Annotated in this window: 57 protein-coding genes and 2 tRNA genes (1 of these 59 running past the window's edge); 39 read left to right on the top strand and 20 right to left on the bottom strand. The window is 65.6% G+C overall.

Annotation, left to right across the window (positions count from 1 at the left end):
- Positions 1–60 precede the first annotated feature (60 nt).
- The 3 genes from BM282_RS02240 to BM282_RS02250 form a co-directional block, all read right to left on the bottom strand.
- The gene (locus BM282_RS02240; RefSeq protein ID WP_089876371.1) at positions 61–1,014 is read right to left on the bottom strand and encodes an electron transfer flavoprotein subunit alpha/FixB family protein; all 954 of its coding nucleotides are present in this window, start codon (positions 1,012–1,014) and stop codon (positions 61–63) included.
- Positions 1,011–1,814, bottom strand: a complete 804-nt coding sequence (locus tag BM282_RS02245) for an electron transfer flavoprotein subunit beta/FixA family protein (RefSeq protein ID WP_089877312.1) — start codon at positions 1,812–1,814, stop codon at positions 1,011–1,013. Before BM282_RS02245 ends, BM282_RS02240 begins: the two co-directional genes overlap by 4 nt.
- Before the next feature lie 126 nt (positions 1,815–1,940).
- On the bottom strand, positions 1,941–3,176 hold the full coding sequence (locus BM282_RS02250) for a helix-turn-helix transcriptional regulator (protein WP_089876373.1): 1,236 nt from the start codon (positions 3,174–3,176) through the stop codon (positions 1,941–1,943).
- A 116-nt stretch (positions 3,177–3,292) separates the two neighbouring features.
- Between BM282_RS02250 and BM282_RS02255 the strand changes: the two genes are divergently transcribed.
- Both BM282_RS02255 and BM282_RS02260 read left to right on the top strand, forming a co-directional pair.
- The gene (locus BM282_RS02255; RefSeq protein ID WP_245758272.1) at positions 3,293–4,624 is read left to right on the top strand and encodes a DUF7094 domain-containing protein; all 1,332 of its coding nucleotides are present in this window, start codon (positions 3,293–3,295) and stop codon (positions 4,622–4,624) included.
- 48 nt (positions 4,625–4,672) lie between these two features.
- Positions 4,673–5,164: an archaellin/type IV pilin N-terminal domain-containing protein gene (locus BM282_RS02260; protein WP_089876375.1), complete on the top strand. Its 492-nt coding sequence runs from the start codon at positions 4,673–4,675 to the stop codon at positions 5,162–5,164.
- Positions 5,165–5,220: 56 nt separating this feature from the next.
- Here the strand turns inward: BM282_RS02260 and BM282_RS02265 are convergent, their stop codons facing one another.
- Positions 5,221–5,940, bottom strand: a complete 720-nt coding sequence (locus BM282_RS02265) for a methyltransferase domain-containing protein (RefSeq protein WP_089876377.1) — start codon at positions 5,938–5,940, stop codon at positions 5,221–5,223.
- A 136-nt stretch (positions 5,941–6,076) separates the two neighbouring features.
- On the opposite strand from BM282_RS02265, the gene ahaH reads away from it, so the two are divergent.
- The 9 genes from ahaH (at position 6,077) to BM282_RS02310 (ending at position 15,272) form a co-directional block, all read left to right on the top strand.
- Positions 6,077–6,409, top strand: a complete 333-nt coding sequence (gene ahaH / locus BM282_RS02270; RefSeq protein WP_089876379.1) for an ATP synthase archaeal subunit H — start codon at positions 6,077–6,079, stop codon at positions 6,407–6,409.
- The gene (locus BM282_RS02275) at positions 6,396–8,675 is read left to right on the top strand and encodes a V-type ATP synthase subunit I (RefSeq protein ID WP_089876381.1); all 2,280 of its coding nucleotides are present in this window, start codon (positions 6,396–6,398) and stop codon (positions 8,673–8,675) included. Before ahaH ends, BM282_RS02275 begins: the two co-directional genes overlap by 14 nt.
- A 305-nt stretch (positions 8,676–8,980) precedes the next feature.
- Positions 8,981–9,214: a hypothetical protein gene (locus BM282_RS02280; protein WP_089876382.1), complete on the top strand. Its 234-nt coding sequence runs from the start codon at positions 8,981–8,983 to the stop codon at positions 9,212–9,214.
- Between the two features lie 23 nt (positions 9,215–9,237).
- On the top strand, positions 9,238–9,816 hold the full coding sequence (locus BM282_RS02285; RefSeq protein WP_089876384.1) for a V-type ATP synthase subunit E: 579 nt from the start codon (positions 9,238–9,240) through the stop codon (positions 9,814–9,816).
- Positions 9,813–10,859 (top strand): V-type ATP synthase subunit C, encoded by a 1,047-nt coding sequence (locus BM282_RS02290; protein WP_089876386.1) that lies wholly within the window; start codon positions 9,813–9,815, stop codon positions 10,857–10,859. Before BM282_RS02285 ends, BM282_RS02290 begins: the two co-directional genes overlap by 4 nt.
- Complete coding sequence (locus BM282_RS02295; RefSeq protein ID WP_089876388.1) at positions 10,856–11,185, top strand: V-type ATP synthase subunit F; 330 nt, start codon at positions 10,856–10,858, stop codon at positions 11,183–11,185. The genes BM282_RS02290 and BM282_RS02295 overlap by 4 nt, the downstream gene beginning before the upstream one ends.
- Before the next feature lies 1 nt (position 11,186).
- Positions 11,187–12,944 carry a V-type ATP synthase subunit A gene (locus tag BM282_RS02300; protein WP_089876390.1) on the top strand — a complete coding sequence of 586 codons (1,758 nt, stop codon included), beginning with the start codon at positions 11,187–11,189 and terminating at the stop codon, positions 12,942–12,944.
- Between the two features lies 1 nt (position 12,945).
- Complete coding sequence (locus tag BM282_RS02305) at positions 12,946–14,355, top strand: ATP synthase subunit B (RefSeq protein WP_089876392.1); 1,410 nt, start codon at positions 12,946–12,948, stop codon at positions 14,353–14,355.
- Between the two features lie 221 nt (positions 14,356–14,576).
- Positions 14,577–15,272 (top strand): V-type ATP synthase subunit D, encoded by a 696-nt coding sequence (locus BM282_RS02310; RefSeq protein ID WP_089876394.1) that lies wholly within the window; start codon positions 14,577–14,579, stop codon positions 15,270–15,272.
- A 111-nt stretch (positions 15,273–15,383) separates the two neighbouring features.
- On the opposite strand, the gene BM282_RS02315 is transcribed toward BM282_RS02310, so the two are convergent.
- Together BM282_RS02315 and BM282_RS02320 are read right to left on the bottom strand one after the other, a co-directional pair.
- A complete protein-coding gene (locus BM282_RS02315) occupies positions 15,384–16,196 on the bottom strand; it encodes a GNAT family N-acetyltransferase (protein ID WP_089876396.1) in 813 nt (270 codons plus the stop codon).
- A 3-nt stretch (positions 16,197–16,199) separates the two neighbouring features.
- Positions 16,200–16,526, bottom strand: coding sequence for a DUF7130 family rubredoxin-like protein (locus BM282_RS02320; RefSeq protein ID WP_089876398.1), 327 nt, complete (start codon positions 16,524–16,526; stop codon positions 16,200–16,202).
- A 126-nt stretch (positions 16,527–16,652) separates the two neighbouring features.
- Here BM282_RS02320 and BM282_RS02325 point away from each other — a divergent pair, with 126 nt between their 5' ends.
- Complete coding sequence (locus tag BM282_RS02325; RefSeq protein WP_089876400.1) at positions 16,653–17,066, top strand: DUF6276 family protein; 414 nt, start codon at positions 16,653–16,655, stop codon at positions 17,064–17,066.
- 60 nt (positions 17,067–17,126) lie between these two features.
- On the opposite strand, the gene BM282_RS02330 is transcribed toward BM282_RS02325, so the two are convergent.
- A complete protein-coding gene (locus tag BM282_RS02330; RefSeq protein WP_089876402.1) occupies positions 17,127–17,954 on the bottom strand; it encodes a hypothetical protein in 828 nt (275 codons plus the stop codon).
- A gap of 159 nt (positions 17,955–18,113) precedes the next feature.
- Here BM282_RS02330 and BM282_RS02335 point away from each other — a divergent pair, with 159 nt between their 5' ends.
- A complete protein-coding gene (locus BM282_RS02335; RefSeq protein ID WP_089876404.1) occupies positions 18,114–19,523 on the top strand; it encodes a sensor histidine kinase in 1,410 nt (469 codons plus the stop codon).
- 31 nt (positions 19,524–19,554) lie between these two features.
- Here BM282_RS02335 and prf1 read toward each other — a convergent pair whose 3' ends face one another.
- Positions 19,555–20,805 carry a peptide chain release factor aRF-1 gene (gene prf1 / locus BM282_RS02340; protein ID WP_089876406.1) on the bottom strand — a complete coding sequence of 417 codons (1,251 nt, stop codon included), beginning with the start codon at positions 20,803–20,805 and terminating at the stop codon, positions 19,555–19,557.
- Between the two features lie 131 nt (positions 20,806–20,936).
- On the opposite strand from prf1, the gene minD reads away from it, so the two are divergent.
- Both minD and BM282_RS18370 read left to right on the top strand, forming a co-directional pair.
- On the top strand, positions 20,937–22,244 hold the full coding sequence (gene minD, locus BM282_RS02345; RefSeq protein ID WP_245758273.1) for a cell division ATPase MinD: 1,308 nt from the start codon (positions 20,937–20,939) through the stop codon (positions 22,242–22,244).
- A gap of 58 nt (positions 22,245–22,302) precedes the next feature.
- Positions 22,303–22,455 carry a hypothetical protein gene (locus tag BM282_RS18370; RefSeq protein ID WP_175501336.1) on the top strand — a complete coding sequence of 51 codons (153 nt, stop codon included), beginning with the start codon at positions 22,303–22,305 and terminating at the stop codon, positions 22,453–22,455.
- Here the strand turns inward: BM282_RS18370 and argS are convergent.
- Positions 22,447–24,201, bottom strand: coding sequence for an arginine--tRNA ligase (gene argS / locus BM282_RS02350; protein WP_089876410.1), 1,755 nt, complete (start codon positions 24,199–24,201; stop codon positions 22,447–22,449). The genes BM282_RS18370 and argS overlap by 9 nt on opposite strands.
- 219 nt (positions 24,202–24,420) lie before the next feature.
- On the opposite strand from argS, the gene BM282_RS02355 reads away from it, so the two are divergent.
- Both BM282_RS02355 and ribB read left to right on the top strand, forming a co-directional pair.
- Positions 24,421–25,128: a DUF120 domain-containing protein gene (locus tag BM282_RS02355; RefSeq protein WP_089876412.1), complete on the top strand. Its 708-nt coding sequence runs from the start codon at positions 24,421–24,423 to the stop codon at positions 25,126–25,128.
- On the top strand, positions 25,129–25,809 hold the full coding sequence (gene ribB, locus BM282_RS02360) for a 3,4-dihydroxy-2-butanone-4-phosphate synthase (protein ID WP_089876413.1): 681 nt from the start codon (positions 25,129–25,131) through the stop codon (positions 25,807–25,809).
- Positions 25,810–25,847: 38 nt separating this feature from the next.
- On the opposite strand, the gene BM282_RS02365 is transcribed toward ribB, so the two are convergent.
- Entirely contained in the window at positions 25,848–26,771 is a 924-nt protein-coding gene (locus BM282_RS02365) for an NAD-dependent epimerase/dehydratase family protein (RefSeq protein WP_089876415.1), read from the bottom strand.
- Positions 26,772–26,967: 196 nt separating this feature from the next.
- On the opposite strand from BM282_RS02365, the gene BM282_RS02370 reads away from it, so the two are divergent.
- Entirely contained in the window at positions 26,968–27,897 is a 930-nt protein-coding gene (locus BM282_RS02370) for a branched-chain amino acid transaminase (RefSeq protein WP_089876416.1), read from the top strand.
- A 16-nt stretch (positions 27,898–27,913) separates the two neighbouring features.
- Here the strand turns inward: BM282_RS02370 and BM282_RS02375 are convergent, their stop codons facing one another.
- From BM282_RS02375 to BM282_RS02385, 3 genes are all read right to left on the bottom strand, one after another.
- On the bottom strand, positions 27,914–28,318 hold the full coding sequence (locus tag BM282_RS02375; RefSeq protein WP_089876418.1) for a RidA family protein: 405 nt from the start codon (positions 28,316–28,318) through the stop codon (positions 27,914–27,916).
- 53 nt (positions 28,319–28,371) lie between these two features.
- Entirely contained in the window at positions 28,372–28,971 is a 600-nt protein-coding gene (locus BM282_RS02380; RefSeq protein ID WP_089876420.1) for a DUF502 domain-containing protein, read from the bottom strand.
- Between the two features lie 63 nt (positions 28,972–29,034).
- Positions 29,035–29,874, bottom strand: a complete 840-nt coding sequence (locus BM282_RS02385; RefSeq protein ID WP_089876421.1) for a proline dehydrogenase family protein — start codon at positions 29,872–29,874, stop codon at positions 29,035–29,037.
- A gap of 124 nt (positions 29,875–29,998) precedes the next feature.
- On the opposite strand from BM282_RS02385, the gene BM282_RS02390 reads away from it, so the two are divergent.
- The 7 genes from BM282_RS02390 to BM282_RS02420 all read left to right on the top strand — a co-directional run bounded on the left by BM282_RS02390 (position 29,999) and on the right by BM282_RS02420 (position 37,251).
- Entirely contained in the window at positions 29,999–30,541 is a 543-nt protein-coding gene (locus BM282_RS02390; RefSeq protein ID WP_089876423.1) for a CDP-2,3-bis-(O-geranylgeranyl)-sn-glycerol synthase, read from the top strand.
- 217 nt (positions 30,542–30,758) lie between these two features.
- Positions 30,759–31,301, top strand: a complete 543-nt coding sequence (pyrE, locus tag BM282_RS02395) for an orotate phosphoribosyltransferase (protein ID WP_089876425.1) — start codon at positions 30,759–30,761, stop codon at positions 31,299–31,301.
- A 176-nt stretch (positions 31,302–31,477) separates the two neighbouring features.
- Positions 31,478–32,197, top strand: a complete 720-nt coding sequence (locus tag BM282_RS02400; RefSeq protein ID WP_089876428.1) for a phosphoribosyltransferase family protein — start codon at positions 31,478–31,480, stop codon at positions 32,195–32,197.
- Positions 32,198–32,356: 159 nt separating this feature from the next.
- Positions 32,357–33,850: an NCS2 family permease gene (locus tag BM282_RS02405; protein WP_089876430.1), complete on the top strand. Its 1,494-nt coding sequence runs from the start codon at positions 32,357–32,359 to the stop codon at positions 33,848–33,850.
- A 183-nt stretch (positions 33,851–34,033) separates the two neighbouring features.
- Positions 34,034–35,440 carry an NCS2 family permease gene (locus BM282_RS02410; RefSeq protein ID WP_089876432.1) on the top strand — a complete coding sequence of 469 codons (1,407 nt, stop codon included), beginning with the start codon at positions 34,034–34,036 and terminating at the stop codon, positions 35,438–35,440.
- A 99-nt stretch (positions 35,441–35,539) separates the two neighbouring features.
- On the top strand, positions 35,540–36,925 hold the full coding sequence (locus BM282_RS02415) for an aryl-sulfate sulfotransferase (RefSeq protein WP_089876434.1): 1,386 nt from the start codon (positions 35,540–35,542) through the stop codon (positions 36,923–36,925).
- Positions 36,926–36,996: 71 nt separating this feature from the next.
- On the top strand, positions 36,997–37,251 hold the full coding sequence (locus BM282_RS02420; protein WP_089876436.1) for a glutathione S-transferase N-terminal domain-containing protein: 255 nt from the start codon (positions 36,997–36,999) through the stop codon (positions 37,249–37,251).
- Between the two features lie 228 nt (positions 37,252–37,479).
- On the opposite strand, the gene BM282_RS02425 is transcribed toward BM282_RS02420, so the two are convergent.
- Together BM282_RS02425 and BM282_RS02430 are read right to left on the bottom strand one after the other, a co-directional pair.
- Complete coding sequence (locus tag BM282_RS02425; RefSeq protein WP_089876438.1) at positions 37,480–37,881, bottom strand: hypothetical protein; 402 nt, start codon at positions 37,879–37,881, stop codon at positions 37,480–37,482.
- A 47-nt stretch (positions 37,882–37,928) separates the two neighbouring features.
- Positions 37,929–38,906: a transcriptional regulator gene (locus BM282_RS02430; RefSeq protein ID WP_089876439.1), complete on the bottom strand. Its 978-nt coding sequence runs from the start codon at positions 38,904–38,906 to the stop codon at positions 37,929–37,931.
- A gap of 159 nt (positions 38,907–39,065) precedes the next feature.
- Between BM282_RS02430 and BM282_RS02435 the strand changes: the two genes are divergently transcribed.
- Positions 39,066–40,403 carry a tRNA(Ile)(2)-agmatinylcytidine synthase gene (locus tag BM282_RS02435; RefSeq protein ID WP_089876441.1) on the top strand — a complete coding sequence of 446 codons (1,338 nt, stop codon included), beginning with the start codon at positions 39,066–39,068 and terminating at the stop codon, positions 40,401–40,403.
- A gap of 7 nt (positions 40,404–40,410) precedes the next feature.
- Here the strand turns inward: BM282_RS02435 and BM282_RS02440 are convergent, their stop codons facing one another.
- Positions 40,411–40,863, bottom strand: a complete 453-nt coding sequence (locus BM282_RS02440) for a DUF7382 domain-containing protein (protein WP_089876443.1) — start codon at positions 40,861–40,863, stop codon at positions 40,411–40,413.
- A gap of 75 nt (positions 40,864–40,938) precedes the next feature.
- On the opposite strand from BM282_RS02440, the gene BM282_RS02445 reads away from it, so the two are divergent.
- The 3 genes from BM282_RS02445 to BM282_RS02455 are packed head-to-tail and all read left to right on the top strand — an operon-like array spanning position 40,939 to position 42,837.
- Positions 40,939–42,102: an ATP-binding protein gene (locus tag BM282_RS02445; protein ID WP_139229676.1), complete on the top strand. Its 1,164-nt coding sequence runs from the start codon at positions 40,939–40,941 to the stop codon at positions 42,100–42,102.
- A 22-nt stretch (positions 42,103–42,124) separates the two neighbouring features.
- Positions 42,125–42,466, top strand: a complete 342-nt coding sequence (locus BM282_RS02450) for a CrcB family protein (protein ID WP_089876445.1) — start codon at positions 42,125–42,127, stop codon at positions 42,464–42,466.
- Positions 42,463–42,837: a fluoride efflux transporter FluC gene (locus BM282_RS02455; protein ID WP_089876447.1), complete on the top strand. Its 375-nt coding sequence runs from the start codon at positions 42,463–42,465 to the stop codon at positions 42,835–42,837. The genes BM282_RS02450 and BM282_RS02455 overlap by 4 nt, the downstream gene beginning before the upstream one ends.
- Positions 42,838–43,195: 358 nt before the next feature.
- On the opposite strand, the gene BM282_RS02460 is transcribed toward BM282_RS02455, so the two are convergent.
- Together BM282_RS02460 and BM282_RS02465 are read right to left on the bottom strand one after the other, a co-directional pair.
- Positions 43,196–43,268, bottom strand: a tRNA-Asp gene (locus BM282_RS02460).
- A gap of 30 nt (positions 43,269–43,298) precedes the next feature.
- Positions 43,299–43,371: transfer RNA gene (locus tag BM282_RS02465), tRNA-Asp, on the bottom strand.
- 419 nt (positions 43,372–43,790) lie between these two features.
- Between BM282_RS02465 and BM282_RS02470 the strand changes: the two genes are divergently transcribed.
- From BM282_RS02470 to BM282_RS02500, 7 genes are all read left to right on the top strand, one after another.
- Positions 43,791–44,018, top strand: a complete 228-nt coding sequence (locus tag BM282_RS02470) for a DNA-directed RNA polymerase subunit H (RefSeq protein ID WP_089876450.1) — start codon at positions 43,791–43,793, stop codon at positions 44,016–44,018.
- Entirely contained in the window at positions 44,015–45,586 is a 1,572-nt protein-coding gene (locus BM282_RS02475; protein ID WP_089876453.1) for a DNA-directed RNA polymerase subunit B'', read from the top strand. The genes BM282_RS02470 and BM282_RS02475 overlap by 4 nt, the downstream gene beginning before the upstream one ends.
- Positions 45,587–45,589: 3 nt before the next feature.
- Complete coding sequence (gene rpoB / locus BM282_RS02480) at positions 45,590–47,422, top strand: DNA-directed RNA polymerase subunit B (protein ID WP_089876456.1); 1,833 nt, start codon at positions 45,590–45,592, stop codon at positions 47,420–47,422.
- A 13-nt stretch (positions 47,423–47,435) separates the two neighbouring features.
- Positions 47,436–50,366, top strand: coding sequence for a DNA-directed RNA polymerase subunit A' (locus tag BM282_RS02485; protein WP_089876458.1), 2,931 nt, complete (start codon positions 47,436–47,438; stop codon positions 50,364–50,366).
- Positions 50,359–51,606, top strand: coding sequence for a DNA-directed RNA polymerase subunit A'' (rpoA2, locus tag BM282_RS02490; RefSeq protein ID WP_089876460.1), 1,248 nt, complete (start codon positions 50,359–50,361; stop codon positions 51,604–51,606). The genes BM282_RS02485 and rpoA2 overlap by 8 nt, the downstream gene beginning before the upstream one ends.
- Before the next feature lie 3 nt (positions 51,607–51,609).
- Positions 51,610–52,029, top strand: coding sequence for a NusA-like transcription termination signal-binding factor (locus tag BM282_RS02495; RefSeq protein ID WP_089876462.1), 420 nt, complete (start codon positions 51,610–51,612; stop codon positions 52,027–52,029).
- Between the two features lie 70 nt (positions 52,030–52,099).
- Entirely contained in the window at positions 52,100–52,960 is an 861-nt protein-coding gene (locus BM282_RS02500) for a mechanosensitive ion channel family protein (protein WP_089876464.1), read from the top strand.
- A 13-nt stretch (positions 52,961–52,973) separates the two neighbouring features.
- Here BM282_RS02500 and BM282_RS02505 read toward each other — a convergent pair whose 3' ends face one another.
- The gene (locus tag BM282_RS02505) at positions 52,974–53,372 is read right to left on the bottom strand and encodes a PH domain-containing protein (RefSeq protein ID WP_175501337.1); all 399 of its coding nucleotides are present in this window, start codon (positions 53,370–53,372) and stop codon (positions 52,974–52,976) included.
- 237 nt (positions 53,373–53,609) lie between these two features.
- Here BM282_RS02505 and BM282_RS02510 point away from each other — a divergent pair, with 237 nt between their 5' ends.
- Both BM282_RS02510 and BM282_RS02515 read left to right on the top strand, forming a co-directional pair.
- Positions 53,610–54,038: a 30S ribosomal protein S12 gene (locus tag BM282_RS02510; RefSeq protein ID WP_008386999.1), complete on the top strand. Its 429-nt coding sequence runs from the start codon at positions 53,610–53,612 to the stop codon at positions 54,036–54,038.
- Entirely contained in the window at positions 54,038–54,652 is a 615-nt protein-coding gene (locus BM282_RS02515; RefSeq protein ID WP_089876467.1) for a 30S ribosomal protein S7, read from the top strand. Before BM282_RS02510 ends, BM282_RS02515 begins: the two co-directional genes overlap by 1 nt.
- Positions 54,653–54,728: 76 nt before the next feature.
- Here the strand turns inward: BM282_RS02515 and BM282_RS02520 are convergent, their stop codons facing one another.
- Positions 54,729–55,493: a DUF5781 family protein gene (locus BM282_RS02520; RefSeq protein ID WP_089876469.1), complete on the bottom strand. Its 765-nt coding sequence runs from the start codon at positions 55,491–55,493 to the stop codon at positions 54,729–54,731.
- 200 nt (positions 55,494–55,693) lie between these two features.
- On the opposite strand from BM282_RS02520, the gene BM282_RS02525 reads away from it, so the two are divergent.
- On the top strand, positions 55,694–55,938 hold the beginning of the coding sequence (locus BM282_RS02525; RefSeq protein ID WP_089876471.1) for an elongation factor EF-2. It continues 1,945 nt past the right edge of the window; only the first 245 of its 2,190 coding nucleotides appear in the window; its start codon is at positions 55,694–55,696; its stop codon lies off the right edge, out of view.

Below are 55,938 nucleotides of genomic sequence, written 5' to 3' on the forward strand. Positions count from 1 at the left end.
CCACCTTTTTCCGGACGCTCACGGGTTCGCGTCCGCAAAAATCTGGACCAAAAAAGCCGCTTACTGGAACTCGTCGATGAGTTCCGGAACGACCTCGAACAGGTCGCCGACGACGCCGTAGTCGGCGATGTCGAAGATGGGCGCGTTCGGGTCGGTGTTGATGGCGACGATGGTCTCGGAGCCTTTCATCCCCGCGACGTGTTGCACCGCGCCGGAGATGCCGACGGCGATGTACACCTTCGGCGTGACGACTTTGCCGGACTGGCCGACCTGCCGGTTCTTCGGAAGCCAGCCGTTGTCGACGATGGGACGCGACGAGGAGAGCGTCGCCCCGAGGGCGTCGGCCAGTTCCTCGACGAGTTCGATGTTCTCCTCGTCTTCGATACCGCGGCCGACGGAGACGAGGACGTCCGCGTCGGCGATGTCCACGTCGCCGCCGGCGACTTCCTCGAACCCGGTGACGGTGGAGTTGATGGCCGACTCGTCGGGCGCGAAGTCGAAGGCGGCGATATCGGCGTCGCCGTCGGCGTCGGTCGCTTTCCACTCGCCGCCGCGGATGGTCACCGTCGCGCGTTCGGCGTCGACTTCGATGGTCGTCTCGACTTTCGACCCGTACATCTCGCGGGTGACCGTGAGGCCGCCGTCGAACGTCATCCCGACGGCGTCGGAGACGAGGGGGAGGTCGAGGCGGTTCGCCACGGCGGGCGCGTAGTCCAACCCGTTCACGGAGTTCGGCATGAGGACGAACTGCGGGTCGATGTCGTCGACGAGGGCGCACGTCGCCTGCGCGTACACGTCGTGGTTGAACTCCTCGCCGTAGTCGACGGTGTGGATGGCGTCGACGCCGTCGAGATTCAGGCGCGTCGCGAACTCGTCGACGTCGCCGCTGACGACGGCCAGATGGAGGTCACCACCCGTCGCGTCGGCCAGTTCGCGGCCCGCGGTGACGAGTTCGTAGCTCACGTCGCGAATCTCGCCGCGGCGGTGTTCGGCGACGATGAGGACGTCGCTCATTCCGCGCCCACCCCCTTCTCTCGCAGGGCCGACGCAAGGGCGGCGGCTTGCTCGCCGGCGTCACCCTCGAAGTACGTCGCGTCGGACTCGGTCTCCGGTTCGTACATGTCGGTCAGGAACAGTTCGCTCTCGACGGCCGAGAAGTCCAGACCGAGGTCCGAGAGCGTCTTCGGCGCAATCTCTTTCGACTGCGCCTGCCGGATGCCGCGGAGGCTGGCGTAGCGCGGTTCGTTGATACCCGTCTGGATGGTCAACACGGCGGGGAGGTCTATCTCGGTGAGTTCCTCGATACCGCCTTCGAGTTCGCGGTGGACGCGGGCGACGCCGTCGTTCAGGACGCCCTCGATGTCGAGTGCGTTCACGACGGCACCCCACTCGAACCCGATGGCGTCGGCGAGGGCGACGCCCGTCGCGCCGAACCCGGTGTCGTGCGCCTGTACGCCCGAGAGGACGATGTCGGGGTCCTCTTCGGCGACGACGGCTTCGAGCAGTCGGACCTTCGAGGCCACGTCGAGGAACTCCGCGGCTTCGATGTCGTCGTCCCACACGCGAACCGCGCGGTCGACGCCCTTCGCGAGGGCCATCCGAATCGTCTCCTCGCTCCGTTCGGGGCCGATGGTCACGGAGACGACTTCGACCTCCTCGTCGGCCGCTTCGGCGAGTTGGACGGCCGACTCGACGGCGTACTCGTCCCACTCGTTCAGGTCGTACTCCAGGTACCGCGGGTCGACGTCCAGGTCGGCGATCTCGAAGTCGTCCTCGACTTCGGCAACCTCCTTGACGGTCACGAGAACCTTCATCATCGACCACTACCGTCACGCGTCGGTAAACCCTTTCGGAAACCCCGCTCCCGCGGCCCGAGTTCTCTCCCGGTGGAAGCGCTTCCGGTCGTCCACTCTCGCTTCCGGTCGCTCTCGCACCAGTTGCTACTCTTCGTCTGCTTCGTCGGGCAGCGAGATGAGGTTCTCGCGGCCGAGGCGGAGTTTCTCCACGCGGCCCTCGTCGGCCATCGCGGACAGCAGTTGCGACACCTTGGCGTCGGACCAGCCGGTCTCTTTGACGATGTTCGCCTGCTTCATCCGTCCGCCCTCGCGTTCGAGGAGGTGTTCGACGCGCTCCTCGTCGGAGAGCAGGGAGAGGTCGACTTCCTCTTCTCCCTCGCCTTCGTCTCCGTCCGCGTCGCCGCCGGCGTCCGTCGGTGAGGCGGTCGCGTCGCCGTCGGCACCGCCGGCATCCTCGTTCGCGGCGGTGGGGGCGTCGCCGGACTGCTTCGCGACGCCGCCGTTCATCGCCGCGTCGCCCGCGTCCGTCGCCGACCCCGGACCGCCGGCTTTCGTACCGCTCCCACCGCCCGACTGCCACCGGAAGACGACGGCCGCGACGAGGACGAGGAGGGCGACGACGATGCCGCCGCCGACGACGAGGTCCCACGGCACGCCGGCGGGTTCGGTGCTCGTCTTCCGGTAGGTGACGACGAGGCCGTCTTCGCCCTCGAACGTTCCGGGGCCGTCGACGATGATGCTGTTGTTGCGCTGGAGGACTTCGATGCTCGTCGTGTCCGTCGCGTACCCCGGCGGCGTCTGGACGACGAGGCGTTGGTCGGAACTCAGAAGCGACAGCCACGACCGCGGTTCCTCGGACTCCCCGGACGGAAGGCGGAACGCGTCCCCGAGTGCGAGGTTCCCGTCGCCCCGTTCTTCGAGGAAGTTCGTCCAGACGAACTCGACGGTCAGGGTCCCGGTCGAGGACCCCTCGTCGACGCTGTAGCCGTACGAGGCGTTTCGCACCTCCATCTCCCGACCGGTGGCTTCGCTCGTCCGGTTGGCGATTCGGCGAAACAGGCCGGCGTCGACGCCGACGTCGCTGTCGCCGTTCGCGTACTCCCGGCCGATTCGCTCGAACGCGGCCGTCTCGTTCGGGGTGTCGAGCGCGTACCGCATCTCGACGCGCCACACCGCGTCGCCGCTGTCTCGCAGTCGCACGCGCAGTACGGTCCGCGGTTGGTCCTCGAACTGCGCCGCGGTCTGTGCGACGGCGGCAGAATCGGGTCCGACGGCGTGAGGGGCGTCGCTCTCGGCCGTCGCCGTCGACGCCGACGCGACGACAGGAACGGCACCGGAGAACACCAAGAGGAGGGCTACGGTCAACGCGGCTATCCGCATTTGTTGGAGGTTGTACGTGGAGCGCTCAAAACGCTTTCCATCGCCACGAGCGGGTTTGAGTCGGCCGTCTGAGCGAATGGCGACGTTTTTTGTACTCCTCCGCGGTACTACGGGCAATGAGAGCCCTCCCCGCGATGGTCGTCGTCGTTCTGGTGTTCTCGTCAGTCGTCGGCGCGGTGGCACCGGGGACCGCATCACCCGCCGGTGACGCCGGGCCGTCGCTCGCGCCCGCCGCCTCCCCTCCCTCCTCCGACGTCGTCGTGACGAACCAGACGGCACAGAACGCGACGCTCCACATTCTCGGTATCACGCAGGCCGAGACGACGCAGAGTTCGCTGGAAACGCGGCACGTCAGCCTGGGTCCCGCGCTCGCGTTCGACGAGAACGAGACCGACGCTCGCGTCGAGACGCTCGCGACGCTCGACCGCATCGAGTCGGCGCAGACGACGGACAGGCGCCAGCAGATTATCCTGCAGGAACTCTCCGAGATAGAACAGCGTGCCATCTCGCTGCGAACGCGACAGCAGGCGGCGATTCGAGCGTACGGCGCGGGTCGAATCGACGCCCGAACGTTCCTCGTCCAACTCGCCACCATCGACATCGACGCTCGGGCGCTCGAAGAGCGCCGGCAACTGATTCGGGAGTCCGCCGGGTCGATGGACGACTTCACCGTCGATTCGCGGTCGGCGACGCTCGAACGCGAACTCGACACGTTCACCGGCCCGGTCAGACAGCACGCCGCCGACGTTCTCCGCGGCGCGGACGACCCGTCGCGCTTCTTCCTCCAGACGGGGTCGAACAGCGTCGTCATCAGCACGATTCACGACGACACGTACGTCAGAGAGGCGTACCTCGGCGACCGACGGGCGCGCGGGTCCGGACGCATCACGCTCGACGAGGCGGCGAACATCACCGCCGAGGCGTATCCGTCCATCTTCGCGCTGCAGACGTCCCAAGACGGCGTCAACGTCGTCGGGACGCTGTCGGGCGACAACAGCTACCTCGTCCGCGTCCAGCACCGCCGGGGGCAACTGGTCTCCTTCGTCGACAGCGGGTCCCAGCGCGTGTTCAAAGAGTTCCAGTACCGACCGCTCGACACGATGCAGACGGCCCCGGAGCAGAGCGCGGTGAAAGACGGTCTGGAACTCTCGGCTGCGCAGACCTATCCGGGAGGCCCGGTTCGGATTCGGCTCAACGACAGCCAGACGGGCGCACCGACCGACGCGCGAATCACCGTCGGTCCGCGCGGCGGACGGAGCGTCGTCGTCGGCGAGACGGGGTCCGACGGGTCGCTCTGGACGATGGCCCCCGGTCAAGCGTACCAGGTGACCGCCATCCGCGGCAACTCCGTCGTCGTTCTCACGGTCCAACCGAGCGACCCGCCGTTGGTGAACGAGACGGCGTCCGAGAACAGTTCGCTCGTCACCTCCACCCCCATACAGTCCTGAGCGCCGCGGTCACGAACCTTCTTGTCGGAAGCCGGGACCAGACCCCCCGTGACCGACCGTGCGCTCTCGCCCGTCGTCGGGACGGCGCTTCTCGTCGTCCTGGTCGTCTCGCTCTCGGCCGCCGTCGCGACGGCGAGCGGTGCCGTCGTCTCCGTCGGTGACCCCCCACCTCGAAACGCCGACTTCGACGCCCCGACTGCGTTCTCGCTGTCCGTCTCGGGGGACTGGCTCGCGGTGACGTACGAACGGGGGCCAGCGCTCGTCGTCTCGGACCTCCGACTCGTCGTGGTCGTCGACGGCGACGCGTTGAAGCACCAGCCACCGCTCCCGTTCTTCGCCGCGCGCGGGTTCGGGTCCGGGCCGACGGGACCGTTCAACGTCGCGGGAGACGGCGTCTGGTCGGCGGGCGAGACGGGACGTCTCCGCGTCGCGGGAACGAACGACCCCGTTCCCGAGGCCGGTCGGACGGTCACGGTGCGACTGTATCGCGGAACGTCGTCGCGTCCGCTCGCGACGCTGCGGGCGGCGGTCAGAACGTAGCGGACGCAGAAGGTAGCGGGCGCAGAAGGTAGCGGACGGGGTCCTGCGCGTCCGCGTCAGGCTTCGGTCTCGACACCGACGTCCGCCGAGGACGCCGATTCGGACGCCGCGTCGGTCGTCGAACGCTCGTCCGCTTCGGCGTCGCGGGTCTCGTCGGACTCCGGTGCGCGCGCGATGGTCGTAATCGCCTTCGGGCTTCCGGGGTACGCCTGCTGGATGTGGTGTTCGATGTCGACGAACCCGGCCTCCTCGAACATCCGCTGAGCCTCGTTCTCGTCGTAGAACAGCATGATTGCGTCGGCGACACGCTGAAACAGGCCGCTCTGTGGGTAGTCGGGGCCGACGACGAGCACGCGGTGGCCGGGCTTGACGACGCGGCGGAACTCCTCGAGGGCGTCGACGGGGTTCGGCCAGTACTCGATAGACCCGGACGACCACACGACGTCGAAGGAGTCGTCCGCGAACGGCAGGCGCTCGGCGTCGCCGCGGTAGAAGCGGACTTCGTCGGTCTTTCCGAACTTGGCGAACGCCTTCTGCAGTTGGTGGATGCTCTGGTCTAAGCCGTGCACGTCGTCGGAGTAGCGGAGGAGGCCCTCCGTGGCGAACCCGGTGCCGCACCCGACGTCGAGGACGCGGTCGTCGGGCTCGACGCCGAGGAGTTCGAGTACCTCGTCGCGCATCTCCTCGTTCCAGATGTAGGGGTTGATCTGGTCGTACACCTTCGAGAGGTACTTGTAGAACAGACGTGCCCGTGACTTGTTCTCGAGGACTCCCATCGCCGCGAAGTTAGGACCCGGCGGTGATAACCGTGCGGATTCTCGCTCGCGCGCGCGGCTCCGACGTGGGTCGGACCGCGCGAGGTTTCCGCAAACACCTTATACGCCGGTGATGCAACTTTTCGGTGATACGAGTATGCCGAGACCAGAGGTTCTCGAACGGATCAAGACGGCCGAATCCGACGCTGACGACATCGTCGCCGAGGCTGAGGCGGACCGCGAGGAGCGGATCGCTGACGCGCGACGGAAGGCCGAAGAAATCCGTCAACAAGCCGAAGAGGAGGCACGTGAACACGAATCCGAGCGTCTCGCGGCGGCTCGCGAGGAGATAGAAGCCGAACGCGAAGAGATTCTGAAAGAGGGCGAGGAGGCCAGAAAACGCCTCGTCCGCGACGCAGAGGCGAACACCGAGGAGGCGGTCGAGTACGCCATCGACCAGTTCGAGGAGGCGGTGCATGCTCAGACCTGAACAGATGAGCAAGGTCTCGGTGACCGGGTCCAAGCGCGTGATGGACTCGGTCGTCGAGACGGTCCACGACCTCCGCCTGCTTCACATGACCGAGTACGACGGTTCGTGGGAGGGGTTCTCCCCCGGCGACCCGGCCGAGGGCGCAGAGAGCGCCTCGGACAAGCTCGTCACCGTCCGGTCGTTAGAGAGCATCCTCGACGTCGACGAGGCCGACGCGGGACCGACCCGCATCGTCACCGACGACGCGTTGGAGGCGGAACTCGAAGAGATTCGAGCGCAGGTGAACGAACTGGACGACGAGCGGCAGGCGCTCCGCCAGCAACTCCGCGACATCGAAGAGCGCATCGACACGATGTCGCCGTTCGAGGACCTCGGCATCGACCTCGACCTCCTGTCGGGCTACGACTCCCTGCAGGTCGCGGTCGGCCGGGGCAAGCGTGACGCCGTCGAACGCGCCATCGTCGACTCCGAGGAACTCGTCGACTACGAGATATTCGAGGGCGACCAGACGCTCGCCGTCTTCGCCCGCCCGGCGTCCGACGCCGACGACTCCGCACTCGCGGACGCCCTCGTCAGCGCCGACTTCGCCTCGCTCGAAATCCCCGACGCCGATTCGAGTCCGCAGGAGTACGTCCGCGAACTCGAACACGAGCATCAGCAGGTCCAGTCCGACCTCGAAACCGTCGAGGACGAACTGGAGAACCTGAAACTCGACGCCGCGGGCTTCCTGCTCGCCGCCGAAGAGAAGCTCTCTATCGACGTCCAGAAGACCGAAGCGCCGCTCTCCTTCGCGACGACGGAGAACGCCTTCATCGCCGAGGGCTGGATTCCGTCCGCTCGCTTCACGGAGTTCAAGTCCGCGCTCAAAGAGGACGTCGGCGAACGCGTGCAGGTCGAAGAACTCGAACGCGCGACGTTCTCGAAGAGCGGCGACGACCACGTCCGCGAGGACCCGGCCGCCGGCAGCGGTGGGTCGGGTAAGCCCGCCGCCGCCGCAGACGGCGGCGAGGCGCGCGCCGACGGCGGTCACGGTAACGTGGCCTCGTCGGACGTGCGGTCCGACGGCGGCGCAGTCGTCATGAAGAACGACGAACCGCCGACGGTCCAGGACAACTCCGGACCGGTCAAGCCGTTCGAGATTCTCGTGCAGGCGGTCAGCCGTCCGAGCTACTACGAGTTCGACCCGACGGTCATCCTCTTTCTCACGTTCCCGGCGTTCTTCGGGTTCATGATCGGTGACTTCGGGTACGGTATCCTCTACACGCTCATCGGCTACTTCCTCTGGACGAAGTTCGACGACCGTCCGGCGTTCAAGAGCATGGGCGGAATCACCATCGCGGCCGGCTTATTCACGACGCTGTTCGGTATCCTCTACGGTGAGATATTCGGACTGCACCTCATCGCGTCGCAGTTCTGGGAGGGCGTCGTCGGTCTCTCGCACGCCCCGATAGAGAAGGGTCTCTCGCCCGCGACGTCTGAGTGGGCACTCGGCTGGCTCGTCGTGAGCGTGCTCCTCGGAATCATCCACCTGAACATCGGGTGGATATTCGACTTCTTCGAGAACCTCGAACTCCACGACGCGAAGCACGCCGTCTACGAGAGCGGCTCGTGGCTCCTGATGCTGAACGGCCTGTGGGTCTGGATATTCAGCGACGTGGTCTCCGGGACCGCTCCGGAGTTCCTCTACACGACGTTCTCCGCGGAGGGCGTCCTGCCCATCGGATTCGCCGGCTTCTCGGCCACCGTCGGCTGGGTCGGCTTCGGGCTGTTCGTGCTCGGCGTCGTCCTCCTCGCCGTCGGCGAACCCATCGAAGTCGTCGAGTTCCTGAACGTGCTCGTGAACGTCCTGTCGTACACCCGTATCGCGGCGGTGTTGCTCGCGAAGGCCGGGATGGCCTTCACGGTCAACCTGCTGTTCTTCGGCGTGTACGTCGACTCCAAGGGCGGCTGGCACTTCGGACTCGGCGGGATGCCGGACGCCAGTGCCGTGGCGGCACTCGGCCCCGGCGAGACGCTGGCCTACCACGGCTACGAGGTCACCGAAATCATGTTCGGCGGCCTCGTCCACGGCGGTGCGGCGACGGTCCTCGTCGGACTGCTCGTCCTCGTCATCGGCCACGTTCTCGTGCTCGCACTCGGTGTGACGAGCGCCGGCCTGCAGGCCGTGCGTCTCGAGTACGTCGAGTTCTTCAACAAGTTCTACGAGGGCGGCGGCCGCGACTACGAACCGTTCGGCTACGACCGGAAGTTCACGACCGAAGACTGACCGAGTCCGACGGGGACTCGTCTCTCCTCTCTTTCGCTGCGCCGTGAGCGACCGCGACGGACCGTTCGCGGAGACGACTTCTCCCGTGCGAGAACGTTCGTTCACGACGAGAGCACCGACCGCATCTCGATTTGTTTATGACCCTCTAACTCGAACCCGTTCGGCCAGTCGGTTCTGTGTGAATCCACCGGAATCGGGGGTCCTTCTCACCGTTTTCCGACTCGGTTTGGGAAGCTTTATGAGATGCCCCCGGTGACATATGCCTGTTCGGAGACGCAATCCGGTAAAAAGGAGATTCATACAAAATGCTCGAAAACATCGCACTTCAGTCGTCTGGCCCGGCTATCAGTCCTTCCGCCGCCGCTGCTCTCGCAGTCGGCCTCGCCGCCTTCGGCGCAGGCTACGCAGAGCGTGGTATCGGTGCCGCCGCGATGGGCGCCATCGCAGAGGACAACGACCTCTTCGTCAACGGTCTCATCCTGACCGTCCTGCCGGAGACGCTCGTCATCCTCGCGCTGGTCGTCGTGTTCATCGTCTAAAGCACCCTCTCCCTTTCCATCAAATGAGTTTGGATAACGTCGTCGAAGACATCCGAGACGAAGCCCGCGCGCGTGCGGAGGAAATTCGAGAGGACGGAGAGCAACGCGCCGACGAGATTATCGAGGAGGCGGAGGCTGACGCCGAAGAACTCCTCGAAGCGCGTGAGACCGACGTCGAACGTCAGGTCGAACAAGAGCGCGAGCAAGCCCTGTCCAGCGCGAAACTCGAGGCCAAGCAGAAGCGCCTCGAAGCGCGTCGCGACGTTCTCCAAGACGTCCGCGGGCAGGTCGAGGACGAACTCGCCTCTCTCTCCGGTGACCGCCGCGAAACGCTCACCCGTTCGCTACTAGACGACGCGGCCGACGAGTTCGACGGCGGCGACGTCGTCGTCCACGGCCGCGCCGCCGACAAAGCGCTCATCGAGGACATCCTCGAAGACTACGACGGCTACGCCTTCGGAGACAGTTACGACTGTCTCGGTGGCGTCGTCGTCGAGAGCACACAGTCGCGCGTTCGGGTCAACAACACGTTCGACTCCGTTCTTGAGGGCGTCTGGGAGGACAACCTCAAGGAAGTGAGTTCACGACTGTTCGACCAATGAGTACTGCCGGCGGTTCCAACCCCGAGTACGTAAATGCCCGCGTCAGAGCGCGCAGTGCCGCTCTGTTCGACGAGGAGGAGTACCGCAAACTGGTCCGGATGGGGCCGGCCGAGATCGCCCGTTTTATGGAGGAGTCGGAGTACGAAGAGGAGATCAACGCACTCGGGTCGCGGTTCTCGGGTGTCGACCTCATCGAGTTCGCGCTGAACCGTAACCTCGCGAAGCAGTTCAACGACATCCTCAAGTGGGCGGACGGCCGCCTGTACGACCTCATCGCCCGGTACCTGCGCAAGTTCGACGCGTGGAACGTCAAGACCATCGTCCGCGGCATCTACTCGGAGGCCGACAAAGAGTCGGTCGACGCGGACCTGATCCGAGCCGGCGAGTTCGACGACCGGTTCCTCGACCGGTTGCTCGACGCGACGACCATCGAAGAGGTCGTCGAACGCCTCGACGGTACGATGTTCGACGCCGGTCTCGAACAGGCGTACGAGGACTACGAGGACAGCGGCGTCCTCGTCCCCATCGAGAACGCACTCGACCGCGCGTACTACGAGAACCTCCTCGACGGCCTCGTCGTCGACGAGGCGACAGAGCAGTACCGCGAGTACCTCGAAGCGGAGATCGACTTCCGGAACGCCCGGAACGCGCTCCGCCTCGCGCGAAGCGGTGCGGACATCGACCCCGCAGACTACTACATCGAAGGCGGGTCACTGTTCTCCGCGACGGAACTCGTGACGCTGGCGCAGAACCCCGACGAACTCGTCGCGAAGATTCGCGACTCGAAGTACGGCGACGAACTCTCGAACGCGCTGGACGAACTCGAATCGGCGAGTAGCCTCATCGGGTTCGAGCGCGCGCTGGAGTCGGCGCTTCTCGAGTACGCGGACGGCCTCGGCTACGTGTTCCCGCTGTCGGTGAGTCCGGTCGTCTCTTACATCCTCGCGAAGGAACAAGAGGTCGACAACATCCGGGCCATCGCACGCGGCCGAGAAGCCGGTCTGTCGGAGGACGAGATAGAGCAGGAGCTGGTCATCCAATGAGTCAGGAGATTGCCGTCGTCGGCAGTCCGGACTTCACGACCGGCTTCCGTCTCGCCGGCGTCCGAAAGTTCGAGAACGTGCCCGACGAAGAGAAAGACGAACAGCTCGACGAAGCCGTCAGCCGGACGCTGGAGGACGACGACGTCGGCATCATCGTGATGTACGACGGCGACCTCGACCTCCTCTCCCGGCAGGTCCGCCAGTCCGTCGAGACCAGCATCGAACCCACGCTGGTCACCCTCGGCGGCGGTGCGGGCGCAGGCGGCCTCCGAGACCAGATCAAACGAGCCATCGGTATCGACCTGATGGACGAGGACGAAGACTAACATGAGTCAGACACAAGAGTCCGTTCGCGAGGACGGCATCATCGCAAGCGTGAGTGGTCCTGTCGTGACCGCCCGTGACCTCGACGCCCGTATGAACGACGTCGTCTACGTGGGCGACGAAGGGCTGATGGGCGAAGTCATCGAGATTGAGGGCGACATCACGACGATTCAGGTGTACGAGGAGACCTCCGGCGTCGGTCCCGGCGAACCCGTCGAGAACACGGGCGACCCGCTGACCGTCGACCTGGGTCCCGGCCTGCTCGACACCATCTACGACGGTGTCCAGCGACCCCTCGACGTGCTTGAGACCAAGATGGGTAGCCCCTACCTCGACCGCGGTGTGGACGCACCCGGTATCGAGTTAGAGAAAGAGTGGGAGTTCGACCCCACCGTCGAAGTCGGAGACGTCGTCGAACCCGGCGACGTCGTCGGCGTCGTCGAAGAGACGGTCACCATCGACCTCAAGGTCATGGTGCCGCCGGACTTCGAGGGCGGAGAAGTCGACAGCGTCGAATCCGGTTCGTTCACCGTGACCGAACCCGTCGTGACGCTCGACAACGGCGAAGAGATCACGATGCGGCAGGAGTGGCCGGTCCGCGAGGCCCGACCCTCCGCGACGAAGAAGACGCCCCGGAAACCCCTCGTCTCCGGTCAGCGCATCCTCGACGGTCTGTTCCCCATCGCGAAGGGTGGGACGGCCGCGATTCCCGGTCCGTTCGGGTCGGGGAAGACCGTCACCCAGCACAGCCTCGCCAAGTTCGCCGACGCGGACATCATCGTCTACGTCGGCTGTGGTGAGCGTGGCAACGAGATGACGGAGGTCATCGACGACTTCCCGGAACTCGAAGACCCGTCGACGGGTAACCCGCTCATGGCGCGGACGTCGCTCATCGCGAACACGTCCAACATGCCCGTGGCGGCCCGCGAATCCTGCGTGTACACGGGTATCACCATCGCGGAGTTCTACCGCGACATGGGGTACGACGTGGCACTCATGGCCGACTCCACCTCCCGGTGGGCGGAGGCCATGCGCGAGATTTCCTCGCGTCTCGAAGAGATGCCCGGAGAGGAGGGCTACCCCGCCTACCTCTCCGCGCGTCTCTCCGAGTTCTACGAGCGCGCCGGTGCGTTCGAGAACATCAACGGGACGGAAGGGTCCATCTCGGCTATCGGCGCGGTGTCGCCGCCCGGCGGCGACTTCTCCGAGCCGGTGACGCAGAACACCCTGCGTATCGTCAAGACGTTCTGGGCGCTCGACGCCGACCTCGCAGAGCGTCGTCACTTCCCGGCTATCAACTGGAACGAGTCGTACTCGCTGTACAAAGAGCAGCTCGACCCGTGGTTCCAGGAGAACGTCGACGACGACTGGCCCGTCGAACGCCAGTGGGCGGTCGACGTCCTCGACGAGGAGGGCGAACTCCAAGAGATCGTTCAGCTCGTCGGCAAGGACGCGCTCCCCGAGGACCAGCAGCTCACCCTCGAAGTGGCGAGCTACCTCAAGGAGGCGTACCTCCAGCAGAACGCGTTCAACCCGAACGACATGTACTGTCCGCCGGAGAAGACGTTCGCGATGCTCACCACCATCCACCACTTCAACGACGAAGCGTTCAAGGCGCTCGAAGCGGGCGTCCCCGTCGAGGAGATTATCTCCATCGACGCCGCACCGCGGCTGAACCGCATCGCCGTGCAGGACGACTGGAAGGAGTTCATCGCGGAACTGGAAGCAGACATTCAAGAACAGCTCCGGGAGCTGTACTAACATGAAAGAGTACCAGACAATCTCCGAGATCAGCGGTCCGCTGGTGTTCGCCGAAGTCGACGAGCCGATCGGATACGACGAAATCGTCGAAATCGAGACGCCAGAAGGCGAAACCAAGCGCGGACAGGTTCTCGAATCATCGGAAGGCGTCGTCGCCATCCAAGTGTTCGAGGGAACCACCGGTATCGACAAGAACGCGTCCGTCCGCTTCCTGGGTGAGACGATGAAGATGCCCGTCACCGAGGACCTCCTCGGGCGGGTCCTCGACGGTTCCGGTCAGCCCATCGACGGCGGCCCGGACATCGTCCCCGACGAGCGCCACGACATCGTCGGGGCGGCCATCAACCCCTACTCGCGCGAGTACCCCGAGGAGTTCATCCAGACGGGCGTCTCCGCGGTGGACGGCATGAACACGCTCGTCCGCGGGCAGAAGCTCCCCATCTTCTCCGGGTCGGGACTGCCGCACAACGACCTCGCGCTTCAGGTCGCCCGTCAGGCGACGGTGCCGGAAGAGGCGGACGACGAGGACGGCGGCTCGGAGTTCGCAGTCATCTTCGGCGCGATGGGTATCACGGCCGAAGAGGCCAACGAGTTCATGGACGACTTCGAGCGCACGGGCGCGCTCGAACGCTCCGTCGTCTTCATGAACCTCGCGGACGACCCCGCAGTCGAGCGGACGGTCACGCCGCGGATGGCGCTCACGACGGCCGAGTATCTCGCGTTCGAGAAGGACTACCACGTGCTCGTCATCCTGACGGACATGACCAACTACTGCGAGGCGCTCCGAGAGATCGGTGCCGCGCGTGAGGAGGTTCCGGGCCGACGTGGCTACCCCGGATACATGTACACCGACCTGGCGCAGTTGTACGAGCGCGCCGGTCGTATCAAGGGTCGTGAAGGCTCTGTCACGCAGATTCCCATCCTCACGATGCCCGGCGACGACGACACGCACCCCATCCCGGACCTGACCGGGTACATCACCGAGGGGCAGATTATGATGGACCGCGACCTGAACAGTCAGGGCGTCCAACCCCCGGTCAACGTGCTCCCGTCGCTCTCGCGCCTGATGGACGACGGTATCGGCGAGGGCCTGACCCGTGAGGACCACGCGGACGTCTCCGACCAGATGTACGCCGCGTACGCGGAGGGTGAGGACCTTCGTGACCTCGTGAACATCGTCGGCCGCGAGGCGCTGTCGGACCTCGACAACAAGTACCTCGACTTCGCCGACCGCTTCGAGGACGAGTTCGTCGACCAGGGCTACGACACCAACCGAACCATCGAAGAGACGCTCGAAATCGGCTGGGACCTGCTCTCGATGCTCCCCAAGGACGAACTCAACCGCGTCGACGAGGAGCTCATCGAAGCACACTACCGCGAAGAAGAGACCGAAGAAGTCGCCGCCGACTGAAGCGACGCACTCTCACTCCCGTTTCTCTTTCACCGCCCGACGTCAAAGCGGCGGCGCTGTCGGATACTGTTCGCGTATCACGGCTTGCAGACCCTCTGCTCGACACGCTGACCGCCCCCGTATCCGCACCGCCGTCTCCGCGCTCGACCGGGAAGGAGGGCTGTGGTCACCACGGTGACTGAAAAGGATTAACCCCCTCCACCCACAACGAACCCGCAAGGATGGCCGAAGACGTCAAACCCACTCGCAAGAACTTGATGGCGATAGAGGACCGCATCGAACTCTCCGAGCGAGGCCACGACACGCTCGAACAGAAGCGTGACGGTCTCATCATGGAGTTCATGGACATCCTCGACCAGGCGCAGGACGTCCGCTCGCAACTGAACCAAGACTACGAGACGGCGCAGTCGAAGATCAACATGGCTCGCGCGATGGAGGGCGACGTGGCGGTTCGCGGTGCCGCCGCGGCCCTCAAAGAGCACCCCGAGATTACGACGCAGTCGAAGAACATCATGGGCGTCGTCGTGCCCCAGATCGAGTCTTCGCGCGTGAAGAAGTCGCTCGACCAGCGCGGGTACGGTCTGCTCGGCTCCTCCGCTCGCATCGACGAGGCCGCCGACGCCTACGAGGAACTCTTAGAGTCCATCATCCTCGCCGCAGAGGTCGAGACGGCGATGAAGAAGATGCTCGAAGAGATAGAGACGACGAAACGCCGCGTCAACGCGCTGGAGTTCAAACTCCTGCCCGACCTCTACGAGAACAAAGAGTACATCGAGCAGAAACTCGAAGAGCAAGAGCGCGAAGAGATCTTCCGCCTGAAGAAGATCAAGGCGAAGAAGGAAGAAGAGGAGAAGGCGGCCCGCGAGGAAGAGGGCCCCGAGACGACGCCGCCCGAGACGGTTCCCGCGGACGACTGACGTCGGACCCGTCGCCCGCCACCGACGTCGCGGGCGTCTCCTCGCGCACGTCTTCGGCAGCCATTCGTCGCCGAACCCGGTCGTCGCCGCGACGCAGACACATTCTCTCGGCTACAGGTAGGAGCCGTCGTAGTTCTCGTCGGGGGCTCTCGTGTTCCCGCAGTTCGCACACTCCAACCGCTCCATACTGTCTATCGACACGTCGACCGACGCGCAGTTCCCGCAGTAGTAGCCGTACGCTTCGTTCAGACCGCCGTCGAGGTACGTCGGAACGAACGCGCCTTCCGTCCCCGTCAACGGGTCCGTTCCGAGGTACACCGTCTCGCCGTCGGCTTCGACGGTGTCCGGGAACGACGACGTGTCGACGTCTGCCGCCGTCTCGCCGTCTCCCTCCTCGGACGCGTCTCGTTCGGAGGTGTCCGCCTCGTCTTCGTCCGTCGCCGCCGGTTCGGCGTAGACGTACTCGACGACCTCTCGGCCGCCGACCTCGACGGTCCGTTCTCCGACCTGTTCGAGGCCGAACCGCTCGAAGAACGCTCCGGCGGTGTTGTTGGCCGCCATCGCGACCGCGTGCGGAGTCGTCCCGTCTCGGTCTCTGAGTTCCTCGGTAGCGCGTTCGAACAGGGCCGTTCCGATGCCCATCCCCCGCCGTTCGGGGTCGACGTGGAGTCGCCGCACTGACTCGCCGTCGACGACGACGACGCCCGCGAGCACGTCGTCTTCGGTCGTCTCGGCGACGAACGACTCGTAGTCGTCCGCGTCTCGTCGCCGTCGCCGTTCCGCTTCGCCGAACTCGGCGTCGACCATCTGCTCGATGTCGCGCGGGCTCAGCGCGTACGAGGCGGTCATCGAACTCTCGGCGACGGTTCGGAGTCGCTCCCCGTCGCCGTCTTCCGCCCGGCGGACGGTGAACTGGTCGCTCACGGTTCAGTCCTCCCGCTTTCGGTAGACGGCGTCCGACCCACAGTCCGGACACGTCGTCGACAGGCCGTCTTCGAGGTCACCGACGGCTCCGCAGTCGTCGCACCGCCACTGCAGGTAGCCCTCGCCGAACTCTTGACCCGGAACCTGCTCTCGCTGTTCGCCCTCGCGTTGGCTCCGGTCCACCTCGTCGACGCCGGCGTCGATATCGACCTCGAAGCCGACGTCGGTGAACCCGTCTACGACGCCCAGCGCGGTTCCGTCGCCGTCGTATACGACCGTTCCCGCTTCTATCGGCGTGGTGTCTACCGTCGTCTCTGAGTCGTCGCTCATACCGTGTCGACGTGCGGGCAGCGCACGCTTGAGGCTGGTGGCCCCGGGGTTCGGGTCTCCCCTGAAACTACTCCGACGGTCCAGTCACCGGTGAAGCTATTCCGGCCCGCCCCGTCTCTCTCGGACGTGAACTGCGAGCACTGCGACGGCGAACTCGTCGTCTTCGCCGTCCCGGACGACCTGCGCGCCTACGCGCCCGACGACGCCGCGACGGCGTCGCTGTGTGCGACCTGCCTGCGAGTCGACGCGCCGCCCGACGACGGCGGCGCGGACGGGGGTGACTCCTCGTCGGACGCCGGGTTCGCGGCGGTCAGCGACGCGTTTCCGTCGGGTCGCGGCGGCGTCGCACTCGCTCTCCTCCTCGGTCACCTCGACTCGCTGGCGCTGAACCGCGCGGCCGTCGAGACGCTGGCCGAGGAGGCCGAACGCGCCGGCGCGGACCCGTTCTTGACTCTCGACAGACTCGGCGACGACGACGGCGTCGTCCCGCACTTCGACTTCGAGCGTCGACGTCGGCAGGCCGAGTCCGTGCTGTTCTGACGACGACTACGCGGATTCGGACCCCCCGAGATGGGCGGTTACGCGTCGTCTCCGTCGCGGTTACGCGTCGTTCCCGTCGCGCTGTCTCTCCTCGGGTTCGTCGCCGTCGCCCGACTCCGCGCCGAACTCGACCGGGTCGGCCCACCGTTGGTTCGGGTGGACGGGTTCGACGGCGTGGGCAATCTCGTCGTCGTCGTACTCCACGTCCGAGAGCGCCATGTTGAGCCGTTGCCACCGCGCGCTCTGTTCGTCCTCTCCCTCGGGGCCGACCCGCGCGCCGAACCGCTTGAAGAAGCCGTCGCCGCGGCCGAGACGCGACCCTTCGGCGGTGTGTTTGTCGAACGCGACGTCGTACGTTCCGCCCGTCTCGAAGTCGCCGACGGGGAAGTCCACCGCCGGGTCGTCGTCGGTGTCTCTCACGTCGGCGCGGGCCCTCGCCGCGTTGCGGAAAAACTCGTCGGCGTTCGACGCCTCTCGGGACGACTGCGCGCGTGCGCACGCGAGGGCGGCGTGAATGGCGCAGAGTCGTCCCTTCCACGACTTCGGGTCCCATCGCTCGTTCGCCAACGTCTCGTAGCGTTCGACGAGCAACGCCACGTCCTGTCCCGCGCGGAGGTCCTCCACCACGTAGAGGTGGAGTCGGTCCCAGAGGTTCCATGCGTACCCCGAGCGCGCGAGTTCCCACGCGGCCCACGCGGCGACTTCCTCGTCGGAGCGTCGGACGGCCTTCTGGAGGAGGCTCGACACGTCGTAGCGGTTGTACCCGCCGTCGGTCTCCCCGTCGCCCTTGGGTTCTCCCCAGTCGGTCGTTCCCTCTCTGGCTTCCGGCGGCGTCTCGGTGTCGAGGCTCCCGTCGGACCCGAACGTCGCCTGTCGGTCGTCGCCCATGCTCGCGGGTGACGGCGGCGTGAGTGAAGTGTGGTCCGGTCCCCGGCGAACGAGGGTCGAGACCCACGGAACCTGTGGTCAGAACACGATTCAGTGTTCAAAAAATGATAGTCAACTCAGAACAAATTACTTCTACGAGTGGGTAGTAGCGGTAACTAAATGGAAACCGTCTCGACGAGCGATTCGATACGCGTCCTTCACGTGGACGACGACCCGCAGTTCCGCGATCTCGTCGAGGCGTATCTGGAGAAACTCGACGACCGGATAGCCGTCACCTCGAAGGCGGACGTCCGGGAAGCGCTCGACGGAACCGACATCGGTACCGTCGACTGCATCGTCAGCGACTATCAGATGCCCGGAATGGACGGTATCGACTTTCTCAACGCCGTCCGGGATGACTATCCCAATCTCCCGTTCATCCTGTTCACGGGGAAGGGAAGCGAAGAGGTCGCTTCGGAGGCGATAAACGCCGGTGTGACCGCCTATCTTCAGAAGAACGGGACCGAGGTGTACGAACTGCTCGCGAATCAGATTCAGAACGCGGTCGGGTTTCGACGCTCACAGCACAAAGCGAAAGTCACGCAGAGCCGTTTGCTGGCGCTGTACGAGCAGACGGACGGGTTCTTCGCCGTCGACGACGAGTGGACGTTCACGTATTGGAACCAGCAGATGGAAGCCCGGACCGGGCTGTCTTCCGAAGAGGTCGTCGGTGTCCCGTTCTTGGAGGCGTTCCCCGACGCGGCCGGGACGGAGCTGTACGAGCGTTATCGAGAGGCCATGAACCAGCAGGTGCCGGTGGAGTTCCAGACCCACTACGAACCGCACGGCTACCACGTCGAGGTTCGCGCCTATCCGCACGAAGGCGGACTGTTCGTCCACTCTCGGGACGTCTCGACCGAAGTCGAAGACAGCCAAGAGATCGAACGGCGAAACCACATCCTCGAATCGTTCGCGAACACGGTGTCGCACGACCTGCGGAACCCCCTGAACGTCGCGGAAGGGCGACTCCAACTGGCGCAGGAGACGGGAGACTTCGAACACCTCGAAGAGGTCGCGCAGGCGCACAACCGAATGCGGAACCTCATCACCGAACTCCTCCGCGTCGCGCGCGGCGAGGAACTTTCCTCCTCGAACGTGTCGCTTCGCGAAAGCGCCGAGACGGCGTGGCAGACGGTCTCTTCGAAGGATATGGAACTCGTCGTCGTAGACGACGTCACGTTCGAGGCCCACGAAAGTCAGCTCCGCAGACTGTTCGAGAACCTGTTTTGGAACGCCCTCGACCACGGCGACGCCGCGACGATTCGAATCGGCGTCCTCGACGACGAGAGGGGCTTCTACGTCGAGGACGACGGCTCGGGGATACCGACGCACCAGCGCGAGGAGGTGTTCTCGACGGGGTTCTCCACCGAACACGACAGCCCCGGCTACGGGCTCTCCATCGTGCACGGCATCACCGACAACCACGGCTGGGACATCGCCCTCGTCGACGGCTCCGAGGGCGGCGCTCGGTTCCAGATTCAGGCTATCGACGTCGTCGGTCGTTCCGAAGCGTCCTCGACCGACGAGTAGCCGACAGGAATAGAGAAGGGAGCGCGTTCGCTTAGACGCCCGTAGAGTACCGAAGAATCCCGGCGACGCCGCCGAACGCGTCGTACAGTTGCTCGCCTTTCTCGAAGTCCGAGGAGATGAACTTCGTCTCGGTCCCTCGCTGTTCGGCGATGGACATCAGGTGTTCGATGACGTCTTCACGGTCGGTCTTCTCGGCTTCCTCGCCGCACTCGGTGCAGTCGTGGCCGGGGTCGCCGTGCCGTCTGTCGACGACTTCGTACTCCTCGTGGCCGTTGGGACACTCGTAGACGACGACGTCCGAGCGGAGGTCCTCAGAGAGGAGGAGTCGGTCGACGGAGCCCATGATGAGGTTCTTTCGCGTCGGACCGAACCCGTAGGTGGCCTCCTCGCCGGTATGGAGTTTCTCGAAGAACTCCTCCATCTGGGATTTGTCCTTCATCACCTCTTGGTCGGCCAGCACGTCCTGTGCGGCGTCGACGAGGTCTTTCAGGCCGGACTCGTCGGTGTAGGAGACGTCGAACTTGCCGACGACGAGGTCCTGCAGTTCGTGGTGGAGGTAGCCGCCGTCCAGGAACTCGTCTTTCGTCGGCGACGGACCGCCGACTAAGATTCCGTCCATCTCGTGTCGCTTCGGGACGAACAGGTCGTCCGCCATCCCGGCGACTTCCTGGTAGAAGTTGTCGATGGCCTCCAAGCGGAGTCGGGCGAAACGCTGGGCGGACTGACCACCTTTGCGCTGTTTGCCGGGGACGAGCGACGAGGCGGACTTGACGGCCTCGACGCGCTTTCCTTTCAACCAGCCGACGTTCGCCTCGCGGCGGTCGAGGACGACGAGGCCGAACAGGCCCTTGTCGGTCAGCATGTCCTCTAACGGTTGCGTGAGGAAGTTCGAGTCGCAGTGGTAGCGGAACGACTGGATGGGTTCGGGCGGACTCTCCAGCGTCCGGGTGACCATCTCGGTCTGACCGCCGCCGGAGTCCACCGCACCGGAGAAGATGACGATACCGTTGTCCGGCGGGAACGTGTCGAAGTAGCGGAGACGGTCTTTGATGGACGTGAGCGCGTCCTGCACGTTCGTCCGCGTCTGCTTTGATTTGATGTTCGACGCTTCCGAGTGCTCCTGCGTGACGTGCGCTACGACGTCAGATATCTGCTTGTCGTCCGGGATGTAGATGGTGACGAGTTGCGTGCCGGAACCCTCGAAGTCGTCGAGTTCCTCGATGACCTTCCGGAACTCGTACTTCCGGCGGTCAGCACTCGCCTCGTCGGCGTCGGTACTCATTATCCTCTCTAGCCCGTCCAGTAGTTAAGTAACCTATGACTGGTGACCTCGCACGCGCCCACGCGTGACGGCCACGGAACATCTCGGAATACCTTTATATGTTCCACGTGGGAGTCTCCGAACGACTATACATGGGACGGGTGTACGCAGTCGTCAGTGCGAAAGGCGGCGTGGGAAAGACCACGACGACGACCAACCTCGCGGCGGCACTCGCCGCGGCGGGGGCGGACGTGGCCGTGGTCGACGGTGACCTCGGGATGGCCAACCTCGCGGGGTCGCTGGGTGTCGACTCGTCGGGAGCGACGCTTCACGACGTACTCGCGGAGGAAGCCGAACTCGGCGACGCGGTACGGGAAGGGCCGCACGGGATGGCCGTCGTCCCCGGGTCGCCGGACTTGGACGCGTTCGCTCGCGCGGACCCCGAGGGGCTCCGGGGGGTCCTCGGGGAGTTGGCGTCCGAGTTCGACTACGTCCTCCTCGATACGGGTGCGGGACTCAGCAACGACACCGTCGTCCCCCTCACCTACGTCGACGAAGCGCTTCTCGTCTCGACCACCGCCCGCGGTTCGTTGGGCGACACGGAGAAGACGCGACAGGTCGCAGAACGCCTGGACGTCCCCGTCGCGGGCGTCGTCCTCACCCGCGTCGACCCCGACAAACCGAACGACGACGACGTGGCGTCGACGCTACAGACGACCGTTCTCTCCTCGATTCCGCGTACCGACGTGGTCCGCGACGCGGGCGACGCGGGCGAACCCCTGACGACGTACGCGCCGGGTAGCGACGCGGCGACGGCGTACCGCGAACTCGCGGCCGACCTGACCGGCGAGTCGATTCCGGCCACGCGGTCGGCGACGGCGGACGACGTCGACGAGAGCGCCGACGACGTGGAAGACGCCACGGACGACGCCGAAGACGCCACGGACGACGCCGAAGAGGGCACCGAAGACGAGACAGACGCTGACGACGACACGGACGCGGACGCCGAAGACGAACCGCTCGTCGCCGACGCCGACGAGGACATCATCGTCGCCGGGAGGCACGACGAGGACGGCGCCTCGGAGGACGCCGACGCCGGCGTCTCGGACGACCCGCTGGCGGACCCGGTGACGGAAGTCGGCGTGACCGAGACGACGACGGCCGACGCCGACGGCGAGGAACCCGCCGGCGGCGACGAACACGCACCGGAAGACGACCGGACGGTCGAAGCGTCCGACCCCGACCCGACGGCGGAGTCAGACTCAGACTCCGACGACGAACCGCTCATCGAGACGGCGGAAGCCGTCGAGGACGCGGACGAAGACGAGACGGCAGACGTCTCGGAGGCCGAGGACGACGAGGACGAAGAGGAGGGCGTCTACACCACGTCACTCGCCGGCGGTGACGAAGAGGAAGAAAAAGAGGAGAAGAAGGGGCTGTTCGGTCGGTTCCTCGGCTGAGTCGCCAGCCCGTACTCGAAGGAGAAGTTCTTTCACTCGTCTGTGAGGAGTCGTCGGTATGAAAGATACGAGTTCGAACGTCCCGTTCTGGTGGGTGCTCCTGTTCATCGTCCTCGCACTCGGTGCGGGGGCCGCAATCGTCTTCGCCGTCGGCGGAAGTCTCATCTCGGCCGGTGCGGGGGCGCTCCTGCCCCTGCCCGGACTACATTGAGTCGGGCGCTTCGATGCCGAGGGTGTAGAGTGCGTTGGCGACGGTGTGCCGGGCCGCCTCGACGAGTCCGAGACGGGCCGCGGCCACGTCGTCGTCCTCGGCGTTGAGGACGGAACACTCGCGGTAGAACGTGTTGAACGTCTCCGCGAACGTGCGGACGTACGTGGCGACGACGTGCGGTTCGAGGTCGTCTGCGGCCTCCTCGACGACGGCGGGGAACCGCGCGACGACGCGAATCAGTTCTCTCTCCGCTTCGGTGTCGAGAAGCGACGCGTCCGTCGAGGGTTCGATACCCGCCTCGGACGCCTCGTCGACGATACCGCAACAGCGCGCGTGGACGTACTGGACGTACGGCGCGGACTGCGCCTCGAAATCGAGCGCGCGTTCCCACTCGAACGTGATTCCCTTCGTCGGTTGCTTCGAGACGATGTCGTAGCGGACGGCCCCGATACCCACCTGTCGGGCGATACGGTCGATGTCGTCGTCGTCGAGTCTGTCGTCGCGGATGCGCGAGTCGAGGCGGTCTTCGACCTCTTTTCGAGCGCGGGCGACGGACTCGTCCAACAGGTCGTCTAAGTCGACGCCCGTCCCCTTCCGCGTCGACATCCCGCCCTCGGGGAGGTTGACCCACGAGTAGAACGTCTGGCGCAGGTCGCTCGTGTCGTTGCCGAGAACCCGGAGTGCGGCGTCTAACTGCTCGGCCTGCAGTTTGTGGTCCTCGCCGAGGACGGTCACCGCCTCGTCGTAGTTGTCGAACTTCCACTCGTGGTGCGCGAGGTCACGCGTCGTGTACAGCGTCGTGCCGTCCGACCGCAGGAAGACGAGGTTCTTCTCGAAGCCGAACTCGCTCAGGTCGAGTTGCCACGCGTCGTCCTCGTAGACGGCGTACTCGGAGTTCTTGAGGCGGTCGACCACGTCGTCGGCGTCGCCGTTCCGGATGAAGTTCGTCTCCTTCACGAACTCGTCGAACTCCGCGGGGAGGCGTTCGAGCGACTGGCGCATCCCGCCGAGCACTTGGTCGACGACGACGGCGACGCGTTCGTACGTCGACTCCTCGCCCGCTTCGAGCCCCTGCATTATCTCAGCTATCTTCGCCTCTGCCTCGGCGGCGTCCTCGTCGTCGGCCTCCTCGAGGTAGGCGTTTCCTTTGCGGTAGTAGCGGACCAGGTCGTAGTCCGAGCGGTCGCGTTCCGGTTCGGGTAACTCCGACTCGTCGAACGTCTCGTACGCCCACGTGAAGACGGCGACCTGTCGCCCGGCGTCGTTGACGTAGTAGTGGCGTTCGACGTCGTTCCCGGCGAACTCCAGCACGCGAGCGATGGCGTCGCCGAGGATGGGGTTGCGGGCGCGACCGACGTGGACCGGGCCGGTCGGGTTCGCCGAGGTGTGCTCGACCACGACGTCTTTGCCGGTGTCGGGGAGGTGACCGTAGTCGTCCTCGCGGCCCGCTTCGACCGTCTCGGCGTAGTAGGCGTCGCTGACGAAGAAGTTCACGTACGGCCCCTGCGGTTCGGCCGATTCGAGGTAGTCGTACGGCGTCGCGTCGACGGCCTCGGCGACGTCGACGGCGACTTTCGGCGGCGGTGCGCCGACTTCGCCGGCGAGACGGAAGGCCACGCTGGACGCCAGTATCGCCGGCACGTCCTCCGGCGGTTCTTCGACGCCGAGGTCGTCGGTCGGCAAGTCGAGAGAGGAGAGTGCGGCTTCGACCGCGTCCTCGACCTCCGAACGGAGTTCTCTGAACATATCTCCCGATTCAGGAGGTGCGGCTAAAGGCCTTTCCGAACGCCGTCGCGGCGGTTCGCTCTCGCGATGCGCGCGCCGCCGCGACCGACGGACTTAGGCCGCGGACGCCCCAACTCCGAGTCGAACGCGCGCCCGTCGCCGCCTCGGCGCTTGATTCTCACTTTTGGAACGCTTCTCACATCCGGTACACTTATCGGTCCGTACTGCCAACTACGGACAATGTCTGAATCGGCACTCGCCGCCGTCGGCTACGACGAACTCGCCGCGCTGAAGTTCGTCGCCCTCGAAGGCGGTCGGACCGGTCCCGTGAAGGTCTCTTGTTCGGGTCTCGCCGAACGTCTCGACGCCTCGACGCAGACCGCCTCCCGCCGCCTCCAGCGACTGGACGACGCCGGCTACGTCGACAGAGACGTCGTGTCGGACGGCCAGTGGATTTCGCTCACCGAGGCGGGCGAGACGGCGCTCCACCGCGAGTACGCCGACTACCGTCGTATCTTCGAGGACGACGCGGAGACGTCCGTCGAACTCTCCGGCACCGTCGTGAGCGGGATGGGCGAGGGACGCCACTACATCTCGCTGTCGGGGTACATGGAGCAGTTCGAGGCGCGCCTCGGCTACGAACCGTTCGCGGGCACGCTCAACGTCGAACTCGACGAGGAGAGCGTCCGGTCGCGGGCCGCGATGTCCTCGCTGGACGCCGTCCCCATCGACGGCTGGGAGGACGACGAACGCACCTTCGGTCCGGCGACGTGCTACGCCGCCACCGTCCACCACGACGGCGACTCGTTCGACCCGGCCCACATCATCGTCCCCGAACGGACCCACCACGACGAGTCGAACGTGGAGCTAATCGCCCCCGCGAAACTCCGCGACGAACTCGGACTGGACGACGGCGACGACGTGACCGTCGCCGTGGAGGCGGTGTAGATGGCGGAGACGCAACGCGCCGACGACGCGCTTTCGCGCGCACTCGACGCGTTCGCCGCGGGCGAACCAATCCTCGTCCACGACTTCGACGACAGGGAGGGAGAGACGGACGTCGTCTACCCCGCCGGTGCCGTCGCCCCCGTCGACGTGGCCCGCCTGCGCAACGACGCCGGTGGTCTCGTCTGCGTCGCCCTCTCTCACGAGGTTGCGGACGCGGTCGACCTGCCGTTCCTCGACAGCGTCATCGACCACCCCACGGCGGCCGACCACGACCTGGCGTACGACGACCGGTCGTCGTTCTCGTTGCCGGTGAACCACCGCGACACGTTCACAGGAATTACCGACGAGGACCGTTCGCTCACCATCACGGAACTGAGCGAGGCGGCCGAACGCGCCCTCGCGGGCGACTACGACGTCGACGACTTCGCCGCCGAGTTCCGCTCGCCCGGCCACGTCCACCTGCTCCGCGGCGCGCCGAACCTCCTCTCGGACCGGCAGGGCCACACCGAACTCGGCCTCGCTCTCGCCGCCGAGGCGTCGCTTCCGGCGGCCGTCGTCGTCTGTGAGATGCTGGACGACGAGACGGGCGCGGCCCTCTCGCCCGACGCCGCCCGCGACTACGCGCGGCGAAACGACCTCGTCTACGTCGAGGGCGCGGCCGTCGTCGACCGTCTCGTCTGAGGGGTGCGGGCGACCCGCTCACCCCGACTCGCAGGCGGTCACTCGCGCCAACTCCGCGCCGGTTCCCACCCGAGCATCCGCGCCGCCTTCTCCGTCGAAATCAACGACTCGTACCCCTCGAACGCCTCGTGCGGCACGTCGGGGTACACCTCCTCGACCAGTTCCTCCGTCGTGAGGTCGGCGCTCGTGTCCGCCGCCGAGGCGAAGAACCGTTCGTGGCCCTCGAAGTCGGCGGCGACGGCGCGACGGACGAGTTCGGCGGCGTCCGACTGCGCGAGGTACGCGAACACCGTGTTCCGCGCCGTCTCGAAGTGACCCGCCTCCTTCAGCGCGGCGGGCGTTCGCTCGGCGTGGGCGAACGTCTCGCGCATCTGTCTGTCCGTCGGCATCCAGGGGAACCGTATCGAGGCGATGGTCCGCGGTCCGTCCGGTCGCTGGGCGAACCCGTCCGCCGTCACTTCGAGGACGTGCTTGCCGAGGCCGTACGGGTTCGACGGCGACACCGGGTGTTCCTCGTCGAGTGGGAGGTAGGAGAGGCGAATAGGGTCGGGTTCGAAACTCGCGCCGACGGCGGAGAGACTGGACGCGAGGACGACGGTGTCGACGTCGAGGGCTTCGGCGGCCTGCAGGACGTTGTACGTGCTCGTCGCGTTGCTCTCGAAGACGACGTGGCCGGGGTCGTGGTCGGGCGTCGAGAGCATCCCGAGGTGGACGACGGCGTCGGCACCGGCGGTGGCGAACGCGCCGTACGTCTCGCCCGCGTCGGTCATGTCCGCTCGCAGGTCGGCGTCCGCCTCGGTGTCACTGACCGACCGGGACACGTTGACGACGCGGTGCCCCGCGGCTTGGAGGGCGGCGATCACGGTGGGACCGATACGGCCCGTTCCGCCGGTGACGACGACCGTCTCCGGCGGCGAGAATTCGGGTGGGCTGTCTCTCGTTTCGAACTCGGACTCTGACATTCGTCCACAACCGACGCGGAGCGCAGAAAAAAACCCAGCGGGCCGCTTCGGCGGTCCGAGGACGAATCTGGACGCTACTATAAATTGTTAAGAAGCCATCCGAGAAAGGGTACGTACCGATGCTATCGTTCGAGGACCGAACAGACGGGACGGACCGCCGCACGACGACGACTCGACCGCTCGGAGGTGCGTGAGCGTGGGATTCGACGAGATGGACGTCGACACCATCTGGATGGACGGCGAGTTCGTCGATTGGGAGGACGCGCAGATTCACGTCCTCACGCACGGACTCCACTACGGCACGGGCGTCTTCGAGGGCGTGCGCCTGTACGACACCGAGAACGGACCCGCTATCTTCCGCTGGGAGGAACACCTCGACCGTCTCTACCAGTCGACGAAGCCGTACGACATGGAGATTCCCTTCGAACCGGAGGAACTCACCGAAGCGACGCTGGAACTCCTCCGCCGGCAGGACCTCGAAGCGGCGTACGTTCGCCCCATCGCGTTCTACGGCTACGACACCCTCGGCGTCTCGCCGGGCGACTGCCCGACGAACGTCGCCATCGCGGCGTGGCCGTGGGGCGCGTACCTCGGCGAGGACGCCCTGGAGAACGGTATCGAGGTGATGGTCTCCTCGTGGCGAAAGCACTCCTCCAGTCAGATTCCGACGAACGCGAAGACGACGGGTCTGTACGTCAACTCCCTTCTCGCCGGCGAGGAGGCGCGCCGAAACGGCTACCGCGAGGCCATCGTCCTCAACAAAGAGGGCAACGTCGCCGAAGGCCCCGGGGAGAACATCTTCCTCGTCCGCGACGGCGAGATATTCACGCCCGGCCTCTCCGAGAGCATCTTAGACGGTATCACCCGAAACACGCTCATCACGCTGGCCGAAGAACGCGGCTACGAGGTTCACGACAACGTCTCCATCAGTCGCGGCGAACTCAACACCGCCGACGAACTGTTCTTCACCGGGAGCGCAGCGGAGGTCACGCCCATCCGTCAGGTCGACAACGTCGAGATAGGCAACGGCTCTCGCGGCCCCGTCACCGAAGAACTGCAGGAGGCGTTCTTCGACCTCGTGGAACGCCGCACCGACGACCACGACGAGTGGTTCACCTACCTCTGAACCGAGGACGCCGCGCTCAGTTCGCTCGCTCTTCCTCGTGAACTATCGCCGTCGCCTCGACTTCGACGAGTAGTTCCGGCGCGACGAGTCGGTTCACCTCGACCATCGTCGCCGCCGGTCGCACGTCGCCGAGCAGTTCGGCGTGCGCCTCTCCGACGGCCTCCCAGTCGTCGATGTCGGTGACGTACAGGCGCGTTCGAACCACGTCCGCGACCGACGCGTCGGCCTCCGAGAGCGCTCGCTCGACGTTCTTTAGCGCCTGCTTCGTCTGCGCGTAGGCGTCGCCCTCGCCGACGACGTTCCCGTCGCGGTCCGTCGCCGTCGTCCCCGAGACGTGGACGTGCGGCCCGACGCGAACTGCACGCGAGTAGCCGACGCGCGGTTCCCACTCGGTTCCGGTCGAGACGTGTCTCCGTTCCATGTCGTCGGCGCGCGGCGGACCGACAAAAGTACTTCTGGCGTCCCGTCGCCGACCTACCGCTTCCGTTCCCGTTCGTCGTCGACGTCGATGTCGATGGCGGACTGCGTCTCGTCTTCGGCGAACCCGGCCGAGAGGATGCGCGTCAACGCCTCCTCGACGCGTTCGTTCGTCTCGGTGAGGTCCTCGGGTTCGACTTCCATGACGAACCCGGTGGTGATGTTCGGAGCTGTCGGCATGAAGATGACTTCGCGGCCGTCCGAGGTCGTCTTACCCGTCTTGAACGCCGTCATCCGAACCCCCGGCCACACTTCGAGTCTGACGGGCTTTTGCAGGTCTTCGGTCCCCGTCAACGCCGTCTCGACGGCCAGTTTCGACGCGTTGTACAGCACTCGCACGAGGGGGACGCGGTTCATCGTCGAGTCGATACCGGACTCGAACAACCGCCCCGCCGTCGTCCGCATCAGATAGCCCACCGAGAGCACCAACATCAAGAAGACGATGATAGCGACGAAGAAGCCGTACGGTTCCTGCAGTTCCCTGATGACCGGGAGTCTGACGATACTGTTGTAGAGGATACTGAGGACGTACAGGATGACGAGAATAGGCACGAGTACGACGAGCCCACTTGCGAAGTCGCGTCTCCACGAAGACATTTATCGGTCGGTAGGTGACTCCGGAGGGTTAAGAGGGCTTCTGTCCGCTACCCGGTTCCGAGTTCAGACGCCGACGACGGCCCGGAGTGCGAACAGCGCGTTCTCCTTGCGTTCGCGGACCCGGCGGTAGAAGTACGAGAACCACTTGTCGCCGTACGGCGCGTACTGCCACACCTCTCTCCCGCCGGCGGCCAACTCGCGTTGGGCGTCTTCGCGCACGCCCATGAGCATCTGCACCTCGAACTCCCGCCCGTACTCGGCGGCGAGTTCCTCGGCCCGCGCAATCATCTTCGGGTCGTGACTGCCGACGGCGACGCCGCCGACGTACTCGTCGAAGAGGAACTCCAGGTACTCCTCGTACTTCTCGTTGACCACCTCCTTTCTCTTGTACGCTATCGCGGCGTCCTCGTCGTACGCCCCCTTCACGAGTCGAATCTTCCCCGGGACGTCCGCGAGTCGCTTCAGGTCGTCTCCCGTCCGCTTCAGGTTCGCCTGCACGCACAGGCCCACGCCGCCGTCGTACTCTCGCGCCGCCTCCTCGAACACGTCGAGGGTCACGTCCGTCGTGTCCGCGTCCTCCATGTCACACCAGACGAACACGTCGTGTTCCTCGCCCGCGGCGGCGATTCGGTGGTAGTTCTCGCGGAACACGTCGTCGCCGACGTCGATACCGATCTGGGAGGGCTTGACCGACACGCAGGCGTCCAGTCCCGACCCGGAGATGTCCGCTATCAACTGTTCGTACGCCGCGGCGTCGCCGTCGGCCGGCGCTCGCTCCTCGTAGTGCTCTCCGAGGAGGTTCAAGATGACCTTCACCCCGTCTTCGTTCGCCCGGCGGGCGTGGTCCAACGCCGTCGCCGTCGTCTCCCCGGCGACGAACCGACTCGCGATTGGAGGAATCATAGTGCAGAGTACGAGTGTTCAGTTATCAGGGTTTTCGTTCGTCCTCGGTCGGACGGATGCGCCGACAGTCCGGGGACGCGACGGAATCACCGACGCTTTTGTTTCGGGCGACGACGCTGCGACCATGCTACTCGAACTCGTCGCCGGAGCGTTCTGGGCGATGCTCCCGGCGTACGTGCCGAACAACGCCGCCGTTCTGGCCGGCGGTGGGGCCCCGATAGACGGCGGACGAACGTGGGGTGGCCGTCGGGTCCTCGGCGATGGAAAGACGTGGCGCGGCACCGCCGTCGGAACGCTCGCGGGATTCGCCCTCGCGTTCGCCTGCAACGCCGTCGCCGAACCGGTCGGCGCGACGCTCGGGGTGACGCTCCCGACGTTCTCGCTCCTCGGCGCGTTCGGCCTCGCACTCGGTGCGATGCTGGGCGACATCGGCGCGTCGTTCCTCAAGCGACGCTCGGGCCGCGAACGCGGTGCCGCGTTCCCGGGCCTCGACCAACTCGACTTCGTCGTCGGCGCACTCGCCCTCGCCGCCGTCCTCGACTTCGCGTGGTTCCGGACGGTCTTTACGCTCCCCGTCGCCGCCGTCGTCCTCGTCCTCACGCCCGTCCTCCACGTCGTAACGAACGTGGGCGCGTACTATCTGGGACTGAAGAACGAGCCCTACTAACGAGCTTTTTACACGTTCGGGTCGCGCGGAGCGCGACCGCTCACCGTAAAAAGCTCGACCAAAAACCTCCCGCGAGGCGAAGCCTCGCGGTACAGCGTCGGCGTTTCTCCGCCTCCGCACCACCTCCTCACCGCCTCCGCCCTGTACCGCCTCCGCATCACCTCCGCCTGCCCGAACCGCCCCGTTTAAGCACCTCGCTGGTCGCTCTCGATACGAGATGGCGAACGACGAACTCATCGAGGCGCTTCGCGCCGCGGACGCAGTCCAGTTCGGCGAGTTCGAGTTGTCCCACGGCGGCACCTCGAACTACTACGTCGACAAGTACCTCTTCGAGACGGACCCCGAGTGTCTCCGACTCATCGCGGACGCCTTCGCCGACGAACTCGACGGCGTGGAGAAACTCGCGGGCGTCGCCCTCGGCGCCGTCCCACTCGTCGCCGTCACCGCCGTCGAGACGGACACGCCCTACGTCATCGCTCGGAAGAAGGCCAAAGAGTACGGGACGGCCAAGCGAATCGAGGGCCGCCTCGACGAGGGCGAGGAAGTCGTCGTCCTCGAAGACATCGCCACGACGGGCAACAGCGCACTCGACGCCGTCGAAGCCCTGCGCGACGCCGGTGCCGTCGTAGAGCGCGTCCTCGTCGTCGTCGACAGACAGGAAGGGGCCGCAGAACGCCTCGCCGAGGCGGACGTCGAACTCGACTCGCTGGTCACCGCCGACGACTTGCTCGCGGACGCGGACGCCGCGTCCGACGGGTAACGCCCGCTTACTCTCCCGTCCCGTCTCGTCCCGTCGCCCGAAGTCTGCTCGCACTCGCGTCAGTGCCTCCTCTCGAACGCTCCCCGTGACTCGCGCCGGTATCTCACATCCGTGCTGAATTATTGCGCTGTCTTGTATCGAAGTATTCATACTTGTGTAACCGCGAATCACGGGGTATGAACAGAGCGGAGAAAGCGGCCCTCCAACTACAGGCCGTCGCCGTCCTTCGGATGCTCAAAGAGACGCGGACGTACGACGAACTCGCGGACCTGACCGAACTCCCCGCGGGCGATTTGAACCGCTACGTCAACGGACACGTCCTCCCCGGCGTCGAACGCGCCCGCGACGTCGTGCAAGGCGTCGGACACGACGCACTCGCCACCGAGTTGGAGAGTCGCGTCGAGTTCGACGACGAAGGCTACGTCGACAACTCCGGCGTCGTCTTCGACCAGTCGTTCCTCGACCTGGTCGCCCCCGTCGCGGCGAACACCCTCGGCTTCCAACGGCCGGACGTCGTCCTCACCGCCGCCACCGACGGTATCACCCTCGGTGCGGCGATGGCGAGTTACTTCGACGCCCGCGTCGCCTACGCGAAGAAGTCCAAGGAGACGGCCGTCGAAGAGTTCATCGAGTCCCGCCAGCGACTCGCCTCCGGCATCGAACTGACGTACTACCTCCCGCAGCGAGCGCTCTCCTCGGGCGAGAACGTCCTCGTCGTCGACGACCTGATTCGCTCGGGCGAGACCCAAGAACTCCTCCTCGACATCGCCCTCCAGTCCGACGCGAACGTCACCGGCGTCTTCGCACTCATCTCCGTCGGCAACGAGGGGATGAACCGCGCCAAGGAGATAACCGAGGCGCCCGTCGGCGCACTCACGACGTTCGAGACGGAGTAGTTCCGTCCGCCGCGTCGACGCGTTTCGCTCCGAGATATAGTAGCGTCTGCAACTGTTTACTCATCCGACCGCACGCCGTCGTGCGGTCGAGTGAGCGATGACTTGCAGACGCTACTATAGATACACTTAGGTGTCCGTCTTCGGTGCCCTGTGACGGTCATGGGTTCAGCACGGACAGAGGACGCCTCGTCGGACGGTGTTCGCCGCGCCGTCGCCGACTTCTTCGAACTCGACGAACACGACACCGACGTCAGAACGGAGGCGCTCGCGGGTCTGACGACGTTCCTGACGATGTCGTACATCATCGTGGTCAACCCTGCCATCCTCGCGGGCATCGAGGGCGTAAAGCCCGGGATTCTCCTAGACGGGTTCGCGCCGGGGCAGGTCCAGCAGATGCTCGCCATCGTCACCATCCTCGCCGCCGCGACGGGGACGTTCGTGATGGCCGTCTACGCGAACCGGCCGTTCGCGCAGGTGCCCGGGATGGGGCTGAACGCCTTCTTCGCGTTCACCGTCGTCGGCGCGTTGGGCGTCCCGTGGCAGACGGCGCTCGCCGCCGTCGTCGCCGAAGGCGTCCTCTTTCTCGTCCTCACCGTCACCGGCGTCAGAACGTACGTCGTCCGCGCGTTCCCCGAACCGGTGAAGTTCGCCGTCGGAACGGGTATCGGCCTGTTCCTCGCTATCATCGGCCTGCAGGCGATGGGTGTCGTCGTCGACGACGGGACGACGCTCGTCGCCCTCGGCGACCTCACGAACCCCGTCGCCCTCGTCTCGGTGCTGGGACTGTTCCTCACGTTCGGTCTCTACGCGCGCGGCGTCCGCGGTGCCGTCGTCGTCGGTATCCTCGCAACCGCCGTCCTCGGGTGGGCGGCCACCGCCGCCGGACTCGCCGCACCCGACGCCGGACTGGTCACCGGCACGCGAACGCTCTCGCTCTCGGTGCCCGCAGTCGGCGCGTTCGACCTCCTCGTTCCGGCGACGGGGACGACGGCGACGTACGACATCTCGCCGTTGGCCGGGGCGTTCACCGCCGGACTCGCGGGCGTCGACGTCCCCACCTTCCTCCTCGTCGTCTTCATGCTGTTCTTCGTCGACTTCTTCAACACCGCCGGGGCCGTCACCGGCGTCTCGCAGGTGGCCGGATTCCTGAACGAGGACGGCAACCTCCCCGAGGTGGAGAAACCGCTCTTCGCCGACGCCGTCGCGACGACGGTGGGAGGGATGCTCGGCACGTCGACGGTGACGACGTACATCGAGTCCGCCTCGGGCGTCGAAGCGGGCGGCCGGACGGGCCTCACCGCTCTCTTCGTGACGCTGTTTCTCCTCGTGGCCGTCGTCTTCGTCCCCGTCGTCTCCTTAATTCCGGTGTACGCCTCGCACATCGCCGTCGTCGTCGTCGGCGTCCTGATGCTCCAGAACGTCGCCGACATCCGCTGGGACGACCTGAGCCACGTCGTCCCCGCGGGTCTCACCATCGTCGTGATGCCGTTCACGTACTCCATCGCGTACGGCATCGCCGCGGGCATCGTCTCGTACCCCCTCGTCAAACTCGCCGCGGGCGAACGCGGCGACGTGCGGACGGGCCACTGGGCGCTCGCACTCGCGTTCGTCGCCTACTTCCTCGTCGCCACCGGCGGCGTCCTCGGCGCGTAGCGCGACCCGACGTCTTCTCACCTCGCCTCACTGCCGCTCGACACAAATTTTCGACACGTCTGTGCGCACCAGACGCGTGTTTAGCCGCTTGCCTCTTCAGATGTATACATATATGTGTATATTCTCCGCCGCGGAGATGGTAACGCTTATGCACAAAATCGAGAGTATGCTCAAACGTGCATTATGGGGCTCACTGAAACGCTGGCAGATTACTTCGATGTGCAAGAACACGGGTCGTCGGTGCGGACCGAACTCCTCGCCGGCCTGACGACGTTCCTGACGATGTCGTACATCGTCGTCGTCAACCCGTCCATCCTGACCGCCATCCCGGACGTCAAACCGGGCATCGCCATCGCGGGGTTCTCTCCCACCGAGGTGCGGTCGATGCTCGCCGTCGTCACCATCATCGCCGCCGCCGTCGCGACGTTCGTGATGGCCGTCTACGCGAACCGACCGTTCGCGCAAGCGCCCGGACTCGGCCTGAACGCCTTCTTCGCGTTCACCGTCGTCGGCGCGTTGGGCGTGTCGTGGCAGACGGCGCTCGCCGCCGTCGTCGTCGAGGGTGTCCTGTTCATCGCGCTCACCGCCGTCGGTGCCCGCGAGTACGTCATCAAACTGTTCCCGAAGCCCGTGAAGTTCGCCGTCGGAACGGGTATCGGGCTCTTTCTCACCATCATCGGCCTGCAGGCGATGGGCATCGTCGTCGACGACGGTGCCACGCTGGTCACGATGGGCCAAGTCGCCTCGAACCCCGTCGCCATCCTCTCGGTGTTCGGGCTGTTCGTGACGTTCGCGCTGTACGCGCGCGGCGTTCGCGGCTCTATCATCATCGGAATCCTGTTCACCACGCTCGTCGGCTGGCTTCTCACGGCGTTCGGCCCGTACACGCCCGACGCCGGACTGGTCGCCGGTGGCTCCGGTGCGACGTACAACATCACCCCGCTGACGGGTGCGTTCGTCTCCGGTCTCGGCCAGATAGAGGCGTTCTCCTTCGCACTCGTCGTGTTCACGTTCTTCTTCGTGGACTTCTTCGACACCGCCGGAACGCTCGTCGGCGTCGGACAGGCCGGTGAGTTCTTAGACGACGACGGGAACCTCCCCGACATCGACAAACCGCTCATGGCCGACGCCGTCGGGACGACGGTGGGCGGGATGCTCGGAACGTCGACGGTGACGACGTACATCGAGTCCGCCTCGGGCGTCGAGGAGGGCGGCCGCACCGGTCTGACGGCGCTCACCGTCGCGGGACTGTTCCTCGCCTCGCTCGCGTTCGTCCCTCTCGCCGCCGCCATCCCCCTGTACGCCTCGCACATCGCGCTCGTCGTCATCGGCGTCGTGATGCTGCAGAACGTCGTCGACATCGACTGGTCGGACGTGACGAACACCATCCCCGCCGGGATGACCATCCTCGTGATGCCGTTCACGTACTCCATCGCGTACGGCATCGCCGCGGGCATCGTCTCGTACCCCCTCGTCAAACTCGCCGCCGGTGACCTCGAAGACGTGCGGATGGGGCACTGGGCGCTCGCCGCCGCCTTCGTCGTCTACTTCTTCGTCCGCACGAGCGGACTCATCCAGGCGCAGGTCTGACCTGCGTCCGCGTTCCTGCCCGCCTCTGTGGTACCGTGTCACACATTCATCGACATACCGCAAAAGATTCACCTCTGAATTCGCTGTAACCGAGTAGTGATGGATACGCCCTCTAGACGAACGGCGGTTCGAGTGGTCGCACTCGTCCTCGTCGTTTCACTGCTGACTCCTGCGGCCGTCTCTGCGATTACGTACGAACCGGCGGACGAGACGACGCTCACCCGCGGGACGGTCACGAGTCCCGCCAACGGGTCGACCGTCGTCAGCGTGCAAGGTTACACCTTCCAAGGCAACACGAACCGAAAGAAGCCCGCACGCATCATCTCCGTCGGTGAGCGCGGACAGACCCAGTGGGTACACAACGACTCCGTCGACGACGGCGCGTGGTTCTTCGACGTGGACCCGATGCCGAACGGCAACCTCCTCGTCTCCTCGCCCCGAAGCGGTCAGACCGTCGTCTACGAACTGGACCCCGACACGCAAGAACGCGTCTGGCAGAAGACGTTCGACATCGAGGACACGCACGACGTCGACGTGTTGAGCGAGGACGAAATCGTCGTCGCCAACATGCGCGAGTGGAACGAGTCGACGAAGACCAGCGAGGACCGCATCTTCGTCTACAACCGCACGACCGAAGAGATAACGTGGGAGTGGTACTTCAAGAACCACTTCCCCGAAGACACCGACGGCGGGCACAACGCCGACTGGTCGCACGTCAACGACGTCGACCCCATCAGCGACGACAGACTCGTGCTCTCGCCGCGGAACTTCGATCAGGTCGTCGTCGTCGACATGGAGACGAAGAACATCACCAACCGCCTCGGCAGCGACGACAACTACGAGGTGATGAACGAACAGCACAACCCCGACTGGTTCCTGAGCGAGAACGGGACGCCGACCATCCTCGTCGCCGACAGCGGGAACAACCGCATCGTCGAGTACGCCTACGAGAACGGCGAGTGGGTCCGGACGTGGAACGTCGGGTCGAACACGCTCAACTGGCCGCGCGACGCCGACCGACTGCCGAACGGGAACACGCTCATCACCGACACGCTGAACCACCGCGTGATGGAAGTGACGCCCACCGGAGAAGTCGTCTGGGAGTACTACGCGACGTGGGGGCCGTACGACGCCGAACGCGTCGCTCACGGTGACGAATCGTCCGGGCCGACCATCCGCGATATGAACGCCAGCGGGACGTACGCCATCACCGGGAGCGCGAACCTGAGCGCCGGGTCCGGCGAAGACGTCGGCTTCGCCGGGCAGATGCGAGCGACGTTCGCCGGGACCGTCCTGGAAGAACCGATGAACGAGTTCGCGACGCGGTGGGCGCACGTCACGCCGTGGCTCCGCCCCGTCTGGATGTCCGGGTGGGACTTCGTCTGGGTCATCGGCGCCCTCCTCGTCGTCCTCGCGTGGGGCGGCACCGAACTCGTCCTCGGACGGCGTCGCATCGCCGCCACCGTGCGGAGCGTCCGGCAGTAAGCCCCCGTCGTGTGCGCTTCCGGTGCACTCGACCACCGGACTCTTTATCTACCGACCCGTAGCCCACGCCGATGGCAAACCTCACGCTGTACGAACTCGAGGGCTGTCCGTACTGTGCGAAAGTGAAGAACAAACTCGCAGACCTCGGACTGGAGTACGACTCCATCATGGTCCCCCGTTCGCACGGCGAGCGAACGGAAGTGAAAGAAGTGAGCGGACAGACGGGCGTTCCGGTCCTCGTCGACGAGGAACACGACGTCGACGGGATGGCCGAGAGCGACGACATCGTCGCGTACCTCGAAGAGACGTACGGTAGCGCGAGCTAAGCGCAGCTTTTGGTCAGCTTTTGCCGCGAGGACGTCGTTCCGAGCGGGAAAAGGTGGGCGCACGACATCGTCGCGTACCTCGAAGAGACGTACGGTAGCGCGAGCTAGACGCTCCGTTTTTCGACTTCCCGGCGGACGCGGCGCGTCCACCGAATCTCGCTTCGCCTTCTCGAAGACCGACGGCTATCCGACGCTCACGGGGAAGCGATTCGCGGGTGAGAGAGCCGCTCAGACCAGTCGTCGGTCGCCGGGTGAGTCCGGGGACCGTCCGCGTTCGTTCTCGCCGTCGTCGGCGACGGTCTCCGCCGTCTGGTAACTCTCGGTGATGTAGGGTGCCAGCGCCGCGACGCCGTCCGGTCTCGTCGAGACGGTGACCCACGACTCGACGCGGTGGTCGTCGGCCTCGAACGGTTCGACGTCGCGTTCGTCCGCGAGACGGCGGCGCGTCTCGGGCGCGAGGTGCGTGAGACAGAGGCCGCGAGGAGCGAGGAGAGCGAAGGGTTCTCCGTCGACGAGGTACGCGAGACGACCGAACCGACTCTGTACGTCGACCCGGAGGAGTCGTTCCCGTGCGAGCGTGCGGTCGAACGCCGCACGGAGTGGGTCTGGGCGGTCGGTCGTACTTACCACGCGACCGGTATGTGGGGCTAGTTGATAGCCGTTCCGAGTGTGAGAGCTCAGGCTTCGGTCGGGCCGTTCGACCGTTCGCGGATGAGGTCGCGAATCTCGTCGGGGTCGTCGATGGCGGCGAGTTCGTCACAGCTGACGAGCGCCGTTCCTTCGACGGAGTCGCGCTTGGACTGCTCTTCGGTGAAGTAGACCGAACGAGTCTGCGTCACCTCGCCGAGCGAGGACATGATTCGGGCGCGCTTTCTGGCGCTCCGGGTGAACGCCGAGTGCCCCGTGAGCATCGGTATCTGGTCCGAATGTCGGTCGTCGTCCTCGCTGACCGCCTTGAACGGCGCGCGAGACGTCGGGTGCACCGTGAACCCCGCGCGGGTCAGGATGTGGACGACGTGCTCGTCGTCGGGGTCGGCGTCGGGGTCCTCCGGCGTCGGTTCGGCGTCGCGAACCTCTTCGGCGCCGTCCAACACCGAGACGGGACTGGAGAACGGCTTGTCGAACATATCCTCTAGGTGGATGGCGACCTCGATGCTCGCGTTCATGCCGTCCTCGTACTTCGAGACGGTCCGGCGCGAGACGCCGAGTTCCGTCGCCAATCGTCCGAGACTCCACCCGCGCCGCTGTCGTTCGTCCGCGAGGAGGTCGCCGTCGATGTTGACGTACAGACCGCCGGGCGCGGCGTAGATGAGCGGCGGGACGTCTTCGAGAAAGAGGTCCATCGCCGTGTCGGGGTTCATCACCGGCACGCCGTGGCGGAAGTAGACCACGCCGGGCTTCAGGTCCTCGTCGCGGGTCCGGAGGCCGACGACCAACGGCGTCGCCGAGAGGTAGTTCCCGAGTCGACGCATCTCCGCACCGGTCGCCGCGTCGAACGCGTCGATGTTACCCAGCACCTTCAGGAGCGTCAGGTCGTCGCCGCGGCGAGCGGCGAGGTCGAAGCTCTTGGGCCGGATCGCACAACGGTCGCTGACGACGAACCCCGCGTCCTCGAGCATCGCTGTGAGGTTTCCAACCAGAGCTGACCGAGACATAACCGGAGATAAGCGATTTGAGGCATATAGATGTTGTGGCGCTCTCTCGTCCCCCCGTCCCCCGATTGGCATCTGTATCTTGCGGTATCTTTATATAGATTGTCGGGACCACGGTAACGACTCGAAAGGGGTTACTCGTCGGGCCCGGTACGGGGTGGTATGACCGTCGTTGGACTCGACGACACCGACTCGCGCGAACGCGGCATGTGTACGACGTACCTCGCGACGCTGGTCGCCGAGGCCATCGAGGCCGCCGGTGGGTCGGTCGAACGCCGTCTCCTCGTCCGTCTGAACCCCGCGGTCGAGCACAAGACCCGCGGGAACGCCGCTCTCGCCCTCCACACCGACCTCGACCCCGACGACGCGCTCTCACTCGCCGTCGACGAACTCGAACCCCTCGCCGAGACGGACGACCCGCGGACGAGTCCGGGGGTCGTCGTCGCACCCGGCGACCCGGACGCCGTCCCCGACGCCATCTCGTCGTTCACCCGCCGGTCGATTCGGTCGCTCGTCGACACCGAGGAGGCGGTCGAACTCGCGGAGTCGGCGGGCTACCAGCACCGGGGCTGGGAGGGCGGCCGCGGCCGAATCGGCGCACTCGCGGCCGTCGGCGCGTGGGCCGCCCTCGACGAGTGGACGTACGAACACATCTCCTACCGCGAGTTCGACCGGTGCGGGACGCCGCGCGACGTCGACTGCGACTCGGTGTTCGACGCCGCCGAGGAGTACTATCCCGACGCGTGGGACACCGTCGATACCGTCGAAGGGCAAGCGGTCTGCGTCCCGAACGCACCCGGCCCCATCCTCTACGGCATCCGCGGCGACGACGCCGACGCCGTGCGGTCGCTGTCGGCGGCCATCGAGTCCGAACCCGTCGAGCGAACCTCGCTGTTCTACACGAACCAGGGGACGGACGTCCACCTGCGCGACGGCGAAGTCGGCGCACTCGAAGGCGGCGGCGCGTACCGCGTCGACGGCGTCGTCGCGACGGACCCGGAGACGCGACGCGGCGGGCACGTCTTCTTCGAGTACGCGTCGAGCGAGGCGGAGACCGGCGAGGACGCAGACGCCAGCGAGGACACCGGTGCCAACGACGACACCGACGCTACCGGCCCCGCCGTCTCCTGCGCCGCCTTCGAACCGACGAAGCGGTTCCGTGACCGCGTCCGCGCCCTCCGGCCGGGAGACGAACTGACCGTCTGCGGGGAGTTCTCCGACGGGACGCTGAAACTGGAGAAGTTCGCCGTCCGCGCGCTGAATCGCACAGAGTCGGTCACGCCGACGTGTCCCGCCTGCGACCGGACGATGGAGAGCGCCGGCCGGAACCAGGGCTACCGCTGTCGCGACTGCGGGACGACGGCACCGGGGAAGGCCGACGTCGAGGTGGACCGCGCTCTCGAACGCGGGTGGTACGAGGTCCCGCCGTGCGCGCGTCGGCACGTCGCGAAACCGCTGATTCGCGGCGGATTCGACGCGCCGACGCACCCCGAGCGGTGAGCGGTCGCTACCCCGCGACCACCAGTATCTCCGTGTTCGCCCGACGGTCGACGAACTGACTCCCGGCGGGGGGTTTCACGTCGACGACGAGCGTTCCGCTCTCTTGATTCGACCGGAGGTCCGGGGCCACGGTGAGGGTGGCGGTGCCGTCCTCGCCGGTCGTCGCGTGCACGACGTCGTCGATGTCGGCGGTGCCGTCTTTCACGACGACGGTCGCTCCCTCCACCGGGTCGCCGTCGGGGTCGACGACGAGCATCGTCACGTCCTGTTCGCCCGGCGTCACCACGTCGGGGGTCGGCTTCACGTCCAACTCGGTGACCGCGAGTCCCTGCACGCCCGAGAGCATGTTCAGCATCACGCTCATCGTCGCGACGCCGACGACGAGGGCGACGACGAGTCTGATGGGGAGTCCTTCGATGGCGCGGTCGTCGGCGGCGAACCGTCGGAGTTCGTCGAACATACCGGTCGTGGCCTCGTCTCCGTATATAAACCTCCAGACGAGGATTCAAGTGCGAACCCGCGGCCAGACCCGGCGATGAAGACGGACGTACTCGGCCGACGTGACGGCGACGCCGACGCGGGCCCACTCGCGCGACTCGGACACCACCGCGCCCGCGACGGCAGCGACGGTGCCCCCGTCGCACTGGATTTAGACCGCCCCCACGCCGCACTCGTCGTCGGCAAGCGCGGCTACGGCAAGTCGTACACGCTGGGCGTCCTCGCCGAGGAGGCGGCCCGCGCGCCCGGCGTCGCACCCGTCGTCGTCGACCCGATGGGCGTCTTCTCCGGCCTCACGGAATCTGCGACGTTCGCGGCCGAGGTAATCCAGCATCCGACCGTTCGGGCCGACGCGATTCCGCCCGCCGCGTGGCCCGCACTCGTCGGCACCGACCCCGACTCGCCCGTCGGGTCGACGGTGTGGCGCGCGGCGAGCGAAACGGGGACGCTGTCGGCCATGCGCGCGTTCGTCGACGTGCCGCCGGAAGATTCGCGGGTCGGCCCGGAGACGACCCGCGCCGCGCAGAACCGCCTGCGCCGGGCGGACTCGTGGGGGGTCTTCGACCCGGACGGACTGGACGCGTCGGCGCTCTGCGGACCCGGAGCGACGGTGCTCGACTGCTCGGCGCTCGACCCCGCGCCGACGAACGCCGTCGTCTACGCCGTCGCCCGGTCGCTGTACGACGCTCGCGTCCGCGGCGCAGTCGAACGCCTCCCGTGGCTGTTTCTGGACGAGGCGCACGTCTTCTTCGACGGCGTCGCCGCGCCCGCACTCCGGGCGATTCTCACGAGGGGCCGAGCACCCGGCGTCTCGCTCGTCGCGGCGACGCAGCGACCGAGTGCGCTCCCCGACGTGGCTCTCTCGCAGTCGGACCTCAGGATGGTCCATCGACTCACCGCCGGACCCGACGTGCGAGCGCTGACCGCCGCCGACCCGACGTACCTCTCGGCGGGCGTCGCGACGCGCCTCCCCACGCGTCCGGGCGACGTCCTCGTCGTCGACGACACCGCCGAGGCGGCGTACGACGTCCGCGTCCGCACGCGAGGCACGCCGCACGGTGGGGAGAGTCCGCGTGCCAGCGCCGTCGCGGCGGACGATACGGGCGACGCGGACCGTTCGGCCGACGGACGCGATACAGGCGACGAGGCCGGAGACGCCGCTCGCACGGCCGATTCGGCCGGAACCGAAACGGCCGAGTAGCCCCGTCGGCGAGAGACGGTCGATGTCGCACAGGCTCGACCCACTGCTCGTCGCGGCGGGCGGGTTCGTCGGCGCGATACTCCGGTACGGCGTCGACGCCGTGCTTCCGGGCGTCGGCGGGACGCTGGCGGTGAACGTCCTCGGGAGCTTCGCGCTCGGCGCACTCCTCACCGTCGTCACCCGCCCCCGGGTTCGCGTCCTCCTCGGGACGGGCCTGCTCTCCTCGTTCACCACGTACAGCACCTTCGCCGTCCAGACGGCCGCACTGGGGCCGACGTGGGGCCTCGCCAACGTCGGCGCGAACTACGCGCTCGGCTTCGTCGCCGCCGTCGTCGGACTCTCCGTCGGGGGTCGGCTTCGGTGACGCCGCTGACCGAACTCGCGACGCTCCCGACGCCGGTGCTCGTCGGCCTCGGCGGGACGCTCGGTGCGCTCTCGCGCTACGCCGTCGACACCGCGCTCTCTGGCGGTCACCGGAGCACGCTGGCGGTGAACGTCCTCGGGAGCTTCGCGCTCGGCGCACTCGTCGCCGCGCCGGTGTCGACGGCGGCGGCGACGCTGTTCGGGACGGGCTTTTGCGGCGCGTTCACGACGTTCTCCTCGTTCGCCGTCGGCGTCGCCGAAGACGCGACGAACGGCGACGGGCGGCGGGCGGTTCGCTACGCCGTCGGAACGCTTCTGGCCGCACTCGGGGGCGTCGCCGTCGGCGGTGGACTCGTCGGAATTCTCGCCTGACCGGCGGTGTGTTCGTGTGCTCCGCTCGGCGACGAGACGCCTCGCTGGAGGACGTAGAGTCAAAGGACGCCCGGAGCGGGATTTTGAACCTCAGTCGCTCCGCTCACTTCGTTCGCTTCGCTCCCTGGTTCAAATCCCTTCGCAACCGTTCACAGATTTCAGTTGCGGTACGCTCGGCGACGAGACGCCTCGCTAGGGAACTGAAATCAGAAGAACGCCCGGAGCGGGATTTGAACCTCAGTCGCTCCGCTCACTTCGTTCGCTTCGCTCCCTAGTTCAAATCCCTTGTACTTCGTTTCGACGCTCACGGGCACGAGCACACGCTACGCGGTGCTCGTGAGGTAGCTCGCGTCAGAAACGCCCGGAGCGGGATTTGAACCCGCGTCACGACCGTGACAGGGTCGTATGATGGGCCACTACACCATCCGGGCAGGTGGTCCGCGTTCGCAGAGAGCAAACAGCGCCCGGAGCGGGATTTGAACCCGCGTCACGACCGTGACAGGGTCGTATGATGGGCCACTACACCATCCGGGCTTGCTCTACTCATTCGTAACCCGGTTTAGTAATTAAGACTTATCATCTGCAACCCGCGTGGTAGCCTCTACCGCGTCGCCCTCGGACACTCTTCGGCCGAGGTTCGGACTCGCCGTCGCCCGTCGTCGACGCGCCCAAATCTGCTCTGGTGTTCGAAACACGGACCGTTCGATTCGCCGGAAGGCATTTATTCGACTCTTGCGTTGTCGGTTCCAACGCGAGTGCTGCGCTGACGTCCGCGGAGGCGGTGCGCCGCCGACTGCGAGCGGTTCGGTCGGCGACTCGGCCGACTTCGGACGCCGGCTTGGGAGGCACTCGTTACGATGAGCGGCGCTTCTCGACTTACTTAACAAGGGTTAAATGCGTGCCGTCCGAACCCGCCTGTAGTATCTCGTGAGAACTTCTTCCCCCACCCATACATGGTAGACGTAAGCCAACACACACTCGTTCCAGAACATACGCTCCTCGAAGAGGAGGAGGTCGAGGAGATGCTGGACGAGTACGACGTCAAGCGCACGAACCTTCCGAAGATCAAGCGAACCGACCCGGCGGCGCCCGACGGAGTCGAGACGGGCGACGTGGTGAAGATCGTTCGTGACTCGCGAACCACGGACACGGCCGTCACATACCGACTGGTGATCGAATGAACCGACAGGACCGACGCGCAGTATCGCGACAGTACTTCTCACAGGAACGGCTCGCAGAGCACCACTTCCGTTCGTTCAACAACTTCCTCGAACGGGGCATGCAGGAAGTCGTCAGCGAGAAGGCGACTATCGAGACGGACATCGGTGACAAAGAGGGCGAAGAGCCCGTCTACGTCGAACTCGGCGATATCCGCGTCGAGACGCCGCGCGTCCGCGAGGCCGACGGTTCTGAGGAACTCCTGTTCCCGCAGGAGGCCCGTCTCCGCAACATCACCTACGCCGCGCCGGTGTTCATGGAGATGTCCATCATCCGCGGCGGCGAAGAGGAAGAGGAAGTCGTCGTGGACACCACCGAGACGAAGGTGGGCCGCATGCCCATCATGGTCGGGTCGACGAAATGTAACATCCACAACCTCTCCGACGAGGAACTCGTCGAAATCGGCGAAGACCCCGTCGACCCCGGCGGCTACTTCATCGTCAACGGCTCCGAGCGCGTGCTGATGACCTCGGAGGACCTCGCGCCCAACAAAATTCTCGCCGAGTACGACACGAAGTATGGCGACGAGATTCAGGTCGCGAAGACGTTCTCGCAGCGACGTGGCTACCGCGCCCTCGTCCTCTGTGAGCGGAACCGCGAAGGCATCCTCGAAGTGTCGTTCCCCTCTGTCTCCGGCAGCGTCGAGTTCGTCACGCTCGTGCGCGCACTCGGTCTCGAATCCGACGAGGAGATCGTTCACCGCGTGAGCGACGACCCCGAGATTGTGAAGTTCATGCTGGAGAACCTCGAAGAGGCCGAGGTTCAGACGGAAGCCGAAGCCATCGAGACGCTCGGGAAACGCGTCGCCGGCGGGCAGGGCAAGAACTACCAGCTGAAACGCGCGAACTACGTCATCGACCGGTACCTCCTTCCCCACCTCCACGAGGACGGCGTCGAGGAGGAAGAGGTCCGCATCAACAAGGCGTTCTACCTCTGCCGGATGGCGGAGGCGTGCTTCGAACTTGCGCTCCAGCGCCGCGACTCCGACGACAAGGACCACTACGCCAACAAGCGTCTCAAGGTCTCCGGCGACCTGATGAAGGACCTGTTCCGGACGGCGCTGAACAAGCTGGCACGCGACGTGAAGTACCAGCTCGAACGCGCGAACATGCGAAACCGTCAGCTCACGGTCAACACCGTCGTCCGCTCCGACGTGCTGACCGAGCGACTCGAACACCCCATCGCGACCGGGAACTGGGTGGGCGGCCGCTCCGGCGTCTCCCAACTCGTCGACCGGACCGACTACATGGGCGTGCTGTCTCACCTGCGTCGCCTCCGCAGTCCGCTCTCGCGGAGTCAGCCGCACTTCGAGGCGCGCGACCTGCACGCGACCCAGTGGGGTCGCATCTGCCCCTCGGAGACGCCCGAGGGACCGAACTGCGGACTCGTGAAGAACTTCGCGCAAGCGATGGAGCTCTCACAGAACATCGAGGACGAACAGGCGCTCAAACGTGAACTGGCGTCGATGGGTGTCGAGGGCATCCCCGGTATCGAAGGCCCCGACCCGACCAACACGCCTGCGGACGACTAAACCATGGCTCAGACACAGCAACGCGAAGCGAAGGTGTACGTCAACGGAAGTCTCGTCGGGACGCACCCCGACCCCGAACAGCTCGCCCAACAGATTCGAGAGGCGCGTCGCCGCGGCGACGTGAGCGACATGGTGAACGTCTCCATCAAAGAGCGCACCCGCGAGGTCATCATCAACGCCGACGCGGGCCGCGCCCGTCGTCCCCTCATCGTCGTCGAGAACGGCGAACCGCTGCTCTCGGACGACGAGATTCAGGCGGTCAAAAACGAGGAGCTCTCGTTCGAGGACCTCGTCGAACGCGGCTACGTCGAGTTCATCGACGCCGAGGAGGAAGAGGACATCTACGTCGCCGTCGACGAGGACGACCTGAACGAGGACCACACGCACCTCGAAATCGACCCGCAGCTCATCTTCGGTATCGGCGCGGGGATGATTCCGTACCCCGAGCACAACGCCTCGCCCCGGATTACGATGGGCGCGGGGATGATGAAGCAGTCGCTCGGACTGCCCTCCGCGAACTACCGCATCCGTCCGGACACGCGTCAGCACCTCCTGCACTACCCGCAGCTTTCGATGGTGAAGACGCAGACGACAGAACAGATCGGTTTCGACGAGCGACCGGCGGCGCAGAACTTCACCGTCGCCGTGATGTCCTACGAGGGGTTCAACATCGAGGACGCGCTCGTCATGAACAAAGGCTCCGTCGACCGCGCGATGGCGCGGTCGCACTTCTTCCGCACCTACGAGGGTGAGGAACGCCGGTACCCCGGCGGACAGGAAGACCGCTTCGAGGTCCCGAGTCAGGACGTGCGTGGTGCGCGCGGGGAAGACGCGTACAACCACCTGGACGACGACGGCCTCGTCAACCCCGAGACGGTGGTGGACGAGAACAGCGTCCTCCTCGGGAAGACGTCGCCGCCGCGGTTCTTAGAAGAGCCCGACGACATGGGTGGGCTCTCGCCGCAGAAGCGCCGCGAAACCTCGGTGACGATGCGCTCCGGCGAGTCCGGCGTCGTCGACACGGTCACCCTGATGGAGGGTGAAGACGGCTCGAAACTCGCGAAGGTGTCCGTCCGCGACCAGCGTATCCCCGAACTCGGGGACAAGTTCGCGTCGCGACACGGTCAGAAGGGTGTCGTGGGCCACTTGGCACCACAGGAAGACATGCCGTTCACGGCGGACGGCGTCGTGCCCGACCTGGTCATCAACCCGCACGCCCTCCCGTCCCGGATGACGGTCGGCCACGTGCTGGAGATGCTCGGCGGCAAAGTCGGCGCGCTCGAAGGACGCCGCGTCGACGGCACCGCCTTCCAGGGCGAGAACGAGGACGAACTCCGCGGTGCGCTGGAAGACCACGGCTACAAGTCCTCCGGGAAGGAGGTCATGTACTCCGGCGTCACCGGCGAGAAGATCGAGGCCGAGATTTTCGTCGGCATCATCTTCTACCACAAGCTGTACCACATGGTGAGCAACAAGCTGCACGCCCGTTCGCGCGGGCCGGTGCAGGTGCTCACCCGCCAGCCCACCGAGGGTCGTGCGCGTGAAGGTGGCCTCCGTCTCGGGGAGATGGAGCGTGACACCGTCATCGGGCACGGGGCCGCGATGGTCCTGCAGGAACGCCTGCTCGACTCCTCCGACAAGGAGGAGGTGTACGTCTCCGCGGACACCGGGATGGTGGCCGTCGAGGACCGCGACCAGCGCCGTATCTACGACCCCGTCACCGGCGACGAGGACAACATCCACGAGATAGAGATCAGCTACGCGTTCAAACTGCTGCTGGACGAGATGATCGCCCTCGGCATCCGACCGCGACTGAACCTCGAAGACGCAGTCTAACACAACAATGTCAATGCAGACACCCAAGGAGATCGGGGCCATCCAGTTCGGGCTGATGGACCCGGAGACGTACCGTGACATGTCCGCGACGAAGGTCATCACCGCGGACACCTACGACGACGACGGCTATCCGATAGACATGGGCCTCATGGACCCGCGTCTCGGCGTCATCGACCCCGGCCTGCAGTGCCGCACCTGCGGCTCTCACTCGGGTTCGTGTAACGGGCACTTCGGCCACATCGAACTGGCCGCGCCCGTCATCCACGTCGGCTTCACGAAACTCATCCGCCGTCTCCTCCGTTCGACGTGCCGCGAGTGCGGTCGCCTCTCGCTGACCGACGAGGAGTCCGAGGAGTTCCGCGACGGTCTCACCCGAACCGAGGAACTCGGCGAGGACTGGACGGACGTGCTGAAGTCCGCCGTCCGACAGGCCCGGAAGGCCAACAACTGCCCGCACTGCGGCGCGCCGCAACACGACATCAAACACGAGAAGCCGACCACGTACTACGAGGTCCAAGACGTGCTCGCGGGCGACTACTCCGAGCGAATCGCCAGCGCGATGCAGCCCGACGAGGACGACGAGGACGACGCCGGGATGGCCCCCTCGACGCTCGCCGACCAGACGGGCATCGAACTCCAGCGCGTCAACCAGATTCTCTCCGGCGAGTTCCGCCCCGTTGGCGACGACCGAAAGAAACTGGAGAAGGCGCTCGACGTCGACCTCACCGAAGAGGACATGAACAAGCTGATGCCCTCGGACATCCGCGACTGGTTCGAGGACATCCCGAACGAGGACATCGTCACGCTCGGTATCGACCCGAATCGCGCCCGTCCCGAGTGGATGATTCTGACCGTGCTGCCGGTGCCGCCGGTGACGGCGCGTCCCTCGATTACGCTCGACAACGGGCAGCGCTCCGAGGACGATCTGACGCACAAACTCGTCGACATCATCCGCATCAACCAGCGGTTCATGGAGAACCGCGAGGCCGGTGCGCCGCAACTGATCATCGAGGACCTCTGGGAACTGCTGCAGTACCACGTCACCACCTTCATCGACAACGAGATTTCGGGCACGCCGCCCGCTCGCCACCGCTCCGGGCGTCCGCTGAAGACGCTGAGCCAGCGCCTGAAGGGCAAGGAAGGTCGCTTCCGCGGTTCGCTGTCCGGGAAGCGCGTCAACTTCTCCGCGCGTACGGTCATCTCGCCGGACCCGACGCTCTCTCTCAACGAAGTCGGCGTCCCCGAACGCGTCGCACGCGAGATGACGCAGACGATGAACGTGACCGAACGGAACCTCGAACGGGCCCAGCAGTACGTCCGCAACGGTCCCGAGGGCCACCCCGGCGCGAACTACGTCAAGCGACCCGACGGCCGCCGTCTGAAGGTGACCGAGAAGAACTGCGAGGAACTCGCGGACAAGGTCGAACCCGCCTGGGAGGTCAACCGACACCTCATCGACGGCGACATCGTCATCTTCAACCGACAGCCGTCGCTGCACCGGATGTCCATCATGGCCCACGAAGTGGTCGTGATGCCGTACAAGACGTTCCGCCTGAACACCGTCGTCTGCCCGCCGTACAACGCTGACTTCGACGGGGACGAGATGAACATGCACGCCCTCCAGACGGAGGAGGCCCGTGCTGAGGCGCGCGTCCTCATGCGCGTCCAAGAGCAGATTCTCAGCCCCCGCTTCGGGCAGAACATCATCGGAGCGATTCAAGACCACATCTCGGGCACCTACCTCCTGACCAACGGGAACCCGCATTTCTCCGAGACACAGGCGCTCGACCTGCTTCGCGCGACGAGCATCGACACGCTCCCGGAACCCGCGGGCGAAGAGGAGGACGGCCGCCCTTACTGGACCGGCCGGCAACTGTTCAGCGAACTCCTGCCCGACGACCTGAATCTCGAGTTCAGTTCGTCGACGGGCGACGACGTGGTCATCCGCGACGGCCAACTCGTCGAGGGGACCATCGACGAGGACGCCGTCGGCGCGTTCGGCGGCGAAGTCGTCGACACGCTGGCGAAGGTGTACTCGAAGACGCGTTCGCGCGTGTTCATCAACGAAGTCGCCTCGCTGGCGATGCGCGCCATCATGCACTTCGGGTTCTCCATCGGTATTGACGACGAGTCGATTCCGGAGGAGGCCAACGAACAGGTCGACGAGGCCATCCAGAGCGCCTACGACCGCGTGCAGGAACTCATCGAGATATACGAGGCCGGCGAACTGGAGTCGCTGCCGGGCCGCACCGTCGACGAGACGCTGGAAATGAAGATCATGCAGCAACTCGGCAAGGCGCGTGACTCCGCCGGCGAAATCGCGGACGACCACTTCACCGACGAGAACCCGGCCGTCGTCATGGCCCGGTCCGGCGCGCGTGGGTCGATGCTGAACCTCACGCAGATGGCCGGCTGTGTCGGCCAGCAGGCGGTTCGCGGCGAGCGAATCAACCGCGGGTACGAGGGTCGTACCCTGAGCCACTACCAGCGAGAGGACCTCTCGGCCGAGGCCCACGGCTTCGTGGAGAACAGTTACCGTGGCGGCCTGACGCCGCGGGAGTTCTTCTTCCACGCGATGGGTGGCCGCGAGGGCCTCGTGGACACGGCAGTCCGGACGTCGAAGTCCGGATACCTGCAGCGTCGTCTCATCAACGCGCTCTCGGAACTGGAGGCGCAGTACGACGGCACCGTCCGAGACACCTCGGGCACCATCGTCCAGTTCGAGTTCGGCGAGGACGGCACCTCGCCCGTGAAAGTCTCCTCGAACGAGAAGGACGGCATCGACGTCGAGAACATCGCGGACCGCGTGATGGACGCCGAGTTCACCTCCGACGAGGAGAAAGAACGCTTCCTCGGTCGCCGCGAACCGCCGACGAACCTCTCCGAGTACGCCGGTCCCGGCCTCGACAAGGCCCAGAGCACGGAGGTGGAGTCCGATGACTGAGTACGAACACGTGACTGAAGACGTCGAAGCCCTCGTCGAGGACCGCGACATCCCGCGACGGCTGAAGCTCCGCATCTACGACACCATCGAGGAACGCGAGGGCGTCTCGCCCGCGCAGGCCGACGAGATAGCGCAGGCCGTCGAGGCGCGCTACCTCGACACCCGCGTCGACCCTCTCGACCCCGTCGGAACCGTCTCCGCGCAGTCCATCGGGGAACCGGGGACGCAGATGACGATGAACACGTTCCACTACGCGGGCGTCGCCGAAATCGACGTCACGCAGGGACTCCCCCGTCTCATCGAACTTGTTGACGCGCGGAAGACGCCCGACACGCCGATGATGACGGTGTACCTCGAAGGCGAGTACGCGACCGAACGCGAACGCGCCCACGAGGTCGTCTGGTCGATGGAGGCGACCAAGATTCTCGCTCTCGGTGACGTGTCGACGAACGTCGCCGACATGGTCGTCCAAATCGACCTGAACGAGGACACGCTCATGGAACGGTGGCCCACGGTGGACAACGTGGACACCGTCGCCCAGGAGATAGCCGAGACCATCGAAGACGCCCTCGGCGTGAAGACCCGCCGTTCGGGTACCGTCGTCGAGTTCGGCCCCGAAGCGCCGAGTTACCGCCGACTGCTCCAGTTGGTCGAGGAACTCCGCGACATCGTCTTCAAGGGTATCGAAGACATCACCCGCGTCGTCATCCGCAAAGAGGAGAACGACGAGACCGGCGACGAGGAGTTCGTCCTCTACACCGAGGGGTCGGCGTTCGGCGACGTCCTGCCCATCGAGGGCGTGGACGCCTCGCGCACGACGAGTAACAACATCCACGAGATTCACCGCAACCTCGGCATCGAGGCCGCCCGCGAGGCCATCATCAACGAGACGATGAACACGCTGCGCGAGCAGGGTCTCGACGACGTGAACGTCCGACACCTGATGCTCGTCGCCGACATCATGACGAACCGCGGCGAAATCGAGTCTATCGGTCGTCACGGCATCTCGGGGTCGAAAGACTCCGTGCTCGCCCGCGCGGCGTTCGAGGTGACGGTCAACCACCTGCTTGACGCCGCCATCCACGGCGAGGAAGACGACTTAGACGGCGTCATCGAGAACGTCATCGTCGGCAAGCCGATCGCCATCGGCACCGGCGACGTCGACCTCCGCATGGGCTCCATTGAGGCGTCGGCCGACGACGAGACGGACGCGGCGGCGCCCGAACCCTCCGACGACTGACGCATGACGGTCACACTGTCGGACACGGCACGCCAGTTCATCGCCCTCTTCGAAGACGAGACCGAGGCGGTCGCACGAGACTGTCTCGTGTTCGACGACCGGGTGGTCATCCTGGTCGCCGCGGGACAGATGGGACAGGCCATCGGCCCGCGCGGACAGCACGTCCGCACGGTCGAAGAGAAACTCGGTCGCTCGGTCGAACTGGTCGAGGACGCGGACACGACGGAGGCGTTCGTCGCGAGCATGCTCGCGCCCGCCGCCGTCCGGCACGTGACCATCTCCGAACAGGACGACCGCGTGGCGTACGTCGAAGTCGCGAACGAGGACCGCGGCGTCGCCATCGGGAAAGAGGGCCGCAACATCGAGACGGCCCGAACGCTCGCGCAGCGACACCACGGCGTCGACGACATCCAGTTGACGTAGGCGGCCCGGCGACGGGTCGTCCGCGGCCACGGCACACTTTATTCGTCGCCTCGAACGACGAGCAACTGCTATGTTCGTCGCCTCGGCCGCACAGGTGGACCTCCCCCCGGTAGAGACGCTCGACCCGTTCGTCCGGTCGGCTCTCGCCGCCGTTCTCGCCGCACTCGTCGTCCTCCTCGTCGGACGACTGTTCGTCACGCCGGCCGTCGTCCGCGTCGTCCGGAGTCGAAACCGCGACAATCCGACGATTCAGGAGGCGACCAGCCTCTACCTCCGCGTCGTCGTCCTCACCGTCGCCGTCGTCGCCGCCGTCGTCACGGCGGGGTACGGCGACGTCCTCACCGACTCCGCACTCGTCGTCGCCGCGGCGACGCTCGCCATCGGCGTCGCCGGACAGGACGTCATCGGCAACCTCGTCAGCGGTGTCTTCCTCGTCGCCGACTCGAACTTCAACGTCGACGACTACATCGCGTGGAACGACCGGGAGGGCACCGTCGAGGCCATCGGCTTTCGGACCACGCGCGTGCGCACCATCGACCACCGAGAGGTGACCGTCCCGAACACCGAACTCGCGGCGAACGCCGTCGTCAGACCGTTCGCGCGGAGTCGCGTCCGAAAGACTGTCCGCCTGCCGTTCGACTACGGCGCGGACGTCCCCGCGGTCAGAGCGGCACTCGTCCCCGTCGTCGAGGGCACCGAGGGCGTCCGCGAGGAACCCGACCCGACCGTGTCGATAGCCGAGTTCGGCGAGGCGGCGGTGTGGCTCAGAGTCGACTACTGGGTGGCGAACCCGATGGAGACGGACGTGGCCGCCGTCGAGACGACGGTGACGGACGAGGTAAAACGCGTCTGCGACGACGAGGGGTTCCCGCTCAGTCCGCCGACGTACGGTCACCTCTCGGGCGACGTGACGTTCGCGGACTCGGGGTGATTCCTCTCTGGAATTACTGCCGTTCTCGTATCGCCGCGACGAAGCGTGACGCATCGGGGACCCCTTCGAACTTCATCGTTCCTCCGTGTTGTATGTCGATGAGCACCGTTCCCACCGTGAAGAGAAGCATGCGGCGTGACTGTTCCGTACTTACTTTGGCGATATCGTCGAGTCGGGTGTCGTCTACCGTCACATTTCGATTTCCGGTTTTTTCGATAACTCGGTCCGTCGTGACTGCGTACGTTGTTCCTGAGCGAGCGCGATACGCTTTCCAGAGTGGCCACAGCCCGACTATTACCAAACTGAACGGGACTCCGAGAATGATGCTCCAAAACCACTGAACCCAAGACGGTTTTGTCTGGTAGACTACCTCCTCTCCCTCGAATAGTGTCACCCCGCTAATTGTTGACATAGTTGCTCGACAATCCCCATGCTCATAAAACATCAGGAGAATGTCAGCATCCGCTCCGACGACAGCGAGACGGACTCTCAGAACCGTTCGACTCCTGCGCGGACCACAGAAGCCGTAACTTCGAACTCCGAAACGGCCTCAGAATCGTCCTTAGGGGGTGCTAATCGAACCTGCGGCCGTCTCGTCGTGATTCGAAAAGGGAGGCTTAAGTAGCTCCATCTGGAAGTTGTGTCCACTATGGCGAACGGCAAATACGCCGCGCGCAAACTCAAGCAGGACCGGCAGAAGCGACGCTGGTCTGACTCGGAGTACGCGCGCCGCGAACGCGGTCTTCGGAAGAAGTCCGACCCCCTCGAAGGCGCACCGCAGGCACGCGGTATCGTCCTCGAGAAGGTCGGTATCGAGGCAAAGCAGCCGAACTCGGCGATTCGAAAGTGCGTCCGAGTTCAGCTCATCAAGAACGGCAAGCAAGTCACCGCCTTCTGTCCCGGTGACGGCGCTATCTCGTTCATCGACGAACACGACGAAGTCACCATCGCCGGTATCGGTGGGGCGAAGGGTCGTGCGATGGGTGACCTCTCCGGTGTCAACTACAAGGTCGAGAAGGTCAACGGCGTCTCGATGATCGAACTGGTCCGCGGTAACGCAGAGAAACCGGTACGATAATGTCTGAAAGCGAACAACCCGAGCCGGACGCGCCGGCCGACTCCGAGGAAGCGGTCGAGAACGCACAGCTGTTCGGCGTGTGGGAGATCGGCGAAATCGAGTACGCCGACCCCTCGACGCAGCGGTACATCAACGTCACGCCCATCGCGCACACGATGGGTCGTCACGCGTCGAAGCAGTTCAAGAAGAGCGAGATCAGCATCGTCGAGCGACTCGTCAACCGCCTCATGCAGTCCGAGGACAACACGGGTCACAAGCAGAAGACGCTGAAAATCGTGAAGGACGCGTTCGAGATCGTCAACGAGCGCTCCGAGGAGAACCCGATTCAGGTGCTCGTCACCGCCGTCGAGAACGCCGCCCCGCGTGAGGAGACCGTTCGCCTCAAGTACGGTGGTATCTCGGTGCCGCAGGCCGTCGACGTCGCGCCCCAGCGTCGCGTCGACCAGGCGCTGAAGTTCCTCGCCGACGGGACGGCGAGCGCGTCGTACAAGTCCACGACAAGCGCCGCCGAGGCGCTCGCACAGCAGCTTCTGGGCGCTGCGGACTACGACGTCCAGACGTACGCCATCAACCAGAAAGAAGAGCGCGAACGCGTCGCGGAAGCGGCCCGGTAAGCGCGCGGTTTCTCTCTTCTCTCCTCTCTCGACCGCCGAGCGACCGCTCCGTTCGTTTTCGGCTCCGGTCTGCCGCCTAGTCCGCCGCGGCCGACCCGCCTCTCGTCCCGATGGCGTACGCGCGCGTCACATCCACGAGCGCTTTCCGGTAGTCGCTCTCGGTCGGGTCGGCGGCGAGCGAGTAGAACCGTTCTTTGAACGCCGAGAGTTCGACGTTCGGGGCGTCGTCGGCGGCGGCGTGCGCCAGGTCGTAGATGCGGTGGTCGGTGTCGACCAGGTCGTGTCGTTCGACGAGTGCGAGGGCGAACGCCGCGTTCACGGCGGTTATCTCGGGGTCGGCGTCGGCCGTGAGGAGTCGGGAGTCGGGCCACGGCGACGGTCCGGGGTTGGCGACGACGGCGCGGGCGAGTTCCGATTCGAGGAAGTGGACGAGTTTCTCCGCCGGCGCGAGCGAGAGCGTGATGTCGTCGGCGTAGATGTCTTTCATGTGGTTCGCTATCTGGTAGCAGTGCGCGAGCTTTCGACGTTCGACGGAACTCCCCGACAGTGCGAGATAGAGCGCTTCCTCGGTCGACTGGACGTGCGAGGCGTGGCGCTCCTCGTTGCGAGCCATGTGCGAGAGTTCGTGGAGGACGAGTTCGCGCGCCATCGCACTCGTCGCGGCCTGTCGCGAGATGTTCAGTTCGTGCCGGTCGTCGTAGTGAGCGGCCCACGTCCGCGCATCCGGGTCGTCGCGGACGGTGACGTGGACCGGTCTGTCGAGGTCGTACTCGGTCTCGAACAGGTCGGCCGCGCTCAAGAACGGATCCGCGGGTGCGGACCCGAGCACTCGGAGGTCCATGCGTATCACTACCATAGTCTGCGTAACAAAGACTCTTTTGCCGAGCGACTGGTCGGGGACGGGCGCGAACGCGGGCGACTGTCGCGAATCCGGATTGTGCCAAAACGGGACATACCACGGCGACAGCGGCGTCCTCGCGGCCGTTTCGCCACCGGCAAAACACTACCCTTTTGACCCTCCTACCGGTACGGGTCAGTATAATGGGCCGACGAAAGAAAATCGTCCAGGAATGTGAGAAGTTGATGGACAAGCCGGAGCAGATCCGGAACATCGCCATCGCCGCTCACGTCGACCACGGAAAGACGACCCTCACCGACAACCTCCTCGCTGGCGCGGGGATGATCGCAGACAAGGGTGAGGCGACGCAACTGATGATGGACACAGAGGAGGACGAACAGGAACGCGGAATCACCATCGACGCGGCTAACGTCTCGATGACGCACGA

The sequence above is a fragment of the Halogeometricum limi genome (genome assembly GCF_900115785.1).
In the GTDB taxonomy this organism is placed as follows: Archaea; Halobacteriota; Halobacteria; order Halobacteriales; family Haloferacaceae; genus Halogeometricum; species Halogeometricum limi.

Coding starts and splice junctions, on each gene's coding strand:
- BM282_RS02240 (WP_089876371.1), bottom strand. CDS start 1,014: ATGAGCGACGTCCTCATCGTCGCCGAACACCGCCGCGGCGAGATTCGC.
- BM282_RS02245 (WP_089877312.1), bottom strand. CDS start 1,814: ATGAAGGTTCTCGTGACCGTCAAGGAGGTTGCCGAAGTCGAGGACGAC.
- BM282_RS02250 (WP_089876373.1), bottom strand. CDS start 3,176: ATGCGGATAGCCGCGTTGACCGTAGCCCTCCTCTTGGTGTTCTCCGGT.
- BM282_RS02255 (WP_245758272.1), top strand. CDS start 3,293: ATGAGAGCCCTCCCCGCGATGGTCGTCGTCGTTCTGGTGTTCTCGTCA.
- BM282_RS02265 (WP_089876377.1), bottom strand. CDS start 5,940: ATGGGAGTCCTCGAGAACAAGTCACGGGCACGTCTGTTCTACAAGTAC.
- ahaH (WP_089876379.1), top strand. CDS start 6,077: ATGCCGAGACCAGAGGTTCTCGAACGGATCAAGACGGCCGAATCCGAC.
- BM282_RS02275 (WP_089876381.1), top strand. CDS start 6,396: ATGCTCAGACCTGAACAGATGAGCAAGGTCTCGGTGACCGGGTCCAAG.
- BM282_RS02280 (WP_089876382.1), top strand. CDS start 8,981: ATGCTCGAAAACATCGCACTTCAGTCGTCTGGCCCGGCTATCAGTCCT.
- BM282_RS02285 (WP_089876384.1), top strand. CDS start 9,238: ATGAGTTTGGATAACGTCGTCGAAGACATCCGAGACGAAGCCCGCGCG.
- BM282_RS02290 (WP_089876386.1), top strand. CDS start 9,813: ATGAGTACTGCCGGCGGTTCCAACCCCGAGTACGTAAATGCCCGCGTC.
- BM282_RS02295 (WP_089876388.1), top strand. CDS start 10,856: ATGAGTCAGGAGATTGCCGTCGTCGGCAGTCCGGACTTCACGACCGGC.
- BM282_RS02300 (WP_089876390.1), top strand. CDS start 11,187: ATGAGTCAGACACAAGAGTCCGTTCGCGAGGACGGCATCATCGCAAGC.
- BM282_RS02305 (WP_089876392.1), top strand. CDS start 12,946: ATGAAAGAGTACCAGACAATCTCCGAGATCAGCGGTCCGCTGGTGTTC.
- BM282_RS02310 (WP_089876394.1), top strand. CDS start 14,577: ATGGCCGAAGACGTCAAACCCACTCGCAAGAACTTGATGGCGATAGAG.
- BM282_RS02320 (WP_089876398.1), bottom strand. CDS start 16,526: ATGAGCGACGACTCAGAGACGACGGTAGACACCACGCCGATAGAAGCG.
- BM282_RS02330 (WP_089876402.1), bottom strand. CDS start 17,954: ATGGGCGACGACCGACAGGCGACGTTCGGGTCCGACGGGAGCCTCGAC.
- BM282_RS02335 (WP_089876404.1), top strand. CDS start 18,114: ATGGAAACCGTCTCGACGAGCGATTCGATACGCGTCCTTCACGTGGAC.
- prf1 (WP_089876406.1), bottom strand. CDS start 20,805: ATGAGTACCGACGCCGACGAGGCGAGTGCTGACCGCCGGAAGTACGAG.
- minD (WP_245758273.1), top strand. CDS start 20,937: ATGGGACGGGTGTACGCAGTCGTCAGTGCGAAAGGCGGCGTGGGAAAG.
- BM282_RS18370 (WP_175501336.1), top strand. CDS start 22,303: ATGAAAGATACGAGTTCGAACGTCCCGTTCTGGTGGGTGCTCCTGTTC.
- argS (WP_089876410.1), bottom strand. CDS start 24,201: ATGTTCAGAGAACTCCGTTCGGAGGTCGAGGACGCGGTCGAAGCCGCA.
- BM282_RS02355 (WP_089876412.1), top strand. CDS start 24,421: ATGTCTGAATCGGCACTCGCCGCCGTCGGCTACGACGAACTCGCCGCG.
- ribB (WP_089876413.1), top strand. CDS start 25,129: ATGGCGGAGACGCAACGCGCCGACGACGCGCTTTCGCGCGCACTCGAC.
- BM282_RS02365 (WP_089876415.1), bottom strand. CDS start 26,771: ATGTCAGAGTCCGAGTTCGAAACGAGAGACAGCCCACCCGAATTCTCG.
- BM282_RS02375 (WP_089876418.1), bottom strand. CDS start 28,318: ATGGAACGGAGACACGTCTCGACCGGAACCGAGTGGGAACCGCGCGTC.
- BM282_RS02380 (WP_089876420.1), bottom strand. CDS start 28,971: ATGTCTTCGTGGAGACGCGACTTCGCAAGTGGGCTCGTCGTACTCGTG.
- BM282_RS02385 (WP_089876421.1), bottom strand. CDS start 29,874: ATGATTCCTCCAATCGCGAGTCGGTTCGTCGCCGGGGAGACGACGGCG.
- BM282_RS02390 (WP_089876423.1), top strand. CDS start 29,999: ATGCTACTCGAACTCGTCGCCGGAGCGTTCTGGGCGATGCTCCCGGCG.
- pyrE (WP_089876425.1), top strand. CDS start 30,759: ATGGCGAACGACGAACTCATCGAGGCGCTTCGCGCCGCGGACGCAGTC.
- BM282_RS02400 (WP_089876428.1), top strand. CDS start 31,478: ATGAACAGAGCGGAGAAAGCGGCCCTCCAACTACAGGCCGTCGCCGTC.
- BM282_RS02405 (WP_089876430.1), top strand. CDS start 32,357: ATGGGTTCAGCACGGACAGAGGACGCCTCGTCGGACGGTGTTCGCCGC.
- BM282_RS02410 (WP_089876432.1), top strand. CDS start 34,034: ATGGGGCTCACTGAAACGCTGGCAGATTACTTCGATGTGCAAGAACAC.
- BM282_RS02415 (WP_089876434.1), top strand. CDS start 35,540: ATGGATACGCCCTCTAGACGAACGGCGGTTCGAGTGGTCGCACTCGTC.
- BM282_RS02420 (WP_089876436.1), top strand. CDS start 36,997: ATGGCAAACCTCACGCTGTACGAACTCGAGGGCTGTCCGTACTGTGCG.
- BM282_RS02430 (WP_089876439.1), bottom strand. CDS start 38,906: ATGTCTCGGTCAGCTCTGGTTGGAAACCTCACAGCGATGCTCGAGGAC.
- BM282_RS02435 (WP_089876441.1), top strand. CDS start 39,066: ATGACCGTCGTTGGACTCGACGACACCGACTCGCGCGAACGCGGCATG.
- BM282_RS02440 (WP_089876443.1), bottom strand. CDS start 40,863: ATGTTCGACGAACTCCGACGGTTCGCCGCCGACGACCGCGCCATCGAA.
- BM282_RS02445 (WP_139229676.1), top strand. CDS start 40,939: ATGAAGACGGACGTACTCGGCCGACGTGACGGCGACGCCGACGCGGGC.
- BM282_RS02450 (WP_089876445.1), top strand. CDS start 42,125: ATGTCGCACAGGCTCGACCCACTGCTCGTCGCGGCGGGCGGGTTCGTC.
- BM282_RS02470 (WP_089876450.1), top strand. CDS start 43,791: ATGGTAGACGTAAGCCAACACACACTCGTTCCAGAACATACGCTCCTC.
- BM282_RS02475 (WP_089876453.1), top strand. CDS start 44,015: ATGAACCGACAGGACCGACGCGCAGTATCGCGACAGTACTTCTCACAG.
- rpoB (WP_089876456.1), top strand. CDS start 45,590: ATGGCTCAGACACAGCAACGCGAAGCGAAGGTGTACGTCAACGGAAGT.
- BM282_RS02485 (WP_089876458.1), top strand. CDS start 47,436: ATGCAGACACCCAAGGAGATCGGGGCCATCCAGTTCGGGCTGATGGAC.
- rpoA2 (WP_089876460.1), top strand. CDS start 50,359: ATGACTGAGTACGAACACGTGACTGAAGACGTCGAAGCCCTCGTCGAG.
- BM282_RS02495 (WP_089876462.1), top strand. CDS start 51,610: ATGACGGTCACACTGTCGGACACGGCACGCCAGTTCATCGCCCTCTTC.
- BM282_RS02500 (WP_089876464.1), top strand. CDS start 52,100: ATGTTCGTCGCCTCGGCCGCACAGGTGGACCTCCCCCCGGTAGAGACG.
- BM282_RS02505 (WP_175501337.1), bottom strand. CDS start 53,372: ATGTCAACAATTAGCGGGGTGACACTATTCGAGGGAGAGGAGGTAGTC.
- BM282_RS02510 (WP_008386999.1), top strand. CDS start 53,610: ATGGCGAACGGCAAATACGCCGCGCGCAAACTCAAGCAGGACCGGCAG.
- BM282_RS02515 (WP_089876467.1), top strand. CDS start 54,038: ATGTCTGAAAGCGAACAACCCGAGCCGGACGCGCCGGCCGACTCCGAG.
- BM282_RS02520 (WP_089876469.1), bottom strand. CDS start 55,493: ATGGACCTCCGAGTGCTCGGGTCCGCACCCGCGGATCCGTTCTTGAGC.